This window comes from Streptomyces sp. NPDC005408 (assembly GCF_040606445.1).
In the GTDB taxonomy this organism is placed as follows: Bacteria; Actinomycetota; Actinomycetes; order Streptomycetales; family Streptomycetaceae; genus Streptomyces.
Genome location: NZ_JBEXEX010000003.1, coordinates 114384 through 169899 on the forward strand (window position 1 = coordinate 114384; position 55516 = coordinate 169899).

Below are 55516 nucleotides of genomic sequence, written 5' to 3' on the forward strand. Positions count from 1 at the left end.
GCGGCGGTGACGGCGGGGGCCGTGAGGATGTCGTCGACGCCGACCGGGAAGCCCGCCGAGGCCAGTTTCACGGCGATGGCGGCGCGGGTGCGTGAGGTGTTGTTGGTGACCAGCGCCAGCGGGAGGCCGGCGGCGCGCAGGCGTTCCATGGCCTCCACGGTGCCGGGCAGTGGCTTCCAGGACACGGTGAGTACGCCGTCGATGTCGATCAGGGCGGCTCCGATGCGTTCCATACGAGGGACCGTATCGCCGCCTTGTAAAATAGCCACAAAAGGGGCACTACATGGGTGGAAGTGAACCACCGTGCTCTTCACCGACCGCACCGACGCAGGACGACAGCTGGCCGGAGCGCTACGGCACGTACAGGGGGAAGATCCCGTCGTTCTCGGCCTGCCGCGGGGCGGAGTGCCGGTGGCCTTCGAGGTGGCGCGGGCGCTGGGGGCGCCGCTCGATGTGATCGTCGTCCGCAAGCTCGGGGTTCCGTACCACCGGGAGCTCGGCTTCGGGGCCATCGGCGAGGGCGGGGTGCGGGTCATCAGCGACAACATCGTCCGTCTCAGCCGGGCCGGGCGGGACGAGCTCGCTTCGGTCGAGCGTGCCGAGGAGGCGGAGCTCGCACGGCAGGCGAAGCGCTTCCGGGCCGAGCGGCCGCGGGTCCCGCTCGAAGGCCGGACGGTGATCATCGTGGACGACGGGATCGCGACCGGCGCCACGGCCGCGGCGGCATGCCAGGTCGTACGTGCGCAGGGCGCGGGCCGCGTGGTGCTGGCCGTGCCGGTCGCGCCGCCGGACGCCGTCGAGTGGCTGCGGGCCGAGTCGGACGAGGTGGTGTGCCTGTCCACGCCGCGCGCCTTCCGCGCCGTCGGCGAGTGGTACGTGGACTTCTCGCAGACTCCGGACGAGGAGGTCGCCTCGCTGCTCGCGCGAGCGTCTGCGCACGCGTCTGCGGCCGCTCCCGTGCGCGAGGTGGACGTGGACGCGGGAGGGGTCCGGCTCGCCGGGAATCTCACCCTGCCGGAAGGCGCCGGGGCGGTCGTCATGTTCGCTCACGGCTCCGGCAGCAGCCGCCACAGCCCCCGCAACCGCTTCGTCGCCACCGCCCTGAACCGGGCGGGCCTGGGCACTCTGCTCTTCGATCTGCTCACCTCGGCCGAGGAAGCCGACCGGGCGAACGTCTTCGACATCGAGACCCTGGCCCGGCGGCTGGCGGACGCGACGCGCTGGCTGCGGGGCCGCGGGTCCCTTGCGATCGGTTACTTCGGGGCGAGCACCGGAGCCGCGGCGGCGCTGCGTGCGGCCGCGACCTCAGACATGGACATCGGGGCCGTGGTCTCCCGCGGCGGGCGTCCCGACCTGGCCGGTCCGTCCCTCGGCGACGTACGCGCACCCACGCTCCTCATCGTCGGCGGCCACGACTCCCTGGTCCTCGACCTCAACCGGCAGGCCCAGAGGCAACTGCACTGCGAGAACCGACTGGAGATCGTCCCGGGTGCCACGCATCTCTTCGAGGAGCCGGGCGCCCTGGACCAGGTCGCCGAACTCGCCCGGGACTGGTTCACCTCGCACTTGGCGGCGCAGAGCGTGGCGGGATGACGAGTCGCGGCAGCCCCGCCTCAGCCGTCCCACGCGCTGACGATCACGGCGTCGCCGACCGCCAGCTTGCCCGTCCGTACGACCGAGAACTTCGAGCCGAACGCCACACCGCCCTCCGCAGCCCGCCGATAGCGCGCGAGCGTCCGCAGGGGCTCCGGGCCCGCCTTCCCACCGCTGCTCTGGTCGACCAGAGTGACCGCACAGCGGATCGCGAGCTTCGCGTAACCCAGCTCGGCATTGCCGATGCCGATACGGCGGGCCCGGTCCTCCCCATGCGGCTCGTCCCAGCCGTCGACGACGATGTTCGGCCGGAATCGGGTCATCGGCAGCGGACTCGCGCCCGACTCCGCGATCCGCCGGTTCAGCGCCTCGAGGGAGGAGACCGACAGGATGTGCACCGGGCTGCTGTCGGCATAACCGGAGGTTCCGGGCGTCAACCCGTCCGTCACGCGGGCGTGTTCGGGCGGAACGCGGACGAGCCTGCTCGGCGTACCCAGTACGTCCGAGAGCCAGTCGGCGACCGGCCCGCCCTGGTCGATGCCCTCGTACGCCGTACCGAACAGCTCGACGCCGACTCTCGCCGACGTGCGATCGACGTCGATACGGATGGCGTCAACGTCCGGTGCGTGGAACGTGAGTTGCCCGCCGTCGGCCGTGATCTCGGGACGGATGACCGCCAGTCGTGGATCCCGCCGCTGGCTGCGGAACACCCCGTTCTCGCCGACCACCATGAAGCTGCGGTCATGGGCGAGACCCGCCCGGGTCATCAGGGCTTCTGTCAGCGGAATGCCTGCGCATCCCTTGATGGGATAGGACGTCAGTTCCACCACTCGGGGCACGGCGTCAGACTACCTCTCGCCAGATCCGCTCAGTCGTGGTCGAGTACGGACGGCTGAACGTTCCGTCGACAGCAAGGCATCCGTCGATCCGCCGATCCTCATGGAGTCGATCCGCATGGACCGTCGCACCTTCGTCACCGCCGTCGCTGCCCTCACGGCTGCCGCCACAACTCCCGCTGCCGCAACTCCCGCCGCTGCAGCCCGCCTTGGCCCCGACGCCCGGGCCGCCCGCCGGCTGCTGCCCGACCACTTCGGGCAGATCACTTTCGCCGCGCTACCGGCCGCGGCCGGCGGGGCCGACGCCTTCCGGGTGTCCGGATCCGCCGGGCGGATCCGAGTCGAAGGCACCGGGCCGGCCGTGCGGCTGACCGGGCTGAACCGGTATCTCAGGCAGGTCGCCCACGCCGGCATCAGCTGGGCGGGACAGCAGCTCGGCAGCCTGCCGAGGAAGCTGCCCGCCGTACCGGAGCCGCTCGGCAGCACCGCCAATGTGCCGCACCGGTTCGCGTTCAACGACACCAACGACGGCTACTCCGGCGCGTACAACGGCTGGGACTACTGGGAGCGCGAGATCGACGTGCTCGCGCTGCACGGCTACAACGAAATACTCGTGTACCTGGGCGCGGATGCCGTGTACCACCGGCTGTTCCAGGAGTTCGGCTACACGGACGCGGAGCTCCGCGCCTGGATACCCGGACCCGCGCACCAGCCCTGGTGGCTGCTGCAGAACATGTCGTCCTTCGGCGGTCCGGTCTCCCCGCAGCTGCTGGACCGGCGCGTCGCGCTCGCGCGGAAGATCGTCGGGCGGCTGCGGGAGCTCGGCATGACGCCGGTCTTCCCCGGCTACTTCGGCACCGTGCCGCCGGGCTTCGCCGAGCGCAACGCGGGCGCGCACACCGTCCCGCAGGGCGACTGGGTCGGCTTCGCCCGGCCGGACTGGCTCGATCCGCGCGGCGAGCACTTCCGCCGGGTCGCCGCCGCGTACTACCGCATCCACGCCGAGCTGTTCGGGCACGGGACGATGTACAAGATGGATCTGCTGCACGAGGGCGGAAACCCGGGCGACGTCCCGGTGGCGGAAGCCGTCCGGGGCGTGCAGGGGGCCCTGCTCACCGCCCGCCCCGGCGCCGTCTGGGTCGTCCTGGGCTGGCAGAGCAACCCGAGGAAGGCCCTGCTGGAGGCCGCCGACCGCAGCAAGGTCCTGATCGTGGACGGGGTCTGCGACCGCTTCCCGGACATCACCGACCGGGAGTCCGACTTCCTGGGCACGCCCTACGCCTTCGGCTCCATCTGGAACTTCGGCGGCCACACCGGCATCGGCGCCAACACTCCTGACTGGGCACGCCTCTACCACTCCTGGCTGACCAGGAACGGCAGCGCGCTCAAGGGCATCGCGCTGATGCCCGAGGGAGCCGACAACAATCCGGCCGCGCTGGCGCTCTTCTCGGAGCTCGCCTGGACCGACACCGCTCCCGACCTGGAGGAGTGGTTCGCCGCGTACGCCGTCTCGCGGTACGGAGGCGAGGACCCCAAAGCGGCCGAAGCCTGGGACATCCTGCGCCGCACGGCGTACGGCACGACGCGCGCCGACTCCTGGAGCGAGCCGGCGGACTCGCTGTTCGCCGCCCGCCCGAGCCTGTCGGCGACGAGTGCCGCGAGCTGGTCGCCGGACCGCATCCGCTACGACGCCACGGTGTTCGCGGACGCGCTCGGCTCGCTGCTCGCCGTCGCACCGGCGCTGCGCGGCAGTTCCGCCTACGCCAACGACCTGCTGGACGTCGCGCGCCAGTGCCTGTCCAACAAAAGCCGGGCGCTGCTCCCCCGGATCAAGGCGGCGTACGAGGCCCGGGACCGGGACCGGTTCGACGCGCTCGCCCGGGTGTGGCTGGAGCGGATGGACCTGCTGGAGCGGCTGCTGGCCACCGACAGGCGTCATCTGCTGGGGCGTTGGGCCGCGGACGCGAGAGCGTGGGGCGCGGACGCGGCCGAGCGCGAACAACTGGAGTACGACGCCCTGTCTCTGCTCACGGTGTGGGGTCCCCGGTCCGGCGCGGACGACGGAGGGCTGCGCGACTACGCGAACCGTGAGTGGGCCGGGCTGGTCGGCGGGCTCTACCGACTGCGCTGGAAGATGTACTTCGACGAGCTCTCCGCGGCCCTCGCAGCCGACCGCGAGCCGAAGGTCGTCGACTGGTTCGCGCTGGAGGACGGCTGGCTGCGCGACCACGGCCCGCTCGCCACCGAACCAGCAGGGTCGACGTACGCGCTCGCCCGCCGGATCAGGGACACACTCGCCACCGGCGCGACCCGGCCCGTCCCGGACCCGGGCACCTCTAACCCCGGTGTCAGACCTGGGCTATGAGCGCGTACCGCTCGTCCGTCACCGGGCGTCCCCACAACTCCGGCTCGTCGCTGAGCGGTTCGATGCGCACCGTGCCTGCGAGCGGCCGCACCGCGGCCGCCAGTGCCTCCGCACCGATGCCGCCGTGCCACGGCAGGGCTTCGGCCCCGGCCACATACGGCACGCCCGTCTGGCCCGCCTCGCGCCAGCGGCCCTCGATCAGGACCAGCAGACCACCCGGGCGCAGGCGGGTGACCCATTCGCGCAGGGCCGCCTCGGGGTCGGGCAGGGTCCACAGCAGGTGGCGGGAGAGGAGGACGTCGTAGCGCTCGTCGCCCGTCGGCGGCAGCGCCGCGTCGCCGACCAGAAAACGGGCCGCGAAGCCGGCCGCGGCAAGCTTCGCGCGGGCCTGGTCGATCATGCGGGGCGCCAGGTCGACGCCGGTGACACGGTGGCCGGACTCGGCGAGCAGCAGGGACAGGGAACCGGTGCCGCAGCCGACGTCGAGGACATCGAGCGCCTCGAGCCCGTCCGCCGGGCCGGACGGAACCCACGAACGCAGGCGCCGGGCCCATGCCGTGCGCGTCTCGTCGGCGCGCAGTCCGTGGTCCGGCTCGTCGTCGAATACGGGCGCGGCGGCGTTCCAGTAGTCGCTGATCGAAGCGGTCGTTTCCGTCACGCCTCCAATCGTGCCGGTCGGCACTGACAATGACGGCAGTTGTGCTAGGGCCTGTCCGGTCGATCGAGCCCGGCAAGATCCGAACGACAGGCCCTAGGTCACCGCGATGAACAGGGCCAATGTCAGTACGGCGACACCGCAGCCGTACAGGGCGAGCGTCACCGAGCGCGCCTCGGCGGACGGGTCGTTGTTGCCGGCGCGGCAGAGGCCGCGGGCAGAGGTCACAATCAGAGCCAGAGCTGCCGCGGAGAACACGGCGAACAAGGAATCGATCACCCGGCGACAGTCTCACGGGTCTTCAGCTGCCGCATGCCGGGATGGTCCGTCCGTATGAGCCCTGTGAGCTGTATGAGCCGTGTGCGCGCGCTCAGGCCTCGCGCATACGGAAGCCCGCCAGCGCCTCCGTCAGCCACTTCGTCCAGAACGTCTCCAGCTCGATCCCGCCCCGCAGCACCATGTGCCGCAGCCTGTCCTGCTCAGTCGACTGGCGCTCCGGCGGGAAGTCGCGTGCCTCGATCGCCGTGTACTGCGCCAACTGCCGCCGGTGCAGGGCGAGATGGCGCTCCAGTTCGGCCTCAAGACCCGCGCTGCCGACCACGCCCGCAGCCCGCAGCCGCAGCAGCAGCGGGTCCCTGACCGGCTTGGGGTCCTCGGACCTGGCGACCCACGCGGTCAGCTCCTCGCGGCCCGCGGGCAGGACTTCGTACTCCTTCTTCTGCCCACGGGTCGGCTGCGCGGACGGCAGGGCCCGGATCTGGCCCGCCTGCTCCAGTTTCCCCAGCTCACGGTAGATCTGCTGGTGCGTGGCCGACCAGAAGTAGCCGATCGACCTGTCGAAGCGGCGGGTCAGCTCAAGGCCCGACGACGGCTTTTCGAGCAGGGCCGTGAGGATCGCGTGCGGGAGGGACATGGCCCGATCCTAGGGAGTGTCTTCAAAGTAGCGTCGTCCGCCCGATCGCCGGGCAGACGGGACTTTGAAGACACGACCTAGGGAGGGCCACTACAGCGCCGCCGCCAGCCGTGTTCCCTGGTCGATCGCCCGCTTCGCGTCCAGCTCTGCCGCCACGTCCGCGCCGCCGATCAGATGCACGGACCGGCCCGCGGCGCTCAGCTCCTCGTACAGCCCGCGCTGCGGATCCTGTCCTGCGCACAGCACGACGGTGTCGACGGGCAGCACGGTGGTCGTGCCGTCGACGCTGACGTGCAGGCCCTCGTCGTCGATCCGCTCGTAGGTCGCCCCGGCCGTCATCGTCACCCCGCGGTGCTTGAGCTCCGTACGGTGGATCCAGCCCGTCGTCTTGCCCAGACCCGCGCCGACCTTGCTGGTCTTGCGCTGGAGGAGGTGGACGGACCGCGGCGGCTTCGCGCGCTCGGGTGCGGTCAGCCCGCCCGGCGCGCTGTAGTCGGTGTCGACGCCCCACTGCCGGAAGTACGTCCCGGCGTCCAGGCTCGCACCCTCGCCGCCGTCGGTCAGGAACTCCGCGACGTCGAAGCCGATACCGCCCGCGCCGATGACAGCGACCCGCTCGCCGACGTGCGCTCCGTCGCGCAGGACGTCGAGGTAGCTGACGACGCTCGGGTGGTCGACGCCCTCGATCTCGGGGGTCCTGGGGGTGACCCCGGTGGCGACCACGATCTCGTCGTACGCGGCCGCCGCGAGGTCGTCGGCCGTCGCGCGGACGCCGAGGCGGACCTCGACTCCTTGCAGTTCGAGCTGCGTACGGAAGTAGCGCAGCGTCTCGTTGAACTCCTCCTTGCCCGGGATCCGCTTGGCGACGTTCAGCTGGCCGCCGATCTCGTCCGCCGCGTCGAAGAGCGTGACCTCGTGTCCGCGCTCGGCCGCCGAGACCGCGCAGGCGAGCCCGGCGGGACCCGCGCCGATCACGGCGACGCGCTTGCGCAGCCGGGTCGGGGAGAGAACCAGCTCGGTCTCGTGGCAGGCGCGCGGGTTGACCAGGCAGGAAGTGATCTTCCCGCTGAAGGTGTGGTCCAGGCAGGCCTGGTTGCAGCCGATGCAGGTGTTGATGGTCTCCGCGCGGTCCGCCTGCGCCTTGGCGACGAACTCGGGGTCGGCGAGGAAGGGACGGGCCAGCGACACCATGTCCGCGCGCCCCTCGGCGAGCAACTGCTCGGCGACTTCGGGGGTGTTGATGCGGTTGCTGGTCACCAGTGGGACGGAGACGGATCCCATGAGCTTCTTCGTGACCCAGGTGTACGCGCCGCGCGGCACCGAGGTCGCGATCGTGGGGATACGCGCCTCGTGCCAGCCGATCCCGGTGTTGATGATCGTCGCTCCGGCCGCCTCGATCTCCTTGGCGAGCGTGATCACTTCTTCGAGCGAGGAGCCGCCGGGGACGAGATCGAGCATGGAGAGGCGGTAGATGAGGATGAAGTCGGGGCCGACGCGCTCACGGGTGCGGCGGACGATCTCCAGGGGGAGCCGGATCCGGTTCTCGTACGAGCCGCCCCAGCGGTCGGTGCGGTGGTTGGTCGCACTGGCGATGAACTCATTGATGAAGTAACCCTCGGAGCCCATGATCTCGACGCCGTCGTACCCGGCGGACTGCGCGAGCCGGGCCGCCCGTACGTAGTCCTCGATGGTCTCATCGACCTCGGCGTCGGTCAGGGCGCGGGGGACGAACGGGCTGATGGGGGCCTGGATCGCGCTCGGCGCGACGAGGTCCGCGTGGTACGCGTACCGGCCGAAGTGCAGGATCTGCATCGCGATCCTGCCGCCCTCCGCGTGCACGGCGTCGGTGACGGTCCGGTGCTGCTGCGCCTCGGCCTCGGTGGTGAGCTTGGCGCCGCCCTCGTACGGTCGGCCGCGGTCGTTGGGCGCGATGCCGCCGGTGACGATGAGGCCGACGCCGCCGCGGGCCCGGGCCGCGTAGAAGGCGGCCATCCGCTCGAAGCCGCGCTCGGCCTCTTCGAGGCCGACGTGCATGGAGCCCATGAGCACCCGGTTGGGCAGGGTGGTGAACCCGAGGTCGAGAGGGCTCAGCAAATGCGGATACGGGCTCGTGCTCGGGGTCCGGCTCATCGGGGGCGCCTCCTCGCGCAGGGGTCGACAGTCCCTTTTTAGCGGCGCCACCATGATTATGCAACAAGGTGCAAAAGAGCCCCGGCGTGATCTGCGCTACTCCGTCCCGACAGTCCGACAAGTGTGCTGATAAGCCGTACGGGTGATGTTGGTCGTCCGGACCTGCGCAGCGCCCATAACGTGCCGCTGTGGCGGGATGGAAGCGGTTGAGCGGCGCACTGGGCATCGTGGCGATTGTCGGCTCGCAGGGGATCGGCGGGGTCGCGTATGCGGCCGATGGGACGGAGCCGGTCCACGAGCGGGTTCACGCGTGGGTTCACGGCGAGAGCTGCACGCCGACACCTGCACCGACACCCGCGCCGTCGCCGACACCGTCGCCGACACCGGATCCGACGCCCGCGCAGCCTGTGCCTGTGCCGCCGGATCCGGCACCGCCCGGCACTCCGGCGCCCCCTGTGCCTGCGCCTGTCAAGCCGCCTCCCGAGCCCGAGGCTGCACCTCCCGCGCGGGAGGCCCCGGAGCCCGCCCCGCCCACGGCACCCGCGGCGGCTCCCGCTCCGGCCCCCGAGGCGAGGCCCGCGCCGCGGCCGCGCGTCCACGCCGTACGCAACTACCGCCGGGCGATCAGCAGACCGACCGCCGCCGGGACCCCGATGACGGTCCTGATGCTGGTGACGACCATCCCGGCGGTCCTGGCGGCCGCGATCCTGCGCCCCCGCTCACGGTCCGCCGCCTCCGGGCGCGGCCGCTCCTGAATCACCTGCTCCCGAACCACGGAGAACTGTCATGTCGGAATGGCTGGTCCTGGTCCTCGCGATGGCCGTCGCCTGTGCCGTCGTCCTCGTCATCGTGCTGCTCAGGCAGCACCGGCTGAGCAGGGCCGGAGCGACGGAGGAGGACGGCAGCGAGACTCCCGACGTCCTCGAATACATGACGATGATGGTCGGCGTCGTGTACGCGATCGTGCTCGGTCTGGCGATCGCGGGCGTGTGGGAGGCGCGGAGCGCCGCGCAGGACGATGTACGGCGCGAGGCGCAGGCCCTGCACGAGGTGACCCAGCGGGCCCAGGTATACCCGGCCGACGTCCGGGAGAAGCTGCGTACGGACATCGACCGGTACGTCTCCCATGTCGTTCAGCAGGAGTGGCCGAAGATGGTCAACCACAACGAACTGCCCGACCGGGGTGGGGAGTTGCTCGCCGCGGTCCGCATGGACATCGCGTCGAGGCCGCCCGCGGGCGAGCTGGAGGCGCAGGCGTACCAGCCGCTGCTCGACCAGATCGCGATCGCGGACGACGCGAGAAACGCCCGCGCCGAGAACGCCGGGGAGACGCTGCCGGGTGTGGTGTGGTTCGGCCTGATCACCGGGGCGCTGGTGACGATCGGCCTGATCTTCACGCTCCAGATCGGCCGCACTCCGAGGGAACTGCTGCTGGCGGGCCTCTTCAGCGCGCTGATCGCGTTCCTGCTGTTCCTGGTCTGGGACTTCGACGCCCCGTTCGGCCGCTCGGGCACGTCCTCGGCGGACGCCTTTCGCCAGCTGTTCGCAACGGCTGCGGGCCCGAGCTGAGAATCATCGCGGGTCTGGGGTGGGGGCCCGCGCCCCTACTTCTGCGCGTGCTCCCCCACGTAAAACAGCAGGTACACGAACCCGGCGAACAAATGCGTCGCGAAGATGTAGACGAAGACCCGCAGCGCGACCCCCCGCTCCTTCCAGCTCTCGCTCTCGCTCACCCGTCGCTCCTCGCTCAGCACGTAACGGCGTCATCGCCTCATCGCGTCATCGTTCCCTCGCTCCAGAGTACGGGCGGCGGAATAGAAGCCCGGTCCCTCCCGTTCCAGGTAGCGGTTTAAGATTCAACCAACTGGGACCTTGGAGGCGAGCCACGATGCAGTTCGGGATCTTCACCGTCGGTGATGTGACCACCGATCCGACCACCGGCCGTACCCCGACCGAGCACGAGCGGATCAAGGCGATGGTCGCCATCGCGCTGAAGGCCGAGGAGGTCGGGCTCGACGTCTTCGCGACCGGTGAGCACCACAACCCGCCCTTCGTGCCCTCCTCGCCCACCACCCTGCTCGGGCACATCGCCGCACGCACCGAGAACCTGATCCTGTCCACCTCCACGACGCTGATCACCACCAATGACCCGGTGAAGATCGCCGAGGACTACGCGATGCTCCAGCACCTGGCCGACGGCCGGGTCGACCTGATGATGGGGCGCGGCAACACCGGGCCCGTCTATCCGTGGTTCGGGCAGGACATCCGGCACGGCATCCCGCTCGCCATGGAGAACTACGCGCTGCTCCACCAGCTGTGGCGCGAGGACGTCGTGGACTGGAAGGGCAAGTTCCGTACGCCGCTGCAGAGTTTCACCGCGACGCCGCGCCCGCTGGACGGTGTCCCGCCGTTCGTCTGGCACGGCTCCATCCGCTCCCCGGAGATCGCCGAGCAGGCCGCGTTCTACGGCGACGGCTTCTTCCACAACAACATCTTCTGGCCGATGGAGCACACCAGGAAGATGGTCGAGCTCTACCGCAAGCGCTACGCGCACTATGGCCACGGCACCCCCGAGCAGGCCATCGTCGGTCTCGGCGGGCAGGTCTTCATGCGCAGGAACTCTCAGGACGCGGTACGGGAGTTCCGGCCCTACTTCGACAACGCGCCGGTCTACGGACACGGGCCGTCGCTTGAGGACTTCACCGAGCAGACGCCGCTGACCGTCGGCTCCCCGCAGGAAGTCATCGAGCGGACCCTCGGCTTCCGTGAGGCCGTCGGCGACTACCAGCGTCAGTTGTTCCTGATGGACCACGCGGGACTGCCGCTGAAGACCGTCCTTGAGCAGCTCGACATCCTCGGCGAGGAGGTCGTACCGGTGCTGCGCAAGGAGTTCGCGAACCTGCGGCCGCAGGGTGTGCCGGAGACCGCCCCGTTGCACCCCGCCGTAGCCACGAAGGAGGCATGAGTCATGACGACGTTGAAGCTGGTGGCCGTGTCGGCCGGGCTGAGCGTGCCGTCGTCGACCCGGCTGCTGGCCGACCGGCTGACCGAGTCCGTACGCAGCCGGCTCGGCGAGCAGGACGCGGACGTGCAGGTGCGCGTCGTCGAGCTGCGCGAACTGGCCGTGCCGATCGCCAACAACCTGGTGACCGGATTCCCGGCGCCGGCGCTGGGCGAGGCCATCGAGGCGGTGACGGAGGCGGACGGCCTGATCGCGGTGACGCCGGTCTTCGCGGCCTCGTACAGCGGTCTGTTCAAGTCGTTCTTCGACCTGATCGAGCCCGACGCGCTCACCGGGAAGCCGGTGCTGATCGCGGCGACCGGCGGGACAGCACGGCACTCGCTTGTGCTCGATCACGCACTGCGTCCGCTCTTCGCCCATCTGCGGGCGCTGGTCGTGCCGACGGCGGTGTACGCGGCGTCGGAGGACTGGGGCGGGACGGGCGACGCGCTCACCGACACGATGCCGCAGCGGATCGAGCGCGCGGGCGGTGAGCTCGCCGGGCTGATGACCGGGGTCGCCGGCCGGGGTGTCAGGACAGGAGCGCAGGTGCCCACGGCCAGCATCGCCTAGGGCCTGTCGTGCCCCGCCCCGAGCTCCCGAGCTGCCGGTCGACCGGGAGCTCGGGAGCTCGGGAGCTCGGGAGCCGTCAGAGCGCCACCACGTCCGCGACGACGCACGCGATGTTGTCGGGGCCGCCCGCGCGATGGGCGAGCGCGACCAGTTCGCGTACGGCCTCGTCCGGGTCGGCGAGGGCGGCGACGGCCCGGCGTACGTCCTCCTGCGGCACCGCCGTGAACAGACCGTCGGAGCACAGGAGATAGCGGTCGCCCGCCCGCGCCTCGTGCAGCTTCAGGTCGGGGCGGGCGAGCCCGTCGCTCCCGTCGAGGGCGCGCAGCAGCATCGCCCGCTGGGGGTGGGACGCCGCCTCCTCCGGGGTGAGGCTGCCCTCGTCGATCATCGACTGCACGACCGTGTGGTCATGGGTGATCTGGAAGAAGTCCCTTTCGCGCAGCAGATAGGCGCGGGTGTCCCCGATATGGACCAGGGCCAGCTGCGAGCCGGTCCACACCATCGCGGTCAGCGTCGTACCGGAGTCGGCGAAGCCGTTGACCGCGACGTTGGCCCGATGGACGGCGTCCTCAAGGGCGTTGAGCAGATCCCCCACGCGGGCGGACCCGGACCCCTCCGCCTCCAGGGGCCTGAGCGCATCGATCGCCGCGGTGCTCGCGGGCGCGCCCTCACCCCCGAAGCCGTCGGCGACGGCAAACAGCCGGGAACCGGCGTACGCGGCGTCCTGGTTGGTCTCCCGGACGAGGCCGCGGTCCGACCGTGCGGCGTAGCGGAACCCAAGGGGCGCAGTGAGCTGAGACATGGTGTCGGTGTCCTTCCCTGACAGCTGGTCGACGAGGAAGACGGCCAGGTCACGCCGGGCGGAGGTCTCCGCCTCCACCTGCGACCAGTACGCCCGGATGTCCCGGGCGGCCGCGGCCGTGTCCGTCACGCACAGATCGCAGATGTACCGGATACGGGCCAGCGGCATCCCGATCCGCCGCAGCCACGCCACGAGCCGGGCCCGCTCCAGCTGCGTCTCGTCGTAGTACCGGTAGCCGGTGAACGAGTCGACGCGGGCCGGAGGCAGAAGCCCCAGCTCGTCATAGCGGCGCAGCGCCTTGGCGGACAGCCGGGACGCGCGGGCGAACGCACCGATCGTCAGCAAACCCATGCTTTCCTCCTCGCACCGGGCACTTCGCCCGGCCCCACCGATGCTGGGGCTTCCCCCACGGGAAAGGTCAAGGTAGACGGCGAAGGGCGCCCCCGGACCGAACGGGGACGCCCAACGGCGAACGCTCACTTGCGGTTGTAGAGCCGCATCGTCACCGAGCCGAAGACCAGCACCAGCAGCCCCGCCCACCCCAGCGACCAGGCGATGTCGGCCGCCGGCCAGTTGCCCGCCATCAACTCCCGTACCGCCGTGGCGACATGCGTCACCGGGCTGTTGTTGACGAAGGCCTGCAGCCAGCCCGGCATGGTCTTCGGGTCGACGAAGACATTGCTCAGGAAGGTCAGCGGGAAGATCACCATCATGCTGACGCCCATCACCGACTTCTCGGTGCGCAGCAGCAGCCCGAACATCGTCCAGATCCAGGAGAAGGCGAACGAGAAGACCATCAGCAGCGCGACCCCGAGCACCACGCCCAGCGGCCCGCCGTGCGCGCGGTATCCGATGAGCATGCCGACGGCGAGCATTACCACGGAGGCGATGAAGTAGCGCACGACATCGCCGAGCAGATAGCCGACCATCGGCGCGGGCCGCCAGATCGGCAGCGTACGGAAGCGGTCGAAGACGCCCTTGGTGATATCGGTGTTGACCGCGACGCCGGTGTACATCGTGATCATCACGACGCTCATGGTGAGGATGCCGGGGAGCAGGAACTGGATGTACGCCGAGACCGAACCGGCCAGCGCCCCTCCGAAGAGGTACGTGTACATCAGCACCATCATGATCGGGAAGGCCGTCACGTCGAAGAGCTGCTCCGGCACATGCTTGATCTTGAGCATCGCCCGCCAGCCGAAGGTGAGTGAGGCGGAGAGAGCGCTCGGCCGCGGCGGCCGGTCTCCCCTCACGAGCAGCGCGGCGAGATCCTCCGCCTTGGGGGCATCGAGTACGAGATCGGCCGTGTCCTTGGTGGACTTGGTGGTGGTCGCGGTGCTCATGCCGCTGTCCCCTTCTTGTCGGTCAGGGCGAGGAAGACCTCGTCCAGGCTGGGCTGGCCCAGCGCGAAGTTGTCCACGGTGATTCCGGAGCGGGCCAGTTCGGCCAGCGCCCTCGCTGCCTGTTCCGCCGCGCCCTGGTCGGTGCCGTGCCCGTTGACCCGGGCGGTGAGGGCGACGGGATCGGGGTCAAGCTGCACCTCGGCGCCGAGCGCTGCCGCCAGCACCCGCTCCGCCTCCGGCCGCTGCCCGGCATCGCGCAGCCGCAGATGGACGGCGCCCGAGCCGACCGAGGACTTCAGCTCGCCCTTGGTTCCCTCGGCGATCACCTTGCCGTGGTCGATGACGGCGATCCGGGACGCGAGATGGTCGGCCTCGTCCAGATACTGCGTGGTCAGCAGCACGGTCGTGCCCTGAGCGACCACCGCGCGGACGATGTCCCAGACCTGGTTGCGGCTACGCGGGTCGAGGCCGGTGGTGGGCTCGTCGAGGAAGAGCAGATCCGGGGTGTTGAGGATGGACGCGGCGATGTCGATACGGCGCCGCATGCCGCCCGAGTAGTTTTTCACCTGCTTCTCGGCCGCCTCAAAGAGCCCGAAGGCGTCCAGCAGCTGCGCGGACCGCTGCCGCGCGGCCTGCCTGGAGTGGCCGAGGAGCCTGCCGAGCAGCACCAGGTTCTCGGTGCCGGTGAGGTCCTCGTCCACCGAGGCGTACTGGCCGGTGAGGCTGACCCTGCTGCGGACCGCGTCGGCGTCCTTCTGCACGTCCTTGCCGAACACGCGGGCCTCGCCGCCGTCCGGTCGCAGCAGGGTGGCGAGCATCTTGACCGTGGTCGTCTTTCCGGCGCCGTTCGGGCCGAGGACGCCGTAGACGGTGCCGGCGGGCACGGTCAGATCGACGCCGTCGACCGCCCGGTTCTTGCCGAAGACCTTCACCAGGCCCGCGGTCTCGATTGCCAGATCTGTGCTCATCGTCAGTCCTTCGAAGGTCTTCGGGGGCTCTCTGCGAGGTCTAGGAGGTTGACTCGGAACCCCGGCAGAACTCATCGGGGGAAGCCGCAGGAAACGGCGCGCGGCCGCCGGATCGGATCCGGCGGCCGCGCGTCACTTGGAGAACTGCAGGTCAGCGCCCCGGAAGGGGCTCCGCCTAGTCCTCCCTCATGTAGAAGAGATAGAAGGACACGGCGAGCATCACCGCGCCGAAGATGGCCCCGATCCCGACCGACGTCAGCACGCTCGCCCCGGTCAGGCTGAAGAGAAAGCCGATGGCCACGCCGCACAGGGCCCCGTACGCCCCGGCGCGCACCTCGCGCGGCAGCAGGTTCTGGATCCGGCCGAGACCGAACGCCAGCGCCCCGAGAACCACGCCGGCAACCGCGGCGTAGAGGACGTCGCCCCAGGTGAGGTCGCCCCAGGCGTGCCGGATGAACAGCACGTAGATGCCGTAGGCAAGGCCCAGGCCGGCAGGCATCGCCCAGCCGAGAGAACCGTGGTGCCGTGCGGGCACCGCTGCGTGTGCGGCCATGGCAGAGAGCTCCTTCCCTCTCGTCCCCCCGCGTCCTCCTTTCAGAGCACACCCGCGCCCACGGCCTGGCAAGTCAGAGGACGGGCCCGGCTGACGGGCTCAGAAGGCGTACGGGCCGAAGCGGCCCCATGCCACGACGGCTGCGAGTACGAGAAGTACGGCGTTGACCGCGACGTTCTTGCTCTCGCCGCGCCTGCCGTGGGTGACGGCCGCGCCGGCCATCACCACGGCGAGGCCGGTGGCGGCGGCCGGGACGAGGGCGGGCGCGATGTCCACGGCGGCGGGCAGGATCAGACCGATCGCGCCGAGCGCCTCCGCCAGGCCGATGCCCTTCAGCACGCCGGGCGCGAAGCTCTCGGCCCAGGCGCCGGAGGTCTCGACGACCTTCGCCTTCGGCTGGAGCAGCTTGCTGGATCCGGAGGCGAGGAAGAGCGCGGCGAGCAGGCCGGCGAGTATCCACAGGGTGATGTTCATGGTGGGGGCTTCCTTCGACTTCGGATCGCGGATGAGTTGAAGCTTCAACTCAAGGTAGAAGCGATCACTTGAAGCGTCAAGTGACTCGGGTAGGCTCGACGCCATGAACGACCACGACCGCGAACCGGAGGACCCGCACTGGCTGAACGAGCGGGAACTCGCCGCCTGGCGGGCCTTCAGCGCGGCCATGATCAAACTGCCCGCCGCGCTCGACGCCCAGCTCCAGCGAGACGCGGAGCTGAACCAGTTCGAGTACCTCGTCCTCGCCGGACTCTCCGAGTCCCCCGGCAGAACGCTGCGGATGAGCACCCTCGCGGTTCTCGCCAACGGCTCGCTCTCCCGCCTCTCCCATGTGGTCAAGCGCCTGGAGAACCGCGGCTATCTGCGGCGTGAGCCCTGCGCCGAGGACGGCCGCTACACCAACGCCGTCCTTACCGACGAGGGCTGGGACAAGGTCGTCGCGACCGCGCCCGGGCATGTGACGGCCGTACGCTCACTCGTCGTCGACGTGCTGGAGCCCGAACAGTTCGACCAGCTCCGCGAGATCAGCCGGCGCATCCTGCACGCGATGGACCCTGACCTCGGCTGCCCCGGCGGCGACTGACGGCCAGTCACCCCACTGCGCCACGGGCCCGCCCGGTCGGCGGCGCACCACTCGCGTCGGCCCCGTGGTCCGCGTTCCCTTGAGGAGTGCGGAGCTTTCTCTCAGCGGCGTCGACGGTGCTGCTCGTCCTCGTGGCCCTCCTGACGCCGCTGAGCTCGATCGCCGTCTGGGCCGACCGGGAGATCGGCGACACCGACAGCTATGTCCCCACCATGGCGCCGCTCGCCTCCGACCCCGCCGTGCAGAACGCCGTCGCCGACCGCATCACCGACGAGGCGATGAAGAAGTTCGACGCGAGCCCCTTCCAGGAGGGTGCGCGGAACCTGCTGCACGAGGCCGTGGTCTCCTTCTCCGGCACCGACGCGTACAAGACCGCCTGGAACACGGTCAACCGGGCCGCGCACACCGCCGTCGAACAGGCGCTGACCAGCAACGGCGGCGACAGTGCCGGCATGGACCTGGCGCCTGTCATCGAGCAGGTCAAGCAGCAGCTCAGCGATGAAGGAGTGCCGTTCGCCGACCAGATCCCCGTCGAACGCACGAGGATCACGATCCTGGAGTCCGACAAGCTGGGCGTGGTGCGCGAGGTGGTCGACTGGCTGCAGATCGCGGGAGTGTGGCTGCCGGTGGCAACGCTGCTGCTCGCGGCGACGGCGGTGCTCTTCGCGGTACGCAGAGTCCGCGCCGTGATCGGCCTCGGCCTCGCACTTGCGGCGGGAGGCGCACTGCTGCGCCTCGCGGTCACGATCGGCCACGGCCTCGCCCTGGACGACCTCCCGCCGGACGTGGACCGCCCGGCGGCGGGAGCGGTCTACGACGCCCTGACGGCGACGCTGCGGACGACGTCGTGGTGGGTGCTGGGGGCGGGGGTCGCGGTGGCGGTGGGGGTGTGGGGTTTCCAGCGTTCGTGGCTGCCGTGGGCCAGGGAGCGTTGACGGTGCTGTCCTGAGGGTGGTCTCGCGGGCGAAGCCCGATGGGACCGTTACCTCACGTGGCCGAAGGTCTCCGTGCTCAGCGTCGCGAACTCCTGTGCGTCGTGCGACGAGAAGATCCGGATCAGCCTCGGATCCGCCCGGCGCAGATCCCGCAGGCGTTCCAGCTGCATCAGGCGCTGCCCGTGGTTCTCCGCCACCAGGCGCTGGTGCAGGGCCATCGGGCGGGGGCAGCGCGGGCGGCGCAGGTCCATCTCGCCGTGGAAGAAGTACGCGTCGCCCGCGTGCAGCAGCCACCGGTCCGGCTGCTGGACCGCCACCGCGCAGTGGCCCCGCGTATGCCCCGGCAGCGGGACCATCAGGATGTCCGGGAAGCGCAGCACCCGGGATGCCGCGAAGCCGTGCCAGGTGGAGTCCGCCGTGTCGTGGACGGTCCAGAGCGGGCCGTGGTTCCACTGCGCGGTGACATAGCGGCCGGCGTCGAGCCGCGTGTCGCGGCGCATCGCCGCGCGGTACTCGTCGGCCATCACATGGACCCGCGCGTCCGGGAAGTCCGCGAGTCCGCCCGCGTGGTCCAGGTCGAGGTGGGTGAGCACGATGTCCTGGACATCGCGCGGGTCGTATCCGAGCGCCATGATCTGGTGGTACGCCGTGTACTCCGGATCCAGCTCCGGCCGCATGGTCCGCCGGAAGAACGTCCCGAGCCGCCGCGGATCGGCGAGATCCGCGGTGCCCAGGCCCGTATCGACGAGGACGAGGCTGCTGCCCGTCACCACGAGCAGGCAGTGCGCGACGAGCGGGGCGCCGCCGACGGGACGCATCGGGGCGCAGTCGAGGTGATGGACGGTGGGCACAGACATGCGTGCGCTCCGGCTTACGCGGGGAGAGGGACGGACGGCGCGGGGACGAGCCGGGCGAGGACGGTCGCGGTGCCGAAGTGGACACGCTCGCAGACCGGTTGGCGATTCAGGGTGTCGTCGAGCTCGTGCCGGTGCTCGCTCGCCACATGCTCCAGGACAAGAGCCTCGGGCGCTTCCTTGGTCATCTTCCGGGGCCCTCCAGGCCAGTCAATTCCCGTACTTACGCCGTAAGTACGGGACCGAGAGAAGCACTTACGCTGTAAGTCGTCAAGGAGTAGGGCAAGAGTCCGCGAAACCCACCCAGGAGCCCCCCGATGTCTGACGGAAGATCCCGTCAACACCCCACGGAACGCGGCATATCCGCCCTAGGAGATGCGCGGGAACCCCGCGAGCCGCTGTCCCGCGAGCCGCTTTCGCGCGATCGGATCGTCGAGGCCGCGCTGAAGATCATCGACGACGAGGGCGTGGACGCGCTCTCCATGCGCCGGATCGCCGCCACCCTCGGCGTCCAGGCGATGTCCCTCTACAACCATGTCGACGGCAAGGCGGACGTCCTCGACGGAGTCACCGAGTTCATCACCACGGACATGCACTTGTCCCGGCGCTCCGGCGGCGGCTGGGAGGACGGCATCCGCTCGGTCGCGTACGGCTTCCGGCAGGCGTCCCTGCGTCACCCGCGCGCCTGCGAACTGGTCCTCACCCTCCAGCTCTCGTCCCCCGGCGCGCTCCCCACCATCAATTGCTCCCTCGCCGTCCTGCTCGACCACGGCTTCGACGAGGCCGCCGCCGTGCACGCCCTGCGGCTGCTCATCGCCTTCCAGGTCGGCTCCCTGCTCAGGGAATTCCATTCGCCCTCCACCAAGGGGGAGGACGAGTCGGCGGTGCGGGAGCGCAGGGACCATCTCGCGCGCTCGGGCTTCCCGGCGGTGGCGAAGCTGGCGCCGATGCTCGCGGTGATCGATCACGAGGCGGAGTTCGCCTTCGGGGTGGAGCTCCTGATCGACGCTCTGCGCCCGTATGCTCCGAAGCAGTGAGCTGGCTGACTGACATCACGCGGCTCGGAGGCCGGTTTGAACAGCGCCATCTCGACGGCGGCCCCGGGCACACCGGCCGGCGCCCCCTCCCGCCCCTCGGGAGGACGGCGCGCCGCGGCCTGGCTCGCGGGCCTGCTCCTCCTCGCGCCCAGCGTGGCCGCCGCCTGCCGTGTCGCGGACAGCGACGGGATCACGCCGGCACCCCAGCTGCTCGCCTTCCTGCCCTGGCTGCTGCTGCCGGCCGGTGCCGGACTGCTGCTCGCCCTGCTCGGGCGCTGGCGCACCGGCATGATCTGGGCCGCTGCCGTACTCGCCGTCACCGGGTGGTTCGTCAGGCCGTACGACACCGGGCTGACCGACGTTCCGCCGGGGCAGGTCGTGGCCCGTATCGACGTGCTCACTTCCAACCTCGAGTTCGGACAGGCCACCGAGGGGCTGCTGGCCACCATCCGCCGCGAACAGCCCGACCTGGTCTTCGTCCAGGAGTGCGCCCGCACCTGCTCGGACGCGCTCGCTGCCAAGGTCTCCCGCACCGACTACCCGTACCGCAATGTCGTCCTCGGCGACTGGGCCTCCGGGTCGGCGATCCTCAGCAAGTACCCGCTGCGCCCGGCGCCGGGGATCAAGAGCACGCTCGCGATGCCGGGCTCGGTCGCGGTGGTCGGCGGCCGCCCGGTGAACGTACAGCTCGCACACCCCCTTCCGCCCATTCCCAGCGGCGTGACCGACTGGCGCCGGGAGCTGGGGCGGGTGCGTGCCTACGCGGCCGGGGTGAAGGGCGAGCCGACGCTGGTGGCGGGCGACTTCAACGCCACCCAGGACCACGCCGCCTTCCGGCGCATCCTCCGCTCCGGTCACCTGCGCGACAGCGCCACCCTCGTCGGCGCGGCCCGCACACCTTCCTGGCCTGCCGCGGTGCGCCGCCCGCTGGGTGCGCAGATCGACCACGTACTGGTCAGCGAGCAGTTCTCGGTGCGCAAGGCCCGCTTCCTGGACCTGGCCGACACCGACCACCGTGCGCTGCTGGTCCGGCTCGAACTGCACGACGTGCGCTGAGTGGCCGCCCGCGTAAGAGTGGGGTCGTGAGAGTGGGGTCGCAGGACCCGGGGGGCCGTCCGTCAGGAGGCGTTTCCGGATGCGCGCTGTCGCGGTCAGGGCGTTCAAGGCCGAGCCCGAGCTGATCCAGGTCCCCAAGCCGGAGCCCGGCGAGGGCGAGGTGCTGGTGAAGATCGAGTACGCGGCGCTCAACCCCTTCGACTGGAAGGCCGCCGACGGAGCGCTCGACGGCCGGGTCCCGCATGTGTTCCCGCTGGTCATCGGGTCGGACTTCGCGGGCAAGGTCGATGTGGTCGGCCCCGGCGACAGCCGGTTCCGGGTGGGTGACCGGGTCTTCGGCCAGGCGACAAGGCCGCCGGTCGGCACGGGCACGTACGCCGAGTACGTCACGATGCCGCAGGACGCGGCCATCGCCTTCGTCCCCGACGGCCTCCCGCTGAAGACGGCGGCCCTGCTGCCCACGGCCGGAATGACCGCCGCGCAGCTTGTGGACGCGGCGCGGGCGGGCGCAGGGCAGTCCCTGCTGCTCATCGGCGCGGCGGGCGGCGTCGGCAGTTTTCTGACCCAACTGGCCGCGGCCCGTGGCGTCCAGGTCCTGGCGGCGGTACGCGGCGACGAGCACAGCCGGATGTCCGCGCTCGGCGCCGCCGCGACCCTCGACTCCACCTCCAGCGACCTGGGGACCGCAGTACGGGACGCCTGCCCGGACGGCGTCGACGCGCTGGTCGACCTGGTGTCGGCCGACCCGTCGTCCTTCGCCGCGAACGCCGCCCTCGTGCATGCCGGTGGCCTCGCCCTCACCACCCGCGGCGTGGCGGGCGAGGCCGGGCTCCCGGCCGGGGTCGAGGGCATCGACTTCCAGCAGCGCGCCTCGGCCGCCCTGCTGGACACCCTGGCAGCGGCGGCCGCGGACGGCTCCCTGCGGACCCCGGTCAACGCCGAACTCCCCCTGGAGAAGGCCCCGGACGCGCTCGCGCAGTCCCGCGCGGGCGGGGCACGCGGCAAGACGGTCTTCGTACTCTGAGAGCAGGAGCCATGGACAACGACCAGATACTCGGCAGCATCAGCGATCTCGTCGCCGAGGAACGCGCCCTGCGGGAGCGCTCGTCCCAGGAGCACGGTCTCGACTCCGGCGAACAGTCCCGGCTGCGCGCCGTCGAGGTCCAGCTCGACCAGTGCTGGGACCTGTTGCGCAGGCGCCGCGCCAAGGCGGAGTTCGGAGAGGACCCGGACACGGCGAGGGTGCAGCCCGCCGACGAGGTGGAGGGCTACCTGGGCTGACCGCCCGCGCCGGCGTCCCGCAGGGGAGTTGCGCCAACGGCCCACTTCGAGGTCTTTTGATGACCATGGGTGAAGACAAGGGCGGGACCTCCTCCGGATCAGGGACGCGAGCGGGACGGCTGTCCCCGCCCGAGTGGCTGCTCAGAGGGCTGCGGCCGCAGTCCGCGCCCGTCCCCTGGGCCGCCGTCGCCCGTGCCTCCGTCGCGCTCGCAGCGCCGCTCGCCGTCGGGCTCGCGGTCGGTCAGCCCGCGTACGGCGCGCTGGTGTCGATGGGCGCGCTGTCGGGTGTCATCGGCGACACCGCCGACGCGTACCGGATGCGGATCTTCAATATCGCCGTACCGCAGCTCTTCGGCGCGGTCGGCGTCACGCTCGGCACACTCGTGTACGGGGAGGGCTGGCTCGCGGTCGTCGTGCTGACCCTCGTCGCACTCGTCTCCGGGATGATCTCGTCGATCGGCGCGGTGGCGTCCGTGTCCGGGCTGCTGCTCCTGCTCAACGCGGTGGTGGGCGCGGGGCTGCCGATGCCGGGGCCGTGGTGGAAGGCTCCGATGCTGCTCGCGCTCGGCGGTCTTTTCGTCCTCGTACTGTCGCTGCTGGCCTGGCCGTTGCGCGGCCGCATGCCGGAGCGGACGGCGGTTGCCGCGACGTACCGCGCGGTCGCGGATCTGCTCGGCGCGGCGGGCACGACGGCGTACGACGAGAAACGCCAGGCCGTCACCCAGTCCCTCAACACCTCCTACGACCTGATCCTCGCCCGGCGGGCCCGCGACCACGGGCGGCGCAGCCCGCTCGTACGGCTGCTCTCGCAGCTCAACGTGCTCATCCCGCTCGTCGAGGCGGCGGCAGCGGCACATCTGCACGGGCGGGCCTCGCGGCGGCCCGAAATCGCCGCGGCCGTACGGGACTTGGCCGACACGGTCGACCAGGGCCGCCGCGACGCGTCCGAACTGGAGCTGCCCGAGCCGGAAGGCCCCGCCGACCGCGCCGTCGAGGCCGCGCTGCGGCACGCCGCGGTCGTCGTCCACAAGGCGGACCCCGACCCGTACAACGTCGACGACCGGCTCGGACGGCCCGCCGCCCTGCGCATCCGCGCCCGGCGCACGGCCCGCAGCCTCCTGTTCTCCGAACCGTCCTGGCGCTACGGCCTGCGGCTCGCGCTGTGCATCGGCCTCGCGCAGGCACTGGTCTCGCTGGTGCCGGTGCCGCGCTCGTACTGGGTCGCGCTCACCGTCACCTTCGTACTCAAACCGGACTTCGGCTCGGTCTTCTCCCGCGCGGTCCTGCGCGCGCTGGGCACGGCGGCGGGGCTCGTCGTCGCGGCGGCGGTGCTCTCCCAAGTACCGCGCGGCTGGTGGGACGTGCCGGTGATGATGGTCCTCGCGGCGCTCATCCCCGCCTTCTCCGCGAAGGGCTACGCCTTCCAGACGGCGGCCATCACCCCGGTCATCCTGCTGCTCTCCGACGTCCTCAACCACCTGGGCTTCAACCTGGTCCTGCCCCGGCTGGTCGACAGCCTGATCGGCTGCGCGATCGCGCTGGTCGCGGGCTATCTGCTCTGGCCGGAAAGCTGGCACACGCGCATCGGCGACCGACTGGCTGCGGCGGTTGAGGACACGGCGGGGTACGTGGGGTATGCGTTCGGATCGGAGTCCGCGGGGGACCAGGCGGAACGGGTGCGCCGGCGACGGCGGATCTACCGCGACCTGTCCTCCGTCCGCACGGAGTTCCAGCGCGCCCTGACGGAACCGCCGCCGACGGGGGCGCGGGCGGCGGCGTGGTGGCCGCTGGTCGTCGCGGTCGAACGCATCGTGGACGCGACGACGGCGGCGAGGGTGCGCGTGAACCACGGCGCGGAGCCGCCGTCGCGGGAGGAGGTCACGGAGATCGAGCAGCAACTGCGGGAACTGGCGGAGGGTTTGCGGTCGAGCGAGGTGCTGGTGGAGGTCACGGCGGAGCTGGAGGGGGGCGAGGAGGGGGTACTGGGCGCGCTGCGCCAGGAGGTCCGCGCGGCGAGGGCGATCGCGTCGCCGGGGGGTTCGGGGTAAGGGGGCGGGTCTTCGGCGGTCCGGTGCCCACCGGACGGGCTGCGGTGCGCGGGGGTTCGCCCGCGAAGCCACCCACCGGGCAGCAACCACCAACGCCCCCGGCCCACGGCACCCACGAACGCTGGAAACGCGCGGACGACCCTGCACCGCCCCTCCCCACCGGACGCACTGCGGCGCGCGGGGCGGCGCGAAGCTGCCGCAAGGGGGTGCAGGGGCGCCAGCCCCGACGAACCCCCAGGGGTCCGGGGCGGAGCCCCGGTTCGGGAAGGGGCGGGGAGGGGAAAAGCCCCGCGCAGCGGACCCGCCCGCGTTTCCAGGGGTCGTGGTTGCCGCGGGCCAGGCCGGACACCTCCATGGCACCCGTTACCGAACCGCCGGCCCGCCCCCCTGCAGGCGTTCCATCTCGCGGCGGTCGCGCTTCGTCGGGCGGCCCGTCCCCCGGTCCCGGATCGCCACCGGGGCCACGAATTCCCTCGGCGGAGGCGGCGGGCTGTTGTCCACGTAGCACTGGACCGCCACCGGTGCGCCCACCCTCTTGCGGACGATCTTCGAGACGACCACCCGGCGCTCCCGGCCCGCGTGGGACAGCCGTACCTCGTCCCCCGCCCGCAAGACATGCGCCGGTTTCACCCGGTCGCCGTTCACCCGGACATGCCCCGCCCGGCATGCCGAGGCCGCCTGGGAGCGGGTCTTTGTGAGGCGGACCGACCAGATCCAGGCGTCGACCCGCACCGTCCCCTCGTCCGAAACGTCTGCAGCCATGTACCGACTCTACGAGTCCACCCCCGCCGCCGACCACCGGCAGGCCCACCCCCTCACCTCACCGCACACATCCGACTACGATGCGCACGTTCTCCCTTTACGGAGGTCTTCCCGAAGGCCTTCACTCCGCAGCGGGCGTTCGTTTCTGACTTGCCGACACATGTCATGTGACACAAGCAAATTCGGCACCAGGGCATTCGGAGAGTCCCATGCGCAACAACTCCGGCAGAGGGCTTCAGCCCAATGTCCTCGGCACGTTCGACACGATCGTGATGGCCGTCGCCGGCAGCGCCCCCGCCTATTCGATCGCGGCCACCACCGCCGTACTCGTCGCCTCCGTCGGCCTCGCGGGTCCCGCCGCGCTGCTCTACTGCGCGATCCCCATGCTCGGCATCGTCCTGGCCTTCAGCAGACTCGGCAGGATCGACGTCAACGCGGGCGCCAGCTACTCCTGGGTGGGCCGGACTCTCCACCCCTTCCTGGGCTTTCTGTCCGGCTGGGCCCTCGTGGTCTCCGCGACGATCTTCATGGTGGCCGGATCGCTGCCCGCCGGAGCGATGACCCTCGCGCTCTTCGACCCGGGCCTTGCCGAGAACAACGCACTCGCGACGGCCACCGGCGCCGCCTGGTTCCTGGCGATGCTGCTCGTCGTCGTCGGCGGGGCGCGCCTGACCGTGCGCGCGCAGCTGCTGATGTCCGGCGTGGAGCTGGCGATACTGCTGTTCTTCGTCGTCGCCGCGCTGCTGCACACCGGCTACGCCGCCGCCTTCGACTGGTCCTGGTTCGGCTTCTCGCACTTCGACGGACCGGCCGGCTTCGCATCCGGCGCCCTCGTCGCCGCCTTCTACTACTGGGGCTGGGACGTCACCAGCAATCTCAGCGAGGAGACCCGCGACAGCCGCCGCACGGCCGGACTCGCCTCGCTCGTCGGCGTCGGCGTCGTCTTCCTGCTCTTCGAGGCCTTCACGATCGCCGTGAACATGATCCTGACCAGCGAGGACATCCGGCAGGGCGGCGCCAATGTGCTGGGCGCGCTCGGGAACGCGATCTGGCCCGGTGTCGGCGGGAAACTGCTGGTCGTGGCCGTGCTGCTGTCCACTGTCGCGACCCTGGAGACCACGCTGATCCAGGTGACGCGCTCGCTGTTCGCGATGGGCCGCGACCGTACGATGCCCGCCACGCTCGGCACCGTGCACCGCCGGTGGAACACCCCCTGGGTCGCGGTCGCGGTCGTCGGCGCGGTCGCGCTCGCGATGTTCGTCGCCTCCACCGCGCTCGGCTCGGTCGGCGATGTGCTCTCCGCAGCGGTCGCCGCGATGGGCCTGCAGATCGCGTTCTACTACGGCCTCGCGGGCATCGCCGCGGTCGTCGCGTACCGCGGAACCCTGCTCACATCCGTACGGGACTTCGTCCTCGGCGGAGTGTGGCCGCTGCTCGGCGCGCTGTTCATGCTCTGGATCCTCGTCGAGGCGCTGAGCGAGCTGAGCGCGGCCTCGATCGCGATGGGCATCGGCGGACTCGCCGCCGGTCTGCTGCCGATGATCCACTACTGGCGGCAGGGGAGTTCGTACTACCGTCCCGCCAGACTGGACGCGACCCGGGCCATCGCCGCCGAGGAGCGGTACGCCAACTCCGCCTCGCGGCACACCGATTACGCCGATCAGGCGCTGGCGACGGACTTCTGAGGGACGTGCCGCAGATGGCCGCGCTCCGCCGACGGGGCGGTTTCGTACCGGACTTCGATCCCGCCTTCGGGGACCGGCCGCTCGCCGACGCCGTGCACGACATCGTCATCGGCCGCTGGCAGGGCGTACGGGATCTGCTGCGCGCCACCGGCGACGACTGGCCGCTGCGCACCCACCGGCTGCGGCTGCTCGCGCACGCGGCATCGGGTTCCTCGGCGGTGGAGGCCTGGCGGGCGGCGGAGCCCGGCAGTCCGGACGCGGAGGTGCTGCGGGCCGCGACCGAGGTCGTACGCGTCTTCCACCAGGCGATCGAGGCGGGCCGCAGGGCAGCGCTCGACCAGGCGCGGCTCGATGCGACGGTGCTGTCCTGTCTGCGCGCAGCCGATGCCCGGCCGGACGACCCGATGCCCTGGGTGTCGCTGCTGACGGTGGCGCGGCTTTACGAGACGGGGGTGCCGCGGCGCGAACTGCGCGGCTGGTGGGACGAGTTGCGGCGGCGCGATCCGCACAACATCGAGGGCCATGTGCAGCTGCTGCGCTACCACTCGGCGCGCTGGCACGGCACGCACGGCAGGATGTACGACTTCGCGCGCGACGCGGCGGGTGCGGCGCCGCCGGGATCGCCGCTGCCGGTGCTGGTGCAGATCGCGCGGGTGGAGGAGTACCGCTATGTCACCGAGGGCGCGACGGGCCCCGCGCCGGTACGGGACTTCGGCCGGCACTGGCACCACGAGCTGGCGGTCACCGAGGTACGGCGCACCTGGGACCGCTGGATCGGCGGCCGCGCACAGGGCCCGGCGGCCCCGGAAGAGATCGGCGAGCTCAACTATCTGACGCACGCGGCCTGTTACGCCGGCCTGAGCGATGAGGCCCGGCAGCTGTTCGGGCTGATCGGGAGACGGGCTGCGCGGGTTCCGTGGTCGTACACAGGAGCCGCTGCCGAGGAGTTCCTGAGGTGGCGCGCACACGTACGCGCCACCTCATGACGGGGCTTACACGCCGATGTTGCAGCCGTCGTTGCGCCAGACCGAGACGACCGCCGGGCGGACGATCTTGCCCGGTCCGTCGGGCCAGATGCTCGCGGGCTTCTCGACGGACGCGCCGTCGACCTCACCCGGGTGCTGGACCGCGACCAGGACACGGCGGTCCTGGACGAGCGGGCCACAGGTCTCGGCACCGGACGGGACGGTCAGGAACTGCTTGAGCTCACCACGCCGCCCGCCGTGGGTCGCGACGCCGAACAGGCCGTCGTGGGAGCCCAGCTGGTTGCCGTCCGTGGAGATCCACAGGTTGCCGTGCGGGTCGAAGGTGACGTTGTCCGGGCAGGAGATGGGGCTGACCTTGTCCTTCGGGAAGCCCGCGAAGTACGTGGCGGAGTCGTTCGGGTCGCCCGCCACCAGGAAGAGCCGCCAGGCGAAACCGTCGGACGCCGGGTCGTCCCAGTGCTCGGCGAGCTCCAGGATCTGGCCGTGCTTGTTGAGGTTGCGCGGGTTGGCCTCGTCCGCGGCGGCCTTGCCGGGCTTGCCCCGGTCGGTGTTGTTCGTCAGTACGACGTAGACGCGGCCGGTGCGGGGGCTCGGCTCGATGTCCTCGGGGCGGTCCATCTTGGTGGCGCCCACCTTGTCGCCGGCGAGACGGGTGAAGACGTACACCTCCTCGGCGGTCATGCCGGGGACGTGGGACGTGTTGCCGGTGGCCAGCGGAATCCACTGCCCGCTGCCGTCGAACTCACCGTCGTTCGGGAGCTTGCCGGTGCCGTCGATCTCGGCCGCCGGGGAGTCACCGGTCAGCTTGGCGACGTACAGCGTGCCCTCGTCGAGGAGCGTCAGGTTGTGCTCGCGGGCGGCACGCGAGTTGCCCTTCTTCATCCGCTTCGACGAGACGAACTTGTAGAAGTAGTCGAAGCGCTCGTCGTCGCCCATGTAGACGACAGGACGGCCGTCGTCGGTCAGCCGCGGCTGCGCGCCCTCGTGCTTGAAGCGCCCGAGCGCGGTCCGCTTGCGGGGCGTCGAGTCGGGGTCGTACGGGTCGAGCTCGACGACCCAGCCGAAGCGGTGCGGCTCGTTGGGCTCCTGCGCCACGTCGAAGCGCTTGTCGAAGCGCTCCCACTTGCGCTCGGTGGCGGCGGTGCCGATGCCGTAACGCTTGTCCGTGGCACTCGACCCGTTGGCGAAGTACTGGTTGAAGTTCTCCTCGCCGTGGAGGGTGGTGCCCCACGGGGTGGTGCCGCCGGAGCAGTTGTTGAGCGTGCCGAGCACCTTGGTGCCGGTCGGGTCGGCGGAGGTCTTCACAAGCGCGCTGCCCGCAGCCGGGCCGGTCAGCTTGAACTCGCTGGTGGCGGTGAGGCGGCGGTTGAGGTGGTGGCGCGTGACGGCGGTGAGCTTGCCGCTGCGGTGCTCGTCCTGGACCACGACGACGCCGAGGCCGTGCGCGGCCCAGGCGATCTCGACCTGCTCGCGGGTGGGGTTGGCCGGGTCGTAGCCCTTGAACATCAGGACTTCGTCCGTGTACTCGTGGTTGGCCACGAGCACCTGACGGCCGCGCTCACCGGGCAGGGGGAGCAGCGAGAGGAAGTCGTTGTTGTAACCGAACTGGCCGGCCTGCGCCTTGGCGGTCTGCTTGTCGGCGTCGAAGGCGGGGGCGCCGCGGAGGATCGGCTCGCCCCAGCGGATGACGACGTTCTGGGAGTAGCCCTCGGGGACGGTGACCTTGTCGTCCTTGTTGGGCGCGACGGCGGCGAAGCGGAGGCCGCGGGCGCCGTCCGTCCTGCCGTGTCCGCTCCCGGTGCGGTCCGCGGCACCGACGGGCGCGGCGGAGGCCTGCTGCCCACCGGTGCCGATGGTGGTCGCGGTACCGGCGGCAGCGGCGACGGTCACGACGGCGGCGGCGCGCATCATCGAACGCCTCGACAGCGCGCTCGCTATGACATCGCCGACGTACTCGTTGTCGCTGGTGTTCGGCACCTCGTGGAAACAGGCGTCGCCACAGCGGTAGCGGCAGGTGAGAGCGGAACGACCGCCCGCGTGGGGGGTCGTGTTCAACAACGGCAGCAGCTTGCGCACTTCGTCCTCCTCCGGCGCACCCCGCGCCGACATGGTGTCGGAATATGTTCCGCCGCGACGTTAGGGGCGTACGTGTGCAATGTGGGGGACATGAAGTGAACGGGGAATGAATGCGGCCCGGCTGGGGCGGGGTTGACATGTGCGGGTGGCTAGGGGCTGCCCCTGCCGGGGTTCGCTTCGGGCGGCCGCTAACCTTACGTGTCCGCCGTGGCCAGGATGCGGAGCGTTCCGGCCATATGTGGACATTCTCAGCACTCAACTCATGCGAAAGGCCTCGCACATGGGCATTCGGAGCTTGCTGCGCAAGGTGTTCGGACGTGACCGTTCGGAGCGAAACGAGTCGACGGCAGCCTCCGTCCCGCCCCAGACCGAGCGCACGGAACCGCCGACCGCGACGGTCCCGGCGCCGTCCCCGGCGGAACGGGCAGCGGCGGACCTGGTCTCGGCGGCGTTCGACAACCCGACCCCGAAGGTCCCGGCCCAGAAGTCCTCGGACGCGGTTCCGGTGCGGTCCGAGTCGGCGGCGGACACCGCGGAGCCTGCGGCTCCGGTTGCGGAAGCGGTGACCCCGGACGCCGAGGTGGCTCCGGCCGAGCCGGCGGCCGAGACCGCTCCGGCGGAGCCGGCGGCCCCGGTCGCCGTGGCGGAGGCGGAGCCCCTCGCCGAGGCGGAGACCGGACCTGAGGCGCCGGTCGCCGTGCCGGAGCCGGTCGCCCAGCCGGAGGTTGCTCCGGCCGAGACCGAGCACGTCGCCGCGGACGAGGCCGCCGAGACTGCTCCGGTGGAGCCGGTTGCGGCGACCGAGGAAGCTCCGGCGGAGCCGGAAGCAGAGGCAGCACCCGTTCCGGGGGAGCCGGTTGTGGTGACCGAGCCGCAGGCCGAGGCCGAAGTCGTCGCCCCGGCCGCGAACGACGAGCCCGCCCCCGTAACCACGACCGAGGCTGTTCCGGCGAAGCCGGAGGCTGCACCCGCCGAGGCGGACCCGGTCGCCGCGGCCGAAGCCGAGCCGCAGGCCGACACCGCCGCCGAGCCGGTCGCCGCGGCCGACGACACCCAGCCCACCGCCGAGCCGGAGGCCGCCGCACAGCCCACCACCCCGCCGACCGCCAAGGGCCCCGCCGGCACCCTCGCGCAGGTCAAGGCACGCGCTCCCCGCCTTGTGGACCACTACAAGGCCGCCGGTGCCGCGCTCAAGAAGCAGCAGCTCACCGGGGCCCGTGCCCGGGTGTATCTCGTGCTCGACCGGTCCGGGTCGATGCGGCCGTACTTCAAGGACGGCTCCGCCCAGCACCTCGGCGAGCAGGCCCTCGCTCTCGCCGCGCATCTCGACGAGCGCGCGACCGTCGACGTCGTCCTCTTCTCCACCGAGATCGACGGCACCGGCGAACTCACCCTCGCCGAGCACGAGGGCCGCGTCGACGAGCTCCACAGCTCCCTCGGCCGGATGGGGCGTACGAACTACCACCTCGCCGTCGAGGAGGTCCTCGCCCTCCACGCCAAGGCCGACTCCACCGTGCCCGCGCTTGTGATCTTCCAGACCGACGGTGCGCCCGAGTCCAAGACCGCCGCCACCGCCGCGCTCGCGGAGGCCGCCGACAAGCCCGTGTTCTGGCAGTTCGTCGCGTTCGGCGAGCATGACGCGAAGGCCTTCGACTACCTCCGCAAGCTCAGCGCCGACAACGCCGCGTTCTTCCACGCCGGGCCCGCTCCCCGCGAGCTCCCCGACGCGGACCTGTACAACGGCGTCCTGGAGGCCTGGCGCCCCTAGGGCGTCACCGGCAGCGTCACGGTGACGGCAAGCCCGCCCTCAGGGCCCGGCTCCGCCGTCACCGTGCCGCCGTGGGCTTCAGCGATCGAGCGGACGATCGACAGGCCGAGCCCCGCCCCCGGCCCCATCCGGTCGCGCCCCTCGCCCCGCCGGAACGGCTCGAACAGCCCCGGGATGTCCGACGCCGGCACCACCGGGCCGGTGTTCGTCACCATCAGCACCCCGGACTCGACACGGACGTCCACCGAGCCGCCCGGCACGTTGTACGCCACGGCGTTGGCCACCAGGTTCCCCACGAGCTGCGCCAGCAGCAGCCGGTTCCCCCGCACCACCCCGCCGGACACGGTCGCCGCCGCCTTCACCTCGTACCGCGCCGCCTCCTCCGCCACGGCCTCCCCGAAGTCGACGTCCTCGCGCTCCGCCAGCCCTCGTTCGCTGCGCGCCAGCACCAGCAGCCCCTCGATGAGCCGCTCGCTGCGCCGGTTGTTGTCGAGCAACACCCCTTTCACAGCGGCCAGTTCGTCCGGCGAACAGTCAGCGTCGAGCCCCACCTGGATCGCCGTACGCTGCGTGGCCAGCGGCGTACGAAGCTCGTGCGAGGCGTTCGCGATGAACCGCCGCTGACTGTCGAAGGCCTTCTCCAGCCGCGCCAGCAGCGCGTCCAGCGTGTCCCCGAGCTCCTTCAGCTCGTCGTCGGGACCGCCGGCCGCGATCCTCCCCCAGACTCCGTCCGGGGGGACCCCCATGAGCGGCCGCTCCGAGAGCCGTCGCGCCTTCGCCGTCATCACGTGTACGGGCCGCAGCACCCGCCCCGCCGTCCACCACCCCACGGCGACCGCGCACAGCGCCGTTCCCAGCAGGGCGAACGCCGACCAGACCAGCATCTGGTGCCCCGCCGCGGCCCGCACGCTGTCGGTCAGCTGGACGACCGTCACCCCGCGCACGTCCGTCACCGGCAGCGCGGGAACGGCCCGCGCCCTGATCGCGGCGACCTCGTCCTCCGTACCGGCACGGGAAAGCAGATTGACGATCCCCAGCAGCATCGCGCCGAGCACCAGAAAGGCCCCGCCGTAGACGAGCGCGATCCGGGTCCGGATCGTCGAACCCGGCCCCATGTACGTGCGGCTCACAGCGCGTACCCCACACCCTGCACCGTACGGATCAGCGCCGGCTCCCCCAGCTTGCTGCGCAGCTTGCTCATACACACCCGCACCGCGCCCGTGAACGGGTCCGCGTGCGCGTCCCACGCCCGCTCCAGCAGCTCCTCAGCCGAGACCGTCGCCCCGTCCGCCTCCAGCAGGATCTGCAGTACGGAGAACTCCTTCGGCGACAGATCGAGATCCCGCCCGTCCCGCTCGGCCGTCCGCCGCACCGTGTCGAGCCGTACCCCGTGCCGGTCCAGGAGCGGCGGCACCGGCCTGGCGCTGCGCCGCCGCAGCGCCCGGACCCGGGAGACCAGCTCGGGGAACTCGAAGGGTTTGCCGAGATAGTCGTCCGCGCCCAGGTCGAGGCCCTCGACCCGGTCCTCCATGGACGAGGAGGCGGTCAGCATCAGGATCCGGGTGCGGGAAGCGGAGGCGACCAGCTTGCGGGCCACCTCGTCGCCGTGGACGCGCGGCAGATCGCGGTCGAGGACGACGACGTCGTAATCGTGCAGCCCGAGATACGCGAGGGCGGCATCCCCGCTGTAGACGGTGTCGACCGCGAATCCGGCCCTGCGCAGCCCCGTGGCCACCAGCTCGGCCAGGATTTCCTCGTCCTCGGCGACCAGTACCCGCATCGTGTCGTCCCCTAGCTCACCCTGCACCCCGTGCACCGCCCCTCCTCCCAGGATGCGCCTTTCTACGGGAGGGGATGTTTCGCAGACCTCTCCGCGCCGCTTATCGGGGTGAGTGGACCTTCCGCGGGCCGTTAGGATTTCGACCATGGCGGCCACTGGATCCGAGAAGCAGGGGGCGAAGGCGTACTACGTCTCGACCCCCATTTACTACGTCAACGACGCTCCTCACCTGGGCCACGCCTACACGACCGTCGCAGGCGACGTGCTCACGCGCTGGCACCGTCAGCGTGGCGAGAAGGTGTGGTACCTCACCGGCACGGACGAGCACGGTCAGAAGATCATGCGCACTGCCGAGGCGAACAACGTCACGCCCCAGGAGTGGTGCGACAAGCTCGTCGAGGAGGCATGGAAGCCCCTCTGGGAGCATCTGAACATCGCGAACGACGACTTCATCCGTACGACGGAGAAGCGGCACACGGACCGTGTGCAGGAGTTCGTGCAGGACCTGTACGACAAGGGCGAGATCTACAAGGGCGGGTACGAAGGCCCGTACTGCGTGGGCTGCGAGGAGTACAAACTCCCCGGTGACCTGCTGGACGGCGAGGGTGAGTTCGCCGGGCAGAAGCTCTGCCCGATCCACAAGAAGCCGGTGGAGATCCTCAAGGAGGAGAACTACTTCTTCAAGCTCTCCGAGTACGGACCGAAGCTGCTGGAGTTCTACGAGGCCAACCCCGGCTTCATCCAGCCCGAGTCCGCCCGCAACGAGGTCGTGAACTTCGTCAAGCAGGGCCTGCAGGACCTGTCGATCTCGCGCTCGACCTTCGACTGGGGCGTCCCGGTGCCGTGGGACGAGAAGCACGTCATCTACGTGTGGATCGACGCGCTGCTGAACTACGCGACGGCCGTCGGCTACAACGAGAACCCGGCGAAGTTCGCGGAGACGTTCCCGGCCAATGTCCACCTGGTCGGCAAGGACATCCTGCGCTTCCACGCGATCATCTGGCCCGCGATGCTGATGGCGAACGGCCTGCCGGTGCCGGGCAAGGTCGCCGCGAACGGCTGGCTGATGGTGGGCGGCGAGAAGATGTCGAAGTCGAACCTGACGGGCATCAAGCCGCAGGACCTGACCTCGCACTTCGGCGTGGACGCGTACCGCTGGTACTTCCTGCGCGCGATCGCGTTCGGCCAGGACGGCTCGTTCTCCTGGGAGGACTTCAGCGCCCGGTACACGAGCGAGCTCGCCAACGACTACGGCAACCTCGCGTCCCGCGTCGCGGCGATGGTCGGCAAGTACTTCGGCGGCGCGCTGCCCGAGGCGACGGCGTCCGGCGAGGCGGAGAAGGCTGTCCAGGAGGGCCTGGCCAAGGCGGTCGCCGAGGCCGACCGGAAGATCGGCGAGGAGCTGGACTTCCAGGGCGGCATCCTGGCCGTCTTCGACTTCGTGAAGCAGGTCAACGGCTACATCACGGAGCAGGAGCCGTGGAAGGTGGCCAAGGACGATTCGCCTCAGGGCCAGGCCCGTCTGGCGACGATCCTCTACACGGCGGCCGAGTCCCTGCGTGCCGTCGCGGTGCTGCTCAACCCGGTCATGCCGGAGACCTCGCAGGCCCTGTGGGACTCGCTCGGCGCGGAGGCCCGGCTGGGCGGCCTCGCGGACCAGCAGGTCCAGCACGCGGGCGAGTGGGGCAAACTCCCGGCGGGCGCGACGGTGACGAAGGGCGCGGTGCTGTTCCCGCGTCTCGAGGACCCGAAGAAGGACTAGTGCCTGTGTGAAGGGGGCCCGGGACCTGTACAGGTTCCGGGCCTCTTCGCTTACGTAGCGCAACTTCGCCCCTTCGCTTACGTACTCAACGGCTCAGCGCCGCCGCGTCGCCCATCACCACCACCGGCCTCTTCGCCGGGTCGAGCCACACCAGCAACTCCTTCATCCGCTCCCGCTGCAGCGCCACGCAGCCCTGCGTCGGCCCGCCGTGGTCGACGTGGATCCAGATCCCGCCGCCCTTCTCCGCGCCGAGCGGCCGGGCCCAGTCCAGCGGGGTGGCCCCCGGCTCGCGGTTGTAGTTGATGGCCACCACAAGGTCGAAGGAGCCCTCGAGCGGCTCGCCCTCGAAGCCGGTGCCGGGTGCGTCGAAGAGTTCCTCCTCGTCGTACGGGAGCTTCGTGCCCGGGTTGGGCAGCTTGCCGCCCGCGTCCGTGAGGCCGAAGACCCCGATGGGCGAGCGATGATCGGCGACGTAGTGGTCGTCGGTCCAGCCGCGGAGGCCGTTGTGCGCCGGCCACGGTTCGGACACGGCCTTCCAGCCCAGGGTGGGGATGCGCTCGTAGAGCGTGGCGACGGACTGGTTGGAGTCGGGGCCGTCGCCGACCACCACGACTGCCTGCTCGTTCGCCGGGATGATCTTGGCGCGGGTCTGCGGTCCGAGGGCGGGGATCTCCTGCGGCCGGACGATCTGCGCCTTGGGGCCGGGGCGCCCGGCAGAACCCGTCCCGGCGGCGGCGCTCGCGGATCTCTGCGCGGCCGGGGGCGCCGCCTCGCCGCCGGCGCCCGCGCAGCCGGTGAGCAGCAGACCGGCGACGGCCAGTGCGACCGCCGTGAACGGTCCTGTGCGGAGGGACATGTGCGGGCCTTTCAGTTCGACAGCGGACATATCAGATCATCTGTCGCGTTTCGGCCAGAGTGTGTGAGGCGTCGCCGGAGACACAGGGGCTGACAAAGATCACGGAGTCCGGGGCCGGGTCGCCGCCGAGCAGCGCCACCGCCGCCGCCGGGTTGCCCGCGGCACGCAGAAGGGCCCGGGAACCTTTCGGTTCCCGGGCCCTTTCGGCCTGTGGGCTACTTGTCCTTGTCGGCGACCGGCTTGCGCAGCGCGATGTTCAGCTCGCGCAGCCGCGCCTCGTCCAGCTCCGTCGGCGCGCCCATCATCAGGTCCTGCGCGTTGCCGTTGAGCGGGAAGGCGATCGTCTCGCGGATGTTCGGCTCGTCGGCCAGCAGCATCACAATGCGGTCGACGCCGGGGGCGATGCCGCCGTGCGGCGGGGCGCCGAACTGGAAGGCGCGGAGCATGCCGGAGAACTCGTGCTCGACGGTCTCCTTCGAGTAGCCCGCGATCTCGAAGGCCTTGAACATGATCTCGGGCTCGTGGTTCCGGATCGCGCCCGAGGACAGCTCGACGCCGTTGCAGACGATGTCGTACTGCCAGCCCAGAATGTCCAGCGGGTCCTGGGTCTCCAGGGCCTCAAGGCCGCCCTGCGGCATCGAGAACGGGTTGTGCGAGAAGTCGATCTTGCCGGTCTCCTCGTCCTTCTCGTACATCGGGAAGTCGACGATCCAGCAGAACCGGAACACGCCCTCCTCGAAGTGACCGGCACGCTTGGCGGCCTCGACGCGGACCGCGCCCATGATCTTGGAGACCTCGTCGAACTCACCCGCGCCGAAGAAGATCGCGTGGCCGGGAGCGAGCGAGAGACGCTCGGTGAGGACCTTGACGTTCTCCTCGGTGAGGAACTTGGCGATCGGGCCGGTCAACGAACCTTCCTCGCCCACGCGCACCCAGGCCAGGCCCTTCGCGCCGTGCTCGACGGCGAAGTCACCGAGACCGTCGAAGAACTTCCGCGGCTGCGATGCGGTGTCGGGCACCGGCAGCGCGCGCACGTGCTTGCCCGCGAAGGCCTTGAACTCCGAGCCCTCGAAGACGTCCGAGATGTCGACGAGCTCCAGCTGGGCGCGCAGGTCCGGCTTGTCGTTGCCGTACTTGAGCATCGACTCGCGGAAGGGAATCCGCGGGAACGGCGAGGTGACGTGCCGGCCGCCCCCGAACTCCTCGAAGAGCTCGGTCATCAGCTTCTCGATCGGCTGGAAGACGTCCTCCTGCTCGACGAAGCTCATCTCCACGTCGAGCTGATAGAACTCGCCCGGCGAGCGGTCGGCGCGGGCGTCCTCGTCGCGGAAGCAGGGCGCGATCTGGAAGTAACGGTCGAAGCCCGAGATCATCAGCAGCTGCTTGAACTGCTGCGGAGCCTGCGGCAGCGCATAGAACTTGCCGGGGTTCAGCCGGGAGGGCACCACGAAGTCGCGCGCGCCCTCGGGGGACGTCGCGGTCAGGATCGGGGTGGCCATCTCGTTGAAGCCGAGCGCCGTCATCTTGTGCCGGATCGCGGAGATCACGGCCGTGCGCAGCATGATGTTGCGGTGCATGCGCTCGCGGCGCAGGTCGAGGAAGCGGTACTCCAGGCGGCGCTCCTCACCCACTCCGTCGTCGGTGTTGATCTGGAACGGCAGCTGCTGCGAGGCGCCGAGCAGCTCGACCTCGGAGACCTCGACCTCGATCTCGCCGGTGGGCAGCTCGGGGTTGATGTTCTCGGCGCCGCGCGAGACGACCCGTCCGTCGACGCGGACGACCGACTCCTTGTTGACCTTGTCGAGGGCCTCGTAGGCGGCGGTGCCGGGGCGGGCGACGAGCTGCGTGATGCCGTAGTGATCGCGCAGATCGATGAAGAGGATGCCGCCCAGGTCTCGGCGATTGTGCAGCCAGCCGCTCAGCCGGACGTCGGCGGAGACGTCAGAGGCGCGGAGCTCGCCGCAGGTGTGGGACCTGTACCGATGCATCGTCGTTCATCCAGTCTTAGCGATTAGAGAGGGGGTGGGCCCGTCAAGGTTACCGCCCGGCCCCCGTCCGCCTCATTGGCATAAACATGCCACCCGCCGGGACAGGCTCCATCCATACGTGGCAACGACTACGAGCTGGTCGGCATCGTCCAGGAGGTCGCCGAGCCCCAGCCGGGCACGGCGGCCGCGCAGTCCCCCATCACCGGCGACTGGCGGCGCTCGCGCGAGGCGTTCCTGCTGGACGCCGGCCGGGCGCTGGCCGAGGCCCGTTCCACCGCCGAGGTGCTTCGGGTCGCCGCGTCCTTGTCCATGCCCGGCTTCTCGCCGGACGGTCTCGCCGTCTTCGGGGTGGCGGGCGAGCGGCTGACGATCACCGGGCACCACGGGCACAGCGAGGGCGACGACGACCCGTTCACCGACATGTCGCTCGACACCGACTATCCGGCCGCCGAGGTGGTGCGCACCGGGCGGGCCTGCTACCTCCCGACGCCGGACGAGTACCGCCGCCGCTACCCCACCGCCTGGCCGCTCGCGCAGCGTTTCGGCCGGCAGTCCTGGGCGTTTCTGCCGCTGATCGTGGCGGGGCGGACGACACGACTGGACGGACGAGGAGCAGATCGACTCCGCGGTGCTGATCGTCTCCGAGATCGTGACCAATGTGCTGGTCCACACGGACGGCAACGCCCTGCTGGTCGCCGAGGTGACCTGCTCCGAGGCCCGCGCACGGCGGCGGCTGCGGGTGGAGGTCGCGGACACCAGCGACGAACTGCCGCACAAGCGGCGGCCGGGCGAGATGGCGTCCTCGGGCCGGGGTCTGGTGCTGATGGAGATGCTGGCGGACGCGTGGGGCGTCGATCCGCGCGGCGAGGGCAAGTCGATCTGGTTCGAGCTCTACGAGTCGGCCGAACCCGAGTCCGTTTCCGAGCCCGTTTCCGAGCCCGTTCCGGAGTCCGTCCCGGCGGAGTAGCGGGTGCGCAGCTCGCCGATCACGCCGAACACGGCGGCGGTGAGCGGTACGGCGAGGAGCATCCCGAGAACCCCGGCGATGGACGCCCCCGCGGTGATCGCCAGCATCACGACGGCCGGATGCATCTGGACCGTACGGCTCTGGATCGCAGGCTGGAGCACATGCCCCTCCAGCAACTGCACGGCGACGACCACCCCCAGCACCCAGAGCGCGATCACGAACCCGCGGTCAGCGAGCGCGACGAGGATGGCGACGGTGCCTGAGATGAAGGCGCCGAGGTAGGGGATGTACGCACCGACGAAGACGAGCGCTCCCAGACCGACGGCTCCGGGGACGCGCAGAATCAGCAGCCCGACGGTGATGCAGACCGCGTCGATAAGCGCGATGAACGTGGTCCCGCGCATGAAGCCCTCGACGGCCTCGAACGCGCGGCGTCCCATGGCCTCGACGACGTCTCCGGTCGAGCGCGGGGCGAGGGACCGCAGCACACCGGCGGCCCTGTGCGAGTCCCGGAGGAAGAAGAAGATGAGCAGCAGGGCGAGCACGGATGCGGCAATCAGCTCCCCCACCACGCTGAGCCCGCTGATCACCCCGGACGCGGCGGTTCCGCCGAACTTCGCCAGCAGGTCCTTGGCGTTGGTGGCGACATCATCGAGCGAGGTCCCGGCGGCCCCGAAGTGCTTGGCGACATCCCTGGCCGCCTGGCGCAGTGCGGCGAGGATCTGGTCGCCCGTCTCGATGAGGGCATGCACGACGACGTACACCGCCCCGCCCATGACGACGACGACAGCGGCACAGGTCAGTCCCGCGGCGAGAGAGCGATGCACCCTCATCCTGACGAGCCGCCGGTGCAGCGGCCCGAGCAGGGCGGTCCCGAGCAGCGCGAGCAGCACGGGTGTGACGGCGGTCTTGAGCGCCACGACCAGCCATACGCCGACCGCGACGACCCCGGCCACCAGCAGCGCGACCACGCACCAGGCGGCCAGCCGCCTCACCGGCTCGGGAAGAAGGGTCTGCACGCTCCTACGTGACCACAGCGGGCACACGCCGTCCCGCCCGCCGGGGCCACGCGGGTGACGCCCCATCAGATGCCACGGCTTCGGGATGTGCGCGGCGTAGGAGGTGACGAGCAGGTTGACGGATCGTCAGCCCTGGGTCTCGCCCACGCCCGGCTCTCCCAGGCCGTGCACCGCCGGGATCGTGCCGAGCCGTCCGGCCTGGAAGTCCTCGACGGCCTGCCTCAGCTCCGCCTGGCTGTTCATCACGAACGGCCCGTAGTGCGCCATCGGCTCCCGGATCGGGCGCCCGCCGAGCAGCACGACCTCAAGGTCACCGGTGTGCGAACCGTTCTGCGTGTCGTCCGCCCACACCGTGAGCGAATCGCCGTCGCCGAACACCGCGGTCTGCCCCATGCGTAGGGGCCGCCGCTCGCTGCCGACCGCGCCGCGCCCGGCCAGGACGTACGCGAGGCCGTTGAAGTCCTTGCGCCACGGCAGGTCGATCTGCGCGCCGGGCCGCAGCGTGGCGTGGATCATCGTGATCGGCGTGTGCGTGATGCCCGGACCCTGATGGCCCTCCAGCTCACCGGCGATGACCCGCAGCAGCGCACCGCCGTCGGGCGAGGTGAGCAGCTGCACCTGGCCGCCGCGGATGTCCTGGTACCTGGGGTCCATCATCTTGTCGCTCGCCGGGAGGTTCACCCACAGCTGGAGCCCGTGGAAGAGCCCGCCGGACATGACCAGCGTCTCCGGCGGCGCCTCGATGTGCAGCAGGCCGGAGCCCGCCGTCATCCACTGGGTGTCGCCGTTCTGGATGGTTCCGCCGCCGCCGTTGCTGTCCTGGTGGACGAACGTTCCGTCAATCAGATACGTGACGGTCTCGAAGCCGCGGTGCGGGTGCCAGGGCGTTCCCTTGGGCTCGCCCGGCGCATAGTCCACCTCGCCCATCTGATCCATCATGATGAACGGGTCGAGGTACTGGTAGTTGATCCCGGCGAAGGCACGCCGCACAGGGAAGCCCTCTCCCTCGAACCCGCTGGGCGCCGTGGTCACGGCGAGCACAGGGCGGGACAGAGCATCGGCCGGCGCGGTGACGCGCGGCAGGGTGAGCGGGTTCTCGACAGTCACTGCAGGCATGGGGCGGCCTCCTTGTGCGTCCAGTTTAGTTGAAGACTGAACTTCTTGCCACCTGGAACGCGAGGTGCCCGGGAAGAATTCCCCCCGGGCACCTACAGGACTCGACCCTGTTCAGCCGCCTGCGAAGCAAGGGCGGCCAGGTCCTAGCCGTACATCCGCCGCATCGCGAAGTCGACCATCTGCTCCACGGCCTTCGCATCGAAGACCATCCGGTGATCGCCCTCCATGTCCAGGACGAAGCCGTACCCGGTCGGCAGCAGGTCGATCACCTCGGCGCCGGTGATCACGAAGTACTTGGACTCCTTGCCCGCGTACCTGCGCAGTTCCTTGAGCGACGTGAACATCGGAATGACCGGCTGCTGGGTGTTGTGCAGCGCCAGGAACCCGGGATTGTCACCGCGCGGGCAGTACACCTTCGAGGTCGCGAAGATCTGCTGGAAGTCCTCCGCGGACAGCGATGCCGTGGTGAAGGCCCGCACCGCGTCGGCGAGCGAAGGGGGCGACGGCTCGGGGTAGAGCGGCTGCTCCCCGTAGGAGGGCTGCTGCGGTACGTACTGCTGCTGAGCGCCCGGGGTCTGGTCGTAGCCGTACATGCACGCAAGAGTACTGAGTCACAGTTGCCCCGTTAGGGTTGCGTCTTATTACCGACGGGTAGCATCATCGTAGCTACTAACTGGTACGTGGATAAGAAATCCGCCTCCCGATCATTACGGAGCCGTCGCCATGGGGCACTACAAGTCGAATCTCCGCGACATCGAGTTCAACCTCTTCGAGGTCCTCGGGCGCGACAAGCTGTACGGCACCGGCCCGTTCGCGGAGATGGACGTCGACACCGCCAAGAGCATCCTCGAAGAGATCGCCCGTCTCGCGGAGAACGAGCTGGCGGAATCCTTCGCGGACGCCGACCGCAACCCCCCGGTCTTCGACCCTGAGACCAACACCGCGCCCGTCCCGGCGTCCTTCAAGAAGAGCTACCAGGCCTTCATGGACTCCGAGTACTGGCGCCTCGGCCTGCCCGAGGAGATCGGTGGCACCACCTCGCCGCGCTCCCTGATCTGGTCGTACGCGGAGCTGCTCCTCGGCTCGAACCCGGCGATCTGGATGTACTCCTCGGGCCCCGCCTTCGCGGGCATCCTCTTCGAGGAGGGCAACGAGGCGCAGAAGAAGGTCGCCGAGATAGCCGTCGAGAAGCGCTGGGGCTCCACCATGGTCCTCACCGAGCCGGACGCCGGCTCGGACGTCGGCGCCGGCCGCACCAAGGCGATCCAGCAGGAGGACGGCTCCTGGCACATCGAGGGTGTGAAGCGCTTCATCACCTCCGGTGAGCACGACATGGAGGAGAACATCCTTCACTACGTGCTGGCCCGCCCCGAGGGCCACGGCCCGGGCACCAAGGGTCTGTCGCTCTTCCTCGTGCCGAAGTTCCACTTCGACTGGGAGACCGGCGAGCTGGGCGAGCGCAACGGCGTGTACGCCACGAACGTCGAGCACAAGATGGGCCTCAAGGCCTCCAACACCTGCGAGATGACCTTCGGCGACCAGCACCCCGCCAAGGGCTGGCTGATCGGCGACAAGCACGACGGCATCCGCCAGATGTTCATGATCATCGAGTTCGCCCGGATGATGGTCGGCACGAAGGCCATCGCGACCCTGTCGACCGGCTACCTGAACGCGCTGGAGTACGCCAAGGAGCGCGTCCAGGGCCAGGACCTGGTGAACTTCGCGGACAAGTCCGCGCCCAAGGTCACCATCACGCACCACCCGGACGTGCGCCGTTCGCTGATGACGCAGAAGGCGTACGCCGAGGGCATGCGCGCCCTGGTCCTCTACACGGCCTCCGTCCAGGACGAGATCGCCGCCAAGGAGGCCGCGGGCGAGGACGCCAAGGCCCTTGTCGCGCTGAACGACCTGCTGCTGCCGATCGTGAAGGGCTACGGCTCGGAGAAGTCGTACGAGCAGCTGGCCCAGTCGCTGCAGACCTTCGGCGGCTCCGGCTACCTGCAGGAGTACCCGGTCGAGCAGTACATCCGGGACGCGAAGATCGACACCCTCTACGAGGGCACCACGGCCATCCAGGGCCAGGACTACTTCTTCCGGAAGATCGTCCGTGACCAGGGCCAGGCGCTGAACACCCTCTCCGAGGAGATCAAGAAGTTCCTGGCGGTCGGCACCGGCGGCGAGGAGCTGGCCCCGGCCCGCGACGCGCTGGCCAAGGCCGCGGTGGACCTGGAGGCGATCGTCGGCACGATGACGAACGACCTCATCGCCACCGGCGAGGACGTCAAGAACATCTACAAGGTGGGCCTGAACACCACCCGCCTGCTGATGGCCTCGGGCGACGTGGTCGTCGGCTACCTGCTGCTGCGCGGCGCGGCGGTCGCGGCGGAGAAGCTCGAGACGGCCTCCGCCAAGGACGTGCCGTTCTACCAGGGCAAGATCGCGGCCGCGAAGTTCTTCGCCGCGAACGTCCTGCCGGGCGTCTCGGCCGAGCGCGCGCTCGCGGAGACGGTCGACAGCTCGCTGATGGACCTGGACGAGGCGGCGTTCTAGTCACCCGTTCCCGTCCGTGAAGCGGCCCGCCCTCTCACCGGGGGCGGGCCGCTTCTATGATCGGCCGCTGAAGGGGGCACCGCGATGATTCAGCGAACGGTGACGTTGCTCACCGCGACCCTGGCCGCGGCAGTACTGCTCAGCGGCTGTGTGAGCGATACCGGCGGGGCGAGCGAAGACGGCGGGAGCAAGAAGGGCAAGGGCCCGGACCCTGCGGCGGCCAAGGCCCTCACCCAGCGGCAGGCCCAGGCCGTACTGCCGAACGCCGCGGCCGTGCCCGGCTGGAAGCCCCTGGCGGAGCCGGTGGGCATCGCCATGGACAGCGAGGCCGGCAAGAGATTCTGTCCCGGGACCTACAGGAAGGGCTGCGACGGCGGCCGCTTCCAGGGCCTGGCGACCTACTTCGACCGCTCGACGAAGACCCAGCTCGACTTCTGGCTGATCGCCTACCAGGACGAGAAGTCCGCCGAGAACGGCAACGACACCCTTGGGAAGTACTTCGGGCCCAGCGTCGGCCGCGACCCCAAGAAGATCGACATCGGCGAGGTCGGCGACGAGCGCTTCGCACAGCGCGGTGCGATGGGCGCCGCCGGCGGCCCCGCCACCCTCGCGCAGGTGAGGGTCGGCGCCACCCTCATCTGGGTGGAGACCAGCACGGCCGGGACGGACACCGTCCCGGACGACCGTGTGAAGGCCTTCGCGGCGATGCTGGCCGAGCGCGCGGAGCAGGCGGAGCAGGGCGAGACCCCCTCGGCCGGGCTCGACGGCTGACCCGCGGTGGGCGCACGGACCTGCCCGCCCGACCGGCCGACGCGCCGTCGACCTGGGCCGCCGAGGATCGGCAACCGGCGGACGCGTATCCCTCGTTAAGGTGACCCCATGAGCGCGAGACCCGCCCGCTTCGACCGCGGCCACACCGACGACATGATGTCCTTCCTGGCGGCGAGCCCGTCGCCGTACCACGCGGTCGCCAACGCGGCCGCGCGGCTGGAGAAGGCCGGATTCCGGCAGGTCCTTGAGACCGACTCCTGGGACGGCAGCACCGGCGGCAAGTATGTGCTGCGCGGCGGCGCGATCATCGCCTGGTACGTGCCGGAGAGCGCCCAGCCCCACACCCCGTTCCGGATCGTCGGCGCCCACACCGACTCGCCCAATCTGCGGGTCAAGCCGCTTCCGGACACCGGGGCGTACGGCTGGCGGCAGATCGCCGTCGAGGTGTACGGCGGGACGCTGCTCAACACCTGGCTGGACCGGGACCTCGGTCTCGCGGGTCGCCTCACCCTGCGCGACGGCAGCCACCGCCTGGTCAACATCGACCGGGCGCTGCTGCGCGTACCGCAGCTCGCCATCCATCTGGACCGCTCGGCCAACGACGGGCTGAAGCTGGACCGGCAGAAGCACCTCCAGCCCATCTGGGGTCTCGGCGACGTCGAGGAGGGCGATCTGATCCGGTTCCTGGAGCAGGAGTCCGGCCTCGCCGACGGCGAGGCCACCGGCTGGGACCTGATGGTGCACTCCATCGAGCCGCCGTCCTATCTGGGTCGTGACCAGGACCTGGTGGCCGGTCCGCGGATGGACAACCTGCTGTCGGTGCACGCGGGCACGGCCGCGCTCGCCGCGGCCGCCGAGTCCGGAGACCTGCCGTACATCCCGGTCCTCGCGGCCTTCGACCACGAGGAGAACGGCTCGCAGGCCGACACCGGCGCCGACGGCCCGCTGCTCGGCAATGTGCTGGAGCGCTCGGTGTTCGCGCGCGGCGGTGCGTACGAGGACAGGGCGCGCGCCTTCGCGGGCACCGTGTGCCTGTCGTCCGACACGGGCCACGCCGTCCACCCCAACTACGCCGAACGGCACGACCCGACCCACCACCCGCGGGCCAACGGCGGCCCGATCCTCAAGGTGAACGTCAACCAGCGGTACGCCACCGACGGCAGCGGCCGCGCGGTCTTCGCCGCGGCCTGCGAGCGGGCCGGGGTGCCGTGGCAGACGTTCGTGTCGAACAACGCGATGCCGTGCGGCACGACCATCGGCCCGATCACCGCCGCCCGGCACGGAATCCAGACGGTCGACATCGGCGTGGCGATCCTGTCGATGCACAGCGCGCGCGAGCTGTGCGGCGCGGAGGACCCGTATCTGCTGGCGAACGCGCTCACCGCGTTCCTGGAGGCCTGAAGTTCCGTCGCGGGAGGGCCGGTTGGGCGCCTGCGAAACATCTGCGAAAGCAGTCGTAGGCAACGGTGATGACCATGGTTCTCCATGGTCATCACCCGGTCGTCACCCACCGGCCCGGCCCCTCGCGCCGCACCCTGTCCCTCGTGCTCGCCTCGGCGGCCGCGGTCCTTCTCGCAGGGTGCTGGTTCGTCATCCAGCGGCACAACGAGCGGCCGCCGTGGGCCGAGGACATCGCGTACGAAGCGGGCTACCTCCAGGGCAACCGTGTCCGGAAGTACGACCCGACCGGCCAGGAGACCAAGAAGCTCCTGGCCGGCGGGTGCGAGAGCCTCCGGGCGGCGGGGTGGGGCGGGCGCAAGGCGACGTACGACCCGGGCCTGTGGGTGAACGGCTGTCTGGACGGCGCGGCGGGCCACAAGCCCCTGCGTCAGGGGCTGTTCCGCTAGGTCGTGTCTTCAAAGTCCCGTCTGCCCGGCGAGCGGACGACGCTACTTTGAAGACACTCCCTAGCCCCCGCTACTCCTGGTCCATCCCGGCCAGTACGAGCGGCAGTCGCGTGACGCCGTCCGCGCTCACCCGCACCGGAACACCCCAGTCCTGCTGGTGCACATGGCAGGCCGGGTACTCGTTCGAGGGATCGTCGTCGCATGACGCCGCCATCGCCGAGACATGCAGGACGCCCTCGGCGACCGCCGGGTCGATCTCCAGGTCGCGCGAGAGGTCCGTGCCCGCACCCTCGCCGCCGGTCAGCAGCTCCGGCGGGGTCGAGGAGACGAGCAGCCGCGTCGACGGCCCGTACCGGGTGTCCAGCTTCTGGCCGGCCGGGGCCTGGAAGACCACGTCCAACCGCAGCTTGCCCGCGGTGACTTCGGTCGCGGCGCGCTGTGTGCGGTGGGCGACGGCCTCGACCCGTACCGCCTCATCCGGCAGCCGCAGCCGGGTCAGCCGGTGCCGGGCGGACTCCACCACCACGATGTCCTCGCCCACCAGCACGGCGTCGCTCGGCTCCCGCAGGTCGGTGGCCAGGGTGGTCACCTCGCCGCTCGCCCCCTCGTGAGCAGGAGGTGCGTAGCGGCGCAGCGCATGGTTGTACGTGTCGGATACGGCCACCGAACCGTCGGGCAGCGCGGTGACGCCCAACGCGTGCTGGAGCAGGGCCTGTCCGGCCGCCCCGTCCCGGTGGCCGAAGTCGAAGAGCCCGGTGCCGACGGCGGTGTGCACGGCGCCATCGCGGTCGACGTACCGCAGCGCACTGGTCTCGGAGTCGGCGATCCACAGCCGCTCCTCGGTCGCCGCGAGCCCGGACGGCTGCGCGAACCAGGCCTCGGCGACCGGACCGTCGACGAGCCCCTCGTTGGTGGTGCCCGCCGCGACGCGCACCGTGCCGCGCTCGGGGTCGTACGCCCACAGCTGGTGCACACCGGCCATCGCGATCCACACCTCGCCCTGCCACCAGGCCACGTCCCACGGCGAGGAGAGGTCCACCTCGCGCGCGACTCCAGAGGTCGGCGAGCCCTGCCACCACTGCCTGCCGGTTCCGGCGGCGGTCGTGGTCTCGCTGGTCTCCAGGTCGAGCACGCGCAGCGCGTGGTTGACCGTGTCGGCGACGACGACGCGGCCGTCCGGCAACAGGGCGAGTCCCTGCGGCTCGCTGAACCGCGCCCGCTCCGGGCCGCCGTCGACGAGCCCGCGCTCCCCGTCGCCGTACCGCTGGACGACCGTCTCGCCGTCGGCGGCCAGCCGAACCAGCTGGTGGCGGGTGGTGTCGGAGACCAGGAAATCGCCGTCGGGCAGCACGAGCGCCTTGCCGGGGAAGCGCAGATGCGTGGCGACGGGTTCGGGCGCCACATACGGCCCGTCACCGCGCCGCAGCGTGCCCTTGGCGGCGTGCTCGGCCTCCAGCTCCTCGACGAGCTTCTCGATGGCGTGCGCATGCCCCTCGCCCGCGTGCTGGGCGACGACATAGCCCTCGGGGTCGATGACGACGAGGGTGGGCCAGGCCCGTACGGCGTACTGCTTCCAGGTGGCGAGCTCGGGATCGTCCAGCACGGGGTGGTGCACCTGGTAGCGCTCGACGGCGTCGACGACGGCCTGGTGCTCGGCCTCGTGCACGAACTTCGGCGAGTGGACCCCGATGATCACCACGGTGTCGCGGTGCTTCTCCTCGAGCTCGCGCAGCTCGTCCAGGACATGCAGACAGTTGATGCAGCAAAATGTCCAGAAATCGAGGATAACGATGCGTCCTCGCAGGTCAGCGAGGGTGTACTGAGTGTCGCCGGTATTGAGCCAGCCGCCCTTGCCGATCAGCTCGGGCGCCCGAACGCGTGCACGTGTAGCCATAACCCCATCCAACAGCACGCGACCGGGTACGCATTCCACCCATGAAATACCTCGTACGCGACAAGATCCTCGCGATCGGTGACGACTACTGGATCGAGGACGAGCAGGGCCGCCACGCCTTCCTCGTCGACGGCAAGGCGCTGCGGCTGCGCGACACGCTGGAGCTCAAGGACCCGACCGGGCTCGTGCTGATCACGCTGCGCAAGAAGCTGCTCAGCCTGCGCGACACGATGACCATCGAACGGGACGACGCCCCGCTCGCCACGATCCGCAAGAAGCGGCTTTCGCTGCTGCGCAACCACTATCGGGTGACGCTCGTCGAGGGCACGGAGCTGGATGTCAGCGGCCGGATCCTGGACCGGGAGTTCGTGGTCGAGTACGACGGCGAGCTGCTGGCCCACATCTCCCGGCAGTGGTTCCGGGTGCGGGAGACGTACGCGGTGAACGTCGTACGGGAGGACGCGGATGCGGCGCTGATGATTGCGGTGGCGGTGTGCGTGATCCGTATGGCGGAGAAGGAGCGGGACGGCGACGACGACTAGCTCCGGACCCCGGACCCTGGACGCCGCAGCGGCGTCCGGGTCCGCCGCGGGCTAGGGGGTGTCCAGCCCCAGCCGGCGGTCCTTCAGCGCAGGGAACTGTTCCCGCGTCGTCGTCACCTTCGCCGCGTCGAGCTCCACGCTCAGGATCTCCTCGCCCGGCCCCGCCTCGGCCAGCACCTCGCCCCAGGGGTCGACCACGATGCTGTGCCCCGCCTGCTCGACCCCCGCGTGCGTGCCGGCGGTCCCGCAGGCGAGAACGTAGGCCTGGTTCTCCACCGCGCGGGCGCGGGCCAGCAGGGTCCAGTGTTCGCCGCGGCGGGCGGGCCAGCCGGCCGGGACGACGAAGGCCTGGGCGCCGGCGTCCACGAGGCCGCGGAAGAGCTCGGGGAAGCGAAGGTCGTAGCAGGTCGCCAGTCCGACGGTGAGCCCCGGCAGCGGGACGGTGACGAGCTCGTCGCCCGCGCCCATCATCACCGCCTCCCCCTTGTCGAAGCCGAAGCGGTGGATCTTGCGGTAGGTGCCGACCAGGTCACCGGTGGGGGAGAGCACGAGGGAGGTGTTGTAGAGGGTGCCGTCGGCCGCCTTCTCGACGATGGAGCCTGCGTGCAGCCAGACGCCCGCATCACTCGCGGCCTTGGCCATCACCTCGTACGTCGGCCCCGCGGTCGTCTCCGCCTCCTCGGCGAAGGACTCGTAGGCGAAGGCGCCGACGGGCCACAGCTCCGGCAGGATCACCAGATCGGCGCCCTGTTGTTCGCGTACGAGCGAAGCGGCCCGCACCCGACGACTATTGACCGATTCGTCCGGGTCTACTGCGATCTGGATGAGTGAGGCGCGCACACTACCACCGTCCTGGCATTCGAGCCGTCAAACGCGGGCCTACGATCGTCACACGAAAGCACTGCCGGGGTGCCGCCCGGCAGCGTAACTTAACTGCCGAGCCTCCCACGCAGCCCAGCAGTCAGCAGCCCAGCCCGCGTACCGCAGAACCGCCGAGGGGTCCCGTGACCGTCCATCCCAGCCTCCAGACCTACGCCGATGCCTGGACCCACTCCATCGAATCAATAGCCGAGCTGGTGCAGCCGCTCGTGGAAGGCGAATGGAACCGGCCGACACCGTGCCCCTCCTGGTCGGTGCGCGATGTCGTTTCGCATGTCATCGGCATGGAGTGCGAGATGCTCGGCGATCCCCGGCCCATCCATACGCTGCCGCGTGATCTCTACCATGTGCAGAGCGAGTTCGCCCGCTACATGGAGATGCAGGTCGATGTGCGCCGCCACCACACGGCGCCGGAGATGACCTCCGAGCTGGAGTACACGATCATCCGCCGGGCCCGTCAGCTGCGCAACGAGAACCGCGCCCCCGACACCATGGTCCGGGCCCCGCTCGGCGCCGAGCAGACCCTTGAACTCGCCATGCGGATGCGCGCGTTCGACACGTGGGCGCACGAGCAGGATCTGCGGATCGCGCTCGGCAAGCCGGGCAATCTCGACTCCCCCGGCGCGTACATCGCCAGGGACTGTCTGCTCGAAGCCCTGCCGAAGGTGGTCGCCAAGGACGCTGGTGCGCCCGCGAATTCGGCGGTCGTCTTCGATGTGCACGGCCCGGTGGAGTTCTTGCGGACAGTCCGGGTGGACGCGGACGGCCGCGGCACGATCGACGGCGCGCCGTCGCTGGGGCCCCTGGTGACCCTCGCGATTGACTGGGAGACGTACGTCCGCCTCGCCTGCGGGCGGGTGCGGGCGTCCGCGGTGCCGGACCGGATCAAGGTGGACGGGGACACGGAGCTGGCCGCGGCCATCCTGCGGGAGTTCGCGGTCACGCCGTAGCCGAAGCGCCGGCGCGCGCGCCTCACACACGCGCGCGCCGGACCGGTCACGCCGCGCGATGCGGCGCGCCGGGCCCGGTCACGCCGGTACGTGCACGGCCTCCACCCGGCTCGCCACCAGCCGTTCCCGCTCCCGCCGCACCGTGCGTGCCCGCAGCCGCAGGATCTGCGCGATCCCGGCCGCCTCCAGCACGAACACCGACGAGAACGCGATCCGGTAGTTGTCGCCCGTCGCGTCCAGCAGCACCCCGACCGCCAGCAGCGTCGTCATGGAGGCCACGAAGCCGCCCATGTTGACGATGCCCGACGCCGTCCCCTGCCGCTCCGGGGGATTGGCGGGGCGGGCGAAGTCGAAGCCGATCATCGACGCGGGCCCGCACGCCCCGAGCACCGTGCACAGTGTGATCAGCAGCCACATCGGGGCATGGTCTCCGGGGTACACAATGGTGGTCGCCCACACGAGGGCGGTCGCCCCGACCGTGCCGAGGGCGAGCGGGACCCGGGCCGCATGGTGGCGCGCAATGATCTGCCCGTACACCAGGCCCACCATCATGTTGGAGAGCACCACCAGGGTCAGCAGCTCGCCCGCTGTCTCCCGGGACAGTCCCTGTGCCTCAACGAGGAAGGGCATCCCCCACAGCAGCAGGAACACCATGGCGGGGAACTGAGTGGTGAAGTGCACCCACATGCCGAGCCGGGTGCCGGGCTCCCGCCAGGACTGGGCGATCTGCTTGCGTACGAACGCTGAGCCCGCGTGCTCGGCGGGCGGCGGCTCATGGCCCTCGGGGTGGTCCTTCAGGAACAGCGTCAGCAGGACGAGCACGACCAGTCCGGCGCCCGCGCTGCCCGCGAAGGTGGCCGTCCAGCCGATGCCGTGGAGCATCCGGGCGATGACGATGGTCGAGACGAGGTTGCCCGCCATCCCGAAGAGCGCGGCGACCTGCCCGATGAGGGGCCCGCGCCGCGCGGGGAACCAGCGCGTGCCGAGCCGCAGCACGCTGATGAAGGTCATCGCGTCGCCGCAGCCGAGCAGCGCGCGGGACGCGAGCGCCATTCCGTACGAGGGGGAGAGCGCGAAGCCGAGCTGTCCGACCGTGAAGAGCACCACGCCGATGGTGAGGACCTTCTTGGTGCCGAGGCGGTCGACCATCAGCCCGACGGGTATCTGCATCCCCGCGTACACCAGCAGTTGGAGGATGGAGAAGGTGGACAGGGCGGAGGCGTTGACGTCGAAGCGGTCGGCGGCGTCGAGGCCGGCGACGCCCAGGGACGTACGGAAGATGACGGCGACGAAGTAGACAGCGACGCCGATGCCCCAGACCCCGGCGGCGCGCCGGCCGCCGGGTGGATCGCCCGGCAGAGCGAGGGCGGGGGCGCTCACCGGACCTCACCCCGCGCCAGGTTGCTGAACCAGCCGACGTGCCGGTGGACGAGGGCCGCCGCCGCATCGGGGTCGCCGGCACGCAGGGCTTCGAGGATCTCGCTGTGCTCGGCGACGTTCTTGGCGATCCGGTCGGGGTGGGAGTGCATGACGGCGACGCCCATCCTTAGCTGCCGGTCGCGGAGTTGGTCGTAGAGCCGGGAGAGGATTTCGTTGCCGCCGCTGCGCACGATCTCGGCGTGGAAGCAGCGGTCGGTGACGGCGACAGCGGCCAGGTCACCTTCTTCACCCTGCCGCTTCTGCTGTTCGAGGAGCTCTTCGAGCCGGGCGATCAGCCGCGGCGATGCCGGTACGGCCTTGCGGGCGGCATGCTCCTCGACCAGCAGCCGGGTCTCCACCACATCGGCGATCTCCTGTGCGGAGACGGCGAGGACCAGGGCGCCCTTCTTCGGGTAGAGCTTGATCAGCCCCTCGACCTCCAGCTTGAGGAGAGCCTCGCGGACGGGGGTGCGCGATACGCCGACGGCGTCGGCCAGTTCGCCCTCGGTGAGGAGGGTTCCGCCTTCGTAGCGGCGGTCGAGGACGGCTTGCTTGATGTGGGTGTAAACGCGTTCTGCGGCAGGGGCGGCGGCGGGCATGCGCACAGCTTAGATACAACACAGGTGCATCAGAAAGCCGCGTCCACGATGCAGGACGGACCAGGGAATTGAGCGCCCCGGAAAGATGCACGCAACATCCGTACATCCATTGGCCCCGCTCGCCGGTCTCGTATCGGGACCCTGCTTTTCCTGGGCCCCATCGACTTGAAATCGACCGCGAAAGTCACGGAATTTAACGGACTTTCGACACAAACGCGACTATCGGAGCGTTCCCTTTGATACTCAAAAGCAAGGGCCTGCGCAGAGCCGCCGGCGTCGCCCTCGCCGGCGGCCTGCTGATGGCGGCCTCACCCCTGGCCGCGCCCGCCCAGGCGGCGGTGCCGATCCCGGCCATCAGCGCCAAGGGCGGGTTCCTGCTCGACCAGGCGGACGGCAAGCCGATCTACGGCAAGGCCAACAACACCCGCCGCCAGATGGCGAGCACGACGAAGCTGGTGACGGCCATCACGGTCCTCACCCAGCCGGGCGTGGACCTCACCAAGAAGATCACCGTGAAGCAGGCGTACCGGGACTATGTCGTCCGGCAGGGCGCGAGCACCGCGGACCTGCGCACCGGTGACAAGCTGACCGTCCGTCAGCTGCTGTCCGCGATGATGCTGCCGTCCGGCTGCGACGCCGCGTACGCCCTCGCCGACGCCTACGGCACCGGGACGACGACCGCCGCCCGCACGTCTTCGTTCATCGGCAAGATGAACACCAAGGCCAAGCAGCTGGGTTTGGTGAACACGCACTTCGACTCGTTCGACGGCATCTCCGCGGCGGGCGCCAACTACACCACCCCGTGGGACCTGGCGAAGCTCGCACGCCACGCGATGAGCAGCGCGACCTTCCGCGATGTCGTCAAGGCCACGTCGTACAAGACCGTCGCGACGACGAGCACCGGCGCCACCCGCACGTACACCTGGTACAACACCAACACGCTCCTCGGCTCGTACAGCGGGGCCATCGGCGTGAAGACCGGCACCGGCACGGCTGCCGGCCCCTGCCTCGTCTTCGCCGCCACCCGCGGCACCAAGACCTACGTCGGCGTCGTCCTCGGCAGCTCCAGCGTCACCGAGCGCACCAAGGACGCGGCGAAGCTCCTGGACTTCGGTTTCGGTTCCAGCACCGCCGAGTCGATGAAGGTGCGAACGCTCCCGGTCGGCGCTCAGCGCGACTGACCCACCGGTGAAAACACGAGGCCCCGTGACGCATCGCGTCACGGGGCCTCGACGTTTCGGGCCCGTCAGGCCCAGGTGATCAGCCGCTTGGGCTGCTCAAGGATCGCGGCGACATCCGCGAGCACCTTGGAGCCCAGTTCCCCGTCGACCAGCCGGTGGTCGAAGGAGAGCGCGAGCGTGGTGACCTGGCGCGGCTTGACCTTGCCCTTGTGGACCCACGGCTGGAGCTTGATCGCGCCGACCGCGAGGATCGCGGACTCGCCGGGGTTCAGGATCGGCGTACCGGTGTCGACGCCGAAGACGCCGACGTTGGTGATCGTCACCGTGCCGCCCTGCATGGCCGCCGGAGTGGTCTTGCCCTCGCGGGCAGTGGAGACCAACTCACCGAGCGCCTGCGCCAGTTCGGGCAGGGTCTTGTCGTGCGCGTCCTTGATGTTCGGCACGATCAGACCGCGCGGCGTGGCCGCCGCGATGCCCAGGTTGACGTAGTGCTTCTGCACGATCTCCTGGTTGGCCTCGTCCCAGGCGGCGTTGACCTCGGGATTGCGCTTGATCGCGACCAGCAGCGCCTTGGCGATCAGCAGCAGCGGATTGACCCGCACCCCCGCCATGTCCTTGTCGGCCTTGAGCTCGTCGACGAGCTTCATCGTCCGCGTCACGTCGAGCGTGATGAACTCCGTGACATGCGGCGCGGTGAAGGCGCTGCCGACCATCGCCGCCGCGATGGCCTTCCGTACACCCTTGATGGGGATACGGGTCTCCCGGGCGCCCGCCGCGACAGGCGCGGGCGCAGGCTGTGCGGCGATCACGGGCTCGGCCTGGACCGGCGCGGCCGCCGGAGCCGGGGCGGCCGCCGCGTGGACGTCCTCCCGCGTGATGACTCCGTCGGGCCCGGTCGGGGTGACCGTCGCCAGATCGATGCCCAGGTCCTTGGCGAGCTTGCGGACCGGGGGCTTGGCCAGCGGGCGGGCCGCGGTGGGCGCCACTCCGTGGCCGTTCATCTCGGTCTGGATCGCGGCGGCCGCCGCGGCCTGCTCCGGGACGGGCGACGTGCCCTTGCGGGCGCGGCGCTTGGTGGAGGTCTCGGCGACGCCGTATCCGACGAGGACGGGGGTACGGCCCTTGGGCTCGGCCTCCTCTGCGGCGGGCGTGTCGACAACGGGAGCGGCGGCAGCCGGGGCCGCGTCACCGCTGCCCGGCGCCACGTCGATCGTGATGATCGAGGTGCCGACGTCGACGGTCGTGCCCTCCTCGAAGCGCAGCTCGTGCACCACGCCGTCGTACGGGATCGGCAGCTCGACGGCCGCCTTCGCCGTCTCGACCTCGCACACGACCTGGCCGTCCGTCACCGTGTCTCCGGGCTGGACGTACCACTTGAGGATCTCGGCCTCGGTGAGTCCCTCGCCCACGTCGGGCATCTTGAACTCACGGAAGCGGAGCGAAGTGTCTTGAGTCATGGTCACGGCACTCCTCAGTACGCGAGCGAGCGGTCGACGGCGTCCAGCACCCGGTCAAGTCCCGGGAGGTACTCCTCCTCGAGGCGTGCCGGCGGGTAGGGGGCGTGGAAGCCTCCGACCCTGAGCACCGGGGCCTCCAGGTGGTAGAAGCACCGCTCCGTGATGCGAGCGGCGATCTCCGCGCCGGAGCCGTAGAAGACCGGGGCCTCGTGGACGACGACGAGCCTGCCCGTCTTCTCCACGGAGGTCTGGATGGAGTCGAAGTCGATCGGGGACATCGAGCGCAGGTCGATGACCTCCACCGACTTGCCCTCCTCGGCGGCCGCGGCGGCCGCCTCGACGCAGACCTTCACCATCGGACCGTACGCCACGAGGGTGAGGTCAGAGCCGGCCTGGGCGACGCGGGCCTTGTGCAGCGGGCCCGGGATGGCCTCGGTGTCGACCTCGCTCTTGTCCCAGTAGCGCCGCTTCGGCTCGAAGAAGATCACCGGGTCGTCGCTCTGGATCGCCTGCTGAAGCATCCAGTACGCGTCGGAGGAATTGGACGGCGAGACCACCTTGAGGCCCGCGACATGCGCGAACAGGGCCTCCGGGGACTCACTGTGGTGCTCGACCGCGCCGATGCCGCCGCCGTAGGGAAT

The 55516-nt window shown here is 70.5% G+C and carries 53 protein-coding genes and 1 pseudogene (2 of these 54 only partly in view); 24 read left to right on the plus strand and 30 right to left on the minus strand.

Annotation, left to right across the window (positions count from 1 at the left end; translation table 11 throughout):
- Positions 1–233: the start of an HAD-IIA family hydrolase gene (locus tag ABZS64_RS04450; RefSeq protein ID WP_355822979.1), read on the minus strand. The gene continues 559 nt to the left of window position 1, outside the view; the window shows 233 of its 792 coding nt (coding positions 1–233); it begins with the start codon at positions 231–233; its stop codon lies off the left edge, out of view.
- A 70-nt stretch (positions 234–303) separates the two neighbouring features.
- Here ABZS64_RS04450 and ABZS64_RS04455 point away from each other — a divergent pair, with 70 nt between their 5' ends.
- A complete protein-coding gene (locus tag ABZS64_RS04455) occupies positions 304–1593 on the plus strand; it encodes a phosphoribosyltransferase family protein (protein ID WP_355822981.1) in 1290 nt (429 codons plus the stop codon).
- Between the two features lie 20 nt (positions 1594–1613).
- Here ABZS64_RS04455 and ABZS64_RS04460 read toward each other — a convergent pair whose 3' ends face one another.
- Complete coding sequence (locus ABZS64_RS04460; protein WP_355822983.1) at positions 1614–2432, minus strand: MOSC N-terminal beta barrel domain-containing protein; 819 nt, start codon at positions 2430–2432, stop codon at positions 1614–1616.
- A gap of 115 nt (positions 2433–2547) precedes the next feature.
- Here ABZS64_RS04460 and ABZS64_RS04465 point away from each other — a divergent pair, with 115 nt between their 5' ends.
- On the plus strand, positions 2548–4794 hold the full coding sequence (locus tag ABZS64_RS04465) for an alpha-N-acetylglucosaminidase (RefSeq protein ID WP_355822985.1): 2247 nt from the start codon (positions 2548–2550) through the stop codon (positions 4792–4794).
- Here the strand turns inward: ABZS64_RS04465 and ABZS64_RS04470 are convergent.
- The 5 genes from ABZS64_RS04470 to ABZS64_RS04490 form a co-directional block, all read right to left on the minus strand.
- Entirely contained in the window at positions 4778–5452 is a 675-nt protein-coding gene (locus ABZS64_RS04470; RefSeq protein WP_355822987.1) for a class I SAM-dependent methyltransferase, read from the minus strand. The genes ABZS64_RS04465 and ABZS64_RS04470 overlap by 17 nt on opposite strands.
- A gap of 93 nt (positions 5453–5545) precedes the next feature.
- Positions 5546–5728, minus strand: coding sequence for a hypothetical protein (locus ABZS64_RS04475; protein WP_355822989.1), 183 nt, complete (start codon positions 5726–5728; stop codon positions 5546–5548).
- 91 nt (positions 5729–5819) lie between these two features.
- The gene (locus tag ABZS64_RS04480) at positions 5820–6362 is read right to left on the minus strand and encodes a PadR family transcriptional regulator (protein WP_355822991.1); all 543 of its coding nucleotides are present in this window, start codon (positions 6360–6362) and stop codon (positions 5820–5822) included.
- A 90-nt stretch (positions 6363–6452) separates the two neighbouring features.
- Positions 6453–8492 (minus strand): NADPH-dependent 2,4-dienoyl-CoA reductase, encoded by a 2040-nt coding sequence (locus ABZS64_RS04485; RefSeq protein WP_355822993.1) that lies wholly within the window; start codon positions 8490–8492, stop codon positions 6453–6455.
- 610 nt (positions 8493–9102) lie between these two features.
- Positions 9103–9252 (minus strand): hypothetical protein, encoded by a 150-nt coding sequence (locus tag ABZS64_RS04490; RefSeq protein ID WP_355822995.1) that lies wholly within the window; start codon positions 9250–9252, stop codon positions 9103–9105.
- 26 nt (positions 9253–9278) lie between these two features.
- On the opposite strand from ABZS64_RS04490, the gene ABZS64_RS04495 reads away from it, so the two are divergent.
- Positions 9279–10061: a hypothetical protein gene (locus ABZS64_RS04495; protein WP_355822997.1), complete on the plus strand. Its 783-nt coding sequence runs from the start codon at positions 9279–9281 to the stop codon at positions 10059–10061.
- Positions 10062–10096: 35 nt separating this feature from the next.
- Here ABZS64_RS04495 and ABZS64_RS04500 read toward each other — a convergent pair whose 3' ends face one another.
- Positions 10097–10225: a DUF6126 family protein gene (locus ABZS64_RS04500; RefSeq protein WP_222123134.1), complete on the minus strand. Its 129-nt coding sequence runs from the start codon at positions 10223–10225 to the stop codon at positions 10097–10099.
- A 155-nt stretch (positions 10226–10380) separates the two neighbouring features.
- On the opposite strand from ABZS64_RS04500, the gene ABZS64_RS04505 reads away from it, so the two are divergent.
- Both ABZS64_RS04505 and ABZS64_RS04510 read left to right on the plus strand, forming a co-directional pair.
- Positions 10381–11457, plus strand: coding sequence for an LLM class flavin-dependent oxidoreductase (locus ABZS64_RS04505; RefSeq protein ID WP_355823000.1), 1077 nt, complete (start codon positions 10381–10383; stop codon positions 11455–11457).
- A 3-nt stretch (positions 11458–11460) separates the two neighbouring features.
- Positions 11461–12066 (plus strand): FMN reductase, encoded by a 606-nt coding sequence (locus ABZS64_RS04510; RefSeq protein WP_355823002.1) that lies wholly within the window; start codon positions 11461–11463, stop codon positions 12064–12066.
- Positions 12067–12142: 76 nt separating this feature from the next.
- On the opposite strand, the gene ABZS64_RS04515 is transcribed toward ABZS64_RS04510, so the two are convergent.
- From ABZS64_RS04515 to ABZS64_RS04535, 5 genes are all read right to left on the minus strand, one after another.
- A complete protein-coding gene (locus ABZS64_RS04515) occupies positions 12143–13219 on the minus strand; it encodes a MerR family transcriptional regulator (protein WP_355823004.1) in 1077 nt (358 codons plus the stop codon).
- Positions 13220–13344: 125 nt separating this feature from the next.
- Positions 13345–14211: an ABC transporter permease gene (locus tag ABZS64_RS04520; protein WP_355823006.1), complete on the minus strand. Its 867-nt coding sequence runs from the start codon at positions 14209–14211 to the stop codon at positions 13345–13347.
- Positions 14208–15179 carry an ATP-binding cassette domain-containing protein gene (locus tag ABZS64_RS04525; protein ID WP_355823008.1) on the minus strand — a complete coding sequence of 324 codons (972 nt, stop codon included), beginning with the start codon at positions 15177–15179 and terminating at the stop codon, positions 14208–14210. Before ABZS64_RS04525 ends, ABZS64_RS04520 begins: the two co-directional genes overlap by 4 nt.
- Positions 15180–15354: 175 nt before the next feature.
- Complete coding sequence (locus ABZS64_RS04530; RefSeq protein ID WP_355823011.1) at positions 15355–15732, minus strand: hypothetical protein; 378 nt, start codon at positions 15730–15732, stop codon at positions 15355–15357.
- A 99-nt stretch (positions 15733–15831) separates the two neighbouring features.
- Positions 15832–16206, minus strand: coding sequence for a DoxX family protein (locus ABZS64_RS04535; protein WP_355823014.1), 375 nt, complete (start codon positions 16204–16206; stop codon positions 15832–15834).
- Positions 16207–16309: 103 nt separating this feature from the next.
- On the opposite strand from ABZS64_RS04535, the gene ABZS64_RS04540 reads away from it, so the two are divergent.
- Both ABZS64_RS04540 and ABZS64_RS04545 read left to right on the plus strand, forming a co-directional pair.
- A complete protein-coding gene (locus ABZS64_RS04540) occupies positions 16310–16810 on the plus strand; it encodes a MarR family transcriptional regulator (protein WP_355823017.1) in 501 nt (166 codons plus the stop codon).
- An 86-nt stretch (positions 16811–16896) separates the two neighbouring features.
- Positions 16897–17745 (plus strand): hypothetical protein, encoded by an 849-nt coding sequence (locus tag ABZS64_RS04545; protein ID WP_355823019.1) that lies wholly within the window; start codon positions 16897–16899, stop codon positions 17743–17745.
- 47 nt (positions 17746–17792) lie between these two features.
- Here ABZS64_RS04545 and ABZS64_RS04550 read toward each other — a convergent pair whose 3' ends face one another.
- Together ABZS64_RS04550 and ABZS64_RS04555 are read right to left on the minus strand one after the other, a co-directional pair.
- The gene (locus tag ABZS64_RS04550) at positions 17793–18602 is read right to left on the minus strand and encodes an MBL fold metallo-hydrolase (protein ID WP_355823022.1); all 810 of its coding nucleotides are present in this window, start codon (positions 18600–18602) and stop codon (positions 17793–17795) included.
- A 14-nt stretch (positions 18603–18616) separates the two neighbouring features.
- Positions 18617–18787, minus strand: a complete 171-nt coding sequence (locus ABZS64_RS04555) for a hypothetical protein (RefSeq protein ID WP_355823025.1) — start codon at positions 18785–18787, stop codon at positions 18617–18619.
- Positions 18788–18916: 129 nt separating this feature from the next.
- Here ABZS64_RS04555 and ABZS64_RS04560 point away from each other — a divergent pair, with 129 nt between their 5' ends.
- The 5 genes from ABZS64_RS04560 (at position 18917) to ABZS64_RS04580 (ending at position 24021) form a co-directional block, all read left to right on the plus strand.
- Positions 18917–19636, plus strand: a complete 720-nt coding sequence (locus tag ABZS64_RS04560) for a TetR/AcrR family transcriptional regulator C-terminal domain-containing protein (RefSeq protein ID WP_355823027.1) — start codon at positions 18917–18919, stop codon at positions 19634–19636.
- A gap of 36 nt (positions 19637–19672) precedes the next feature.
- Entirely contained in the window at positions 19673–20692 is a 1020-nt protein-coding gene (locus tag ABZS64_RS04565; protein ID WP_355823030.1) for an endonuclease/exonuclease/phosphatase family protein, read from the plus strand.
- Between the two features lie 79 nt (positions 20693–20771).
- On the plus strand, positions 20772–21716 hold the full coding sequence (locus ABZS64_RS04570) for an NADP-dependent oxidoreductase (RefSeq protein WP_355823033.1): 945 nt from the start codon (positions 20772–20774) through the stop codon (positions 21714–21716).
- A gap of 11 nt (positions 21717–21727) precedes the next feature.
- On the plus strand, positions 21728–21973 hold the full coding sequence (locus ABZS64_RS04575) for a DUF2630 family protein (RefSeq protein ID WP_355823036.1): 246 nt from the start codon (positions 21728–21730) through the stop codon (positions 21971–21973).
- 65 nt (positions 21974–22038) lie between these two features.
- On the plus strand, positions 22039–24021 hold the full coding sequence (locus tag ABZS64_RS04580) for an FUSC family protein (protein ID WP_355823411.1): 1983 nt from the start codon (positions 22039–22041) through the stop codon (positions 24019–24021).
- A gap of 363 nt (positions 24022–24384) precedes the next feature.
- Here ABZS64_RS04580 and ABZS64_RS04585 read toward each other — a convergent pair whose 3' ends face one another.
- Complete coding sequence (locus tag ABZS64_RS04585; protein WP_355823038.1) at positions 24385–24783, minus strand: RNA-binding S4 domain-containing protein; 399 nt, start codon at positions 24781–24783, stop codon at positions 24385–24387.
- Between the two features lie 209 nt (positions 24784–24992).
- On the opposite strand from ABZS64_RS04585, the gene ABZS64_RS04590 reads away from it, so the two are divergent.
- Together ABZS64_RS04590 and ABZS64_RS04595 are read left to right on the plus strand one after the other, a co-directional pair.
- A complete protein-coding gene (locus ABZS64_RS04590) occupies positions 24993–26468 on the plus strand; it encodes an APC family permease (RefSeq protein WP_355823040.1) in 1476 nt (491 codons plus the stop codon).
- Positions 26469–26482: 14 nt separating this feature from the next.
- Entirely contained in the window at positions 26483–27454 is a 972-nt protein-coding gene (locus tag ABZS64_RS04595) for a hypothetical protein (RefSeq protein ID WP_355823042.1), read from the plus strand.
- Between the two features lie 6 nt (positions 27455–27460).
- Here ABZS64_RS04595 and ABZS64_RS04600 read toward each other — a convergent pair whose 3' ends face one another.
- Positions 27461–29530: a PhoX family protein gene (locus ABZS64_RS04600; protein WP_355823414.1), complete on the minus strand. Its 2070-nt coding sequence runs from the start codon at positions 29528–29530 to the stop codon at positions 27461–27463.
- A 280-nt stretch (positions 29531–29810) separates the two neighbouring features.
- Between ABZS64_RS04600 and ABZS64_RS04605 the strand changes: the two genes are divergently transcribed.
- Positions 29811–31298, plus strand: a complete 1488-nt coding sequence (locus tag ABZS64_RS04605) for a VWA domain-containing protein (RefSeq protein ID WP_355823045.1) — start codon at positions 29811–29813, stop codon at positions 31296–31298.
- On the opposite strand, the gene ABZS64_RS04610 is transcribed toward ABZS64_RS04605, so the two are convergent.
- Together ABZS64_RS04610 and ABZS64_RS04615 are read right to left on the minus strand one after the other, a co-directional pair.
- The gene (locus ABZS64_RS04610) at positions 31295–32413 is read right to left on the minus strand and encodes an ATP-binding protein (protein ID WP_355823417.1); all 1119 of its coding nucleotides are present in this window, start codon (positions 32411–32413) and stop codon (positions 31295–31297) included. The genes ABZS64_RS04605 and ABZS64_RS04610 overlap by 4 nt on opposite strands.
- A gap of 11 nt (positions 32414–32424) precedes the next feature.
- Positions 32425–33078 (minus strand): response regulator transcription factor, encoded by a 654-nt coding sequence (locus ABZS64_RS04615; RefSeq protein WP_355823420.1) that lies wholly within the window; start codon positions 33076–33078, stop codon positions 32425–32427.
- Positions 33079–33223: 145 nt separating this feature from the next.
- Here ABZS64_RS04615 and metG point away from each other — a divergent pair, with 145 nt between their 5' ends.
- Entirely contained in the window at positions 33224–34840 is a 1617-nt protein-coding gene (gene metG, locus ABZS64_RS04620) for a methionine--tRNA ligase (protein WP_355823047.1), read from the plus strand.
- Positions 34841–34925: 85 nt separating this feature from the next.
- On the opposite strand, the gene ABZS64_RS04625 is transcribed toward metG, so the two are convergent.
- On the minus strand, positions 34926–35696 hold the full coding sequence (locus ABZS64_RS04625) for a L,D-transpeptidase family protein (protein WP_355823050.1): 771 nt from the start codon (positions 35694–35696) through the stop codon (positions 34926–34928).
- Between the two features lie 215 nt (positions 35697–35911).
- Positions 35912–37684 (minus strand): aspartate--tRNA ligase, encoded by a 1773-nt coding sequence (aspS, locus tag ABZS64_RS04630; RefSeq protein ID WP_355823052.1) that lies wholly within the window; start codon positions 37682–37684, stop codon positions 35912–35914.
- 135 nt (positions 37685–37819) lie between these two features.
- Here aspS and ABZS64_RS04635 point away from each other — a divergent pair.
- A pseudogene (locus ABZS64_RS04635) lies at positions 37820–38651 on the plus strand (ATP-binding protein); the annotation flags it as partial.
- Here the strand turns inward: ABZS64_RS04635 and ABZS64_RS04640 are convergent.
- The 3 genes from ABZS64_RS04640 to ABZS64_RS04650 form a co-directional block, all read right to left on the minus strand.
- Positions 38576–39670: an AI-2E family transporter gene (locus tag ABZS64_RS04640; protein WP_355823055.1), complete on the minus strand. Its 1095-nt coding sequence runs from the start codon at positions 39668–39670 to the stop codon at positions 38576–38578. The pseudogene ABZS64_RS04635 and the gene ABZS64_RS04640 overlap by 76 nt on opposite strands.
- 126 nt (positions 39671–39796) lie before the next feature.
- On the minus strand, positions 39797–40786 hold the full coding sequence (locus tag ABZS64_RS04645) for a pirin family protein (protein ID WP_355823058.1): 990 nt from the start codon (positions 40784–40786) through the stop codon (positions 39797–39799).
- 143 nt (positions 40787–40929) lie between these two features.
- Positions 40930–41379: an SseB family protein gene (locus tag ABZS64_RS04650; RefSeq protein WP_142214650.1), complete on the minus strand. Its 450-nt coding sequence runs from the start codon at positions 41377–41379 to the stop codon at positions 40930–40932.
- A 130-nt stretch (positions 41380–41509) separates the two neighbouring features.
- Between ABZS64_RS04650 and ABZS64_RS04655 the strand changes: the two genes are divergently transcribed.
- The 4 genes from ABZS64_RS04655 (at position 41510) to ABZS64_RS04670 (ending at position 45954) form a co-directional block, all read left to right on the plus strand.
- Positions 41510–43336 carry an acyl-CoA dehydrogenase gene (locus ABZS64_RS04655; RefSeq protein ID WP_355823061.1) on the plus strand — a complete coding sequence of 609 codons (1827 nt, stop codon included), beginning with the start codon at positions 41510–41512 and terminating at the stop codon, positions 43334–43336.
- An 84-nt stretch (positions 43337–43420) separates the two neighbouring features.
- A complete protein-coding gene (locus ABZS64_RS04660) occupies positions 43421–44107 on the plus strand; it encodes a hypothetical protein (protein WP_355823063.1) in 687 nt (228 codons plus the stop codon).
- Positions 44108–44215: 108 nt separating this feature from the next.
- Positions 44216–45508 carry a M18 family aminopeptidase gene (locus ABZS64_RS04665; protein WP_355823065.1) on the plus strand — a complete coding sequence of 431 codons (1293 nt, stop codon included), beginning with the start codon at positions 44216–44218 and terminating at the stop codon, positions 45506–45508.
- Between the two features lie 68 nt (positions 45509–45576).
- Positions 45577–45954, plus strand: coding sequence for a hypothetical protein (locus ABZS64_RS04670; protein ID WP_355823067.1), 378 nt, complete (start codon positions 45577–45579; stop codon positions 45952–45954).
- A gap of 70 nt (positions 45955–46024) precedes the next feature.
- Here the strand turns inward: ABZS64_RS04670 and ABZS64_RS04675 are convergent, their stop codons facing one another.
- A complete protein-coding gene (locus ABZS64_RS04675) occupies positions 46025–47848 on the minus strand; it encodes an NHL domain-containing thioredoxin family protein (RefSeq protein ID WP_355823070.1) in 1824 nt (607 codons plus the stop codon).
- Positions 47849–47889: 41 nt separating this feature from the next.
- Here ABZS64_RS04675 and ABZS64_RS04680 point away from each other — a divergent pair, with 41 nt between their 5' ends.
- Positions 47890–48390: an LURP-one-related family protein gene (locus ABZS64_RS04680; protein WP_355823073.1), complete on the plus strand. Its 501-nt coding sequence runs from the start codon at positions 47890–47892 to the stop codon at positions 48388–48390.
- Positions 48391–48441: 51 nt separating this feature from the next.
- Here the strand turns inward: ABZS64_RS04680 and ABZS64_RS04685 are convergent, their stop codons facing one another.
- On the minus strand, positions 48442–49230 hold the full coding sequence (locus tag ABZS64_RS04685) for a carbon-nitrogen family hydrolase (protein ID WP_355823076.1): 789 nt from the start codon (positions 49228–49230) through the stop codon (positions 48442–48444).
- A gap of 164 nt (positions 49231–49394) precedes the next feature.
- On the opposite strand from ABZS64_RS04685, the gene ABZS64_RS04690 reads away from it, so the two are divergent.
- Complete coding sequence (locus ABZS64_RS04690; RefSeq protein ID WP_355823078.1) at positions 49395–50219, plus strand: maleylpyruvate isomerase family mycothiol-dependent enzyme; 825 nt, start codon at positions 49395–49397, stop codon at positions 50217–50219.
- Positions 50220–50297: 78 nt separating this feature from the next.
- Here the strand turns inward: ABZS64_RS04690 and ABZS64_RS04695 are convergent, their stop codons facing one another.
- The gene (locus ABZS64_RS04695; RefSeq protein ID WP_355823081.1) at positions 50298–51599 is read right to left on the minus strand and encodes an MFS transporter; all 1302 of its coding nucleotides are present in this window, start codon (positions 51597–51599) and stop codon (positions 50298–50300) included.
- Entirely contained in the window at positions 51596–52237 is a 642-nt protein-coding gene (locus ABZS64_RS04700) for a GntR family transcriptional regulator (protein ID WP_355823084.1), read from the minus strand. Before ABZS64_RS04700 ends, ABZS64_RS04695 begins: the two co-directional genes overlap by 4 nt.
- Positions 52238–52536: 299 nt before the next feature.
- On the opposite strand from ABZS64_RS04700, the gene ABZS64_RS04705 reads away from it, so the two are divergent.
- Positions 52537–53418 carry a serine hydrolase gene (locus tag ABZS64_RS04705; protein WP_355823423.1) on the plus strand — a complete coding sequence of 294 codons (882 nt, stop codon included), beginning with the start codon at positions 52537–52539 and terminating at the stop codon, positions 53416–53418.
- Positions 53419–53483: 65 nt separating this feature from the next.
- Here ABZS64_RS04705 and ABZS64_RS04710 read toward each other — a convergent pair whose 3' ends face one another.
- On the minus strand, positions 53484–54875 hold the full coding sequence (locus ABZS64_RS04710) for a dihydrolipoamide acetyltransferase family protein (RefSeq protein ID WP_355823087.1): 1392 nt from the start codon (positions 54873–54875) through the stop codon (positions 53484–53486).
- A 14-nt stretch (positions 54876–54889) separates the two neighbouring features.
- On the minus strand, positions 54890–55516 hold the 3' portion of the coding sequence (locus ABZS64_RS04715; protein WP_355823090.1) for an alpha-ketoacid dehydrogenase subunit beta. 354 nt of this gene lie beyond the right edge of the window; only the last 627 of its 981 coding nucleotides appear in the window; its start codon lies beyond the right edge, outside the window; the stop codon is at positions 54890–54892.

What these genes read in the sequence shown, in the direction of transcription:
- ABZS64_RS04510 (WP_355823002.1), top strand. Translation starts at nt 11,461, where the DNA reads ATGACGACGTTGAAGCTGGTGGCCGTGTCGGCCGGGCTGAGCGTGCCG.
- ABZS64_RS04590 (WP_355823040.1), top strand. Translation starts at nt 24,993, where the DNA reads ATGCGCAACAACTCCGGCAGAGGGCTTCAGCCCAATGTCCTCGGCACG.
- ABZS64_RS04680 (WP_355823073.1), top strand. Translation starts at nt 47,890, where the DNA reads ATGAAATACCTCGTACGCGACAAGATCCTCGCGATCGGTGACGACTAC.
- ABZS64_RS04660 (WP_355823063.1), top strand. Translation starts at nt 43,421, where the DNA reads ATGATTCAGCGAACGGTGACGTTGCTCACCGCGACCCTGGCCGCGGCA.
- ABZS64_RS04495 (WP_355822997.1), top strand. Translation starts at nt 9,279, where the DNA reads ATGTCGGAATGGCTGGTCCTGGTCCTCGCGATGGCCGTCGCCTGTGCC.
- ABZS64_RS04585 (WP_355823038.1), bottom strand. Translation starts at nt 24,783, where the DNA reads ATGGCTGCAGACGTTTCGGACGAGGGGACGGTGCGGGTCGACGCCTGG.
- ABZS64_RS04570 (WP_355823033.1), top strand. Translation starts at nt 20,772, where the DNA reads ATGCGCGCTGTCGCGGTCAGGGCGTTCAAGGCCGAGCCCGAGCTGATC.
- metG (WP_355823047.1), top strand. Translation starts at nt 33,224, where the DNA reads ATGGCGGCCACTGGATCCGAGAAGCAGGGGGCGAAGGCGTACTACGTC.
- ABZS64_RS04670 (WP_355823067.1), top strand. Translation starts at nt 45,577, where the DNA reads ATGACCATGGTTCTCCATGGTCATCACCCGGTCGTCACCCACCGGCCC.
- ABZS64_RS04580 (WP_355823411.1), top strand. Translation starts at nt 22,039, where the DNA reads ATGGGTGAAGACAAGGGCGGGACCTCCTCCGGATCAGGGACGCGAGCG.
- ABZS64_RS04610 (WP_355823417.1), bottom strand. Translation starts at nt 32,413, where the DNA reads ATGGGGCCGGGTTCGACGATCCGGACCCGGATCGCGCTCGTCTACGGC.
- ABZS64_RS04535 (WP_355823014.1), bottom strand. Translation starts at nt 16,206, where the DNA reads ATGAACATCACCCTGTGGATACTCGCCGGCCTGCTCGCCGCGCTCTTC.
- ABZS64_RS04655 (WP_355823061.1), top strand. Translation starts at nt 41,510, where the DNA reads ATGGGGCACTACAAGTCGAATCTCCGCGACATCGAGTTCAACCTCTTC.
- ABZS64_RS04700 (WP_355823084.1), bottom strand. Translation starts at nt 52,237, where the DNA reads ATGCCCGCCGCCGCCCCTGCCGCAGAACGCGTTTACACCCACATCAAG.
- ABZS64_RS04625 (WP_355823050.1), bottom strand. Translation starts at nt 35,696, where the DNA reads ATGTCCCTCCGCACAGGACCGTTCACGGCGGTCGCACTGGCCGTCGCC.
- ABZS64_RS04530 (WP_355823011.1), bottom strand. Translation starts at nt 15,732, where the DNA reads ATGGCCGCACACGCAGCGGTGCCCGCACGGCACCACGGTTCTCTCGGC.
- ABZS64_RS04645 (WP_355823058.1), bottom strand. Translation starts at nt 40,786, where the DNA reads ATGCCTGCAGTGACTGTCGAGAACCCGCTCACCCTGCCGCGCGTCACC.
- ABZS64_RS04525 (WP_355823008.1), bottom strand. Translation starts at nt 15,179, where the DNA reads ATGAGCACAGATCTGGCAATCGAGACCGCGGGCCTGGTGAAGGTCTTC.
- ABZS64_RS04480 (WP_355822991.1), bottom strand. Translation starts at nt 6,362, where the DNA reads ATGTCCCTCCCGCACGCGATCCTCACGGCCCTGCTCGAAAAGCCGTCG.
- ABZS64_RS04550 (WP_355823022.1), bottom strand. Translation starts at nt 18,602, where the DNA reads ATGTCTGTGCCCACCGTCCATCACCTCGACTGCGCCCCGATGCGTCCC.
- ABZS64_RS04650 (WP_142214650.1), bottom strand. Translation starts at nt 41,379, where the DNA reads ATGTACGGCTACGACCAGACCCCGGGCGCTCAGCAGCAGTACGTACCG.
- ABZS64_RS04560 (WP_355823027.1), top strand. Translation starts at nt 18,917, where the DNA reads ATGTCTGACGGAAGATCCCGTCAACACCCCACGGAACGCGGCATATCC.
- ABZS64_RS04540 (WP_355823017.1), top strand. Translation starts at nt 16,310, where the DNA reads ATGAACGACCACGACCGCGAACCGGAGGACCCGCACTGGCTGAACGAG.
- ABZS64_RS04665 (WP_355823065.1), top strand. Translation starts at nt 44,216, where the DNA reads ATGAGCGCGAGACCCGCCCGCTTCGACCGCGGCCACACCGACGACATG.
- ABZS64_RS04605 (WP_355823045.1), top strand. Translation starts at nt 29,811, where the DNA reads ATGGGCATTCGGAGCTTGCTGCGCAAGGTGTTCGGACGTGACCGTTCG.
- ABZS64_RS04710 (WP_355823087.1), bottom strand. Translation starts at nt 54,875, where the DNA reads ATGACTCAAGACACTTCGCTCCGCTTCCGTGAGTTCAAGATGCCCGAC.
- ABZS64_RS04485 (WP_355822993.1), bottom strand. Translation starts at nt 8,492, where the DNA reads ATGAGCCGGACCCCGAGCACGAGCCCGTATCCGCATTTGCTGAGCCCT.
- ABZS64_RS04575 (WP_355823036.1), top strand. Translation starts at nt 21,728, where the DNA reads ATGGACAACGACCAGATACTCGGCAGCATCAGCGATCTCGTCGCCGAG.
- ABZS64_RS04615 (WP_355823420.1), bottom strand. Translation starts at nt 33,078, where the DNA reads ATGCGGGTACTGGTCGCCGAGGACGAGGAAATCCTGGCCGAGCTGGTG.
- ABZS64_RS04675 (WP_355823070.1), bottom strand. Translation starts at nt 47,848, where the DNA reads ATGGCTACACGTGCACGCGTTCGGGCGCCCGAGCTGATCGGCAAGGGC.
- ABZS64_RS04505 (WP_355823000.1), top strand. Translation starts at nt 10,381, where the DNA reads ATGCAGTTCGGGATCTTCACCGTCGGTGATGTGACCACCGATCCGACC.
- ABZS64_RS04520 (WP_355823006.1), bottom strand. Translation starts at nt 14,211, where the DNA reads ATGAGCACCGCGACCACCACCAAGTCCACCAAGGACACGGCCGATCTC.
- ABZS64_RS04465 (WP_355822985.1), top strand. Translation starts at nt 2,548, where the DNA reads ATGGACCGTCGCACCTTCGTCACCGCCGTCGCTGCCCTCACGGCTGCC.
- ABZS64_RS04595 (WP_355823042.1), top strand. Translation starts at nt 26,483, where the DNA reads ATGGCCGCGCTCCGCCGACGGGGCGGTTTCGTACCGGACTTCGATCCC.
- ABZS64_RS04555 (WP_355823025.1), bottom strand. Translation starts at nt 18,787, where the DNA reads ATGACCAAGGAAGCGCCCGAGGCTCTTGTCCTGGAGCATGTGGCGAGC.
- ABZS64_RS04705 (WP_355823423.1), top strand. Translation starts at nt 52,537, where the DNA reads ATGGCGGCCTCACCCCTGGCCGCGCCCGCCCAGGCGGCGGTGCCGATC.
- aspS (WP_355823052.1), bottom strand. Translation starts at nt 37,684, where the DNA reads ATGCATCGGTACAGGTCCCACACCTGCGGCGAGCTCCGCGCCTCTGAC.
- ABZS64_RS04515 (WP_355823004.1), bottom strand. Translation starts at nt 13,219, where the DNA reads ATGGGTTTGCTGACGATCGGTGCGTTCGCCCGCGCGTCCCGGCTGTCC.